The 57,671-nt window shown below is 62.3% G+C and carries 53 protein-coding genes, 2 tRNA genes and 1 riboswitch (2 of these 56 cut by a window edge); of the genes, 18 read left to right on the plus strand and 37 right to left on the minus strand.

All coding sequences use genetic code 11. The features are described from left to right. Positions 1–841, minus strand: partial view of an ROK family protein gene (locus KTJ77_RS07530; RefSeq protein WP_217338392.1) — the 5' portion only. It extends 95 nt beyond the left edge of the window; 841 of the gene's 936 nt are visible here — the first part of the coding sequence; it begins with the start codon at positions 839–841; its stop codon lies off the left edge, out of view. 254 nt (positions 842–1,095) lie between these two features. Here KTJ77_RS07530 and KTJ77_RS07535 point away from each other — a divergent pair, with 254 nt between their 5' ends. Beyond that, positions 1,096–2,922 (plus strand): long-chain fatty acid--CoA ligase, encoded by a 1,827-nt coding sequence (locus KTJ77_RS07535; protein WP_217337798.1) that lies wholly within the window; start codon positions 1,096–1,098, stop codon positions 2,920–2,922. A 64-nt stretch (positions 2,923–2,986) separates the two neighbouring features. Here the strand turns inward: KTJ77_RS07535 and def are convergent, their stop codons facing one another. From def to KTJ77_RS07550, 3 genes are all read right to left on the minus strand, one after another. Next, positions 2,987–3,478 carry a peptide deformylase gene (def, locus tag KTJ77_RS07540; RefSeq protein ID WP_217337799.1) on the minus strand — a complete coding sequence of 164 codons (492 nt, stop codon included), beginning with the start codon at positions 3,476–3,478 and terminating at the stop codon, positions 2,987–2,989. Between the two features lies 1 nt (position 3,479). Further along, positions 3,480–6,032 carry a MinD/ParA family protein gene (locus KTJ77_RS13700; RefSeq protein WP_367948860.1) on the minus strand — a complete coding sequence of 851 codons (2,553 nt, stop codon included), beginning with the start codon at positions 6,030–6,032 and terminating at the stop codon, positions 3,480–3,482. Between the two features lie 66 nt (positions 6,033–6,098). Beyond that, positions 6,099–9,506 carry a pyruvate carboxylase gene (locus tag KTJ77_RS07550; protein ID WP_217337800.1) on the minus strand — a complete coding sequence of 1,136 codons (3,408 nt, stop codon included), beginning with the start codon at positions 9,504–9,506 and terminating at the stop codon, positions 6,099–6,101. 72 nt (positions 9,507–9,578) lie between these two features. On the opposite strand from KTJ77_RS07550, the gene KTJ77_RS07555 reads away from it, so the two are divergent. Then, entirely contained in the window at positions 9,579–10,394 is an 816-nt protein-coding gene (locus KTJ77_RS07555) for a ParA family protein (RefSeq protein ID WP_217337801.1), read from the plus strand. Positions 10,395–10,606: 212 nt separating this feature from the next. Here the strand turns inward: KTJ77_RS07555 and KTJ77_RS07560 are convergent, their stop codons facing one another. From KTJ77_RS07560 to KTJ77_RS07570, 3 genes are all read right to left on the minus strand, one after another. After that, a complete protein-coding gene (locus KTJ77_RS07560) occupies positions 10,607–11,152 on the minus strand; it encodes a MerR family transcriptional regulator (protein WP_147825878.1) in 546 nt (181 codons plus the stop codon). 109 nt (positions 11,153–11,261) lie between these two features. After that, complete coding sequence (locus KTJ77_RS07565) at positions 11,262–11,948, minus strand: MerR family transcriptional regulator (protein WP_217338394.1); 687 nt, start codon at positions 11,946–11,948, stop codon at positions 11,262–11,264. After that, complete coding sequence (locus tag KTJ77_RS07570; RefSeq protein WP_217337802.1) at positions 11,945–12,427, minus strand: FHA domain-containing protein; 483 nt, start codon at positions 12,425–12,427, stop codon at positions 11,945–11,947. Before KTJ77_RS07570 ends, KTJ77_RS07565 begins: the two co-directional genes overlap by 4 nt. A gap of 228 nt (positions 12,428–12,655) precedes the next feature. Here KTJ77_RS07570 and lpdA point away from each other — a divergent pair, with 228 nt between their 5' ends. Then, the gene (lpdA, locus tag KTJ77_RS07575; RefSeq protein WP_217337803.1) at positions 12,656–14,056 is read left to right on the plus strand and encodes a dihydrolipoyl dehydrogenase; all 1,401 of its coding nucleotides are present in this window, start codon (positions 12,656–12,658) and stop codon (positions 14,054–14,056) included. A 58-nt stretch (positions 14,057–14,114) separates the two neighbouring features. Here lpdA and KTJ77_RS07580 read toward each other — a convergent pair whose 3' ends face one another. The 4 genes from KTJ77_RS07580 to KTJ77_RS07595 all read right to left on the minus strand — a co-directional run bounded on the left by KTJ77_RS07580 (position 14,115) and on the right by KTJ77_RS07595 (position 16,336). Next, on the minus strand, positions 14,115–14,744 hold the full coding sequence (locus tag KTJ77_RS07580; protein ID WP_217337804.1) for a CYTH domain-containing protein: 630 nt from the start codon (positions 14,742–14,744) through the stop codon (positions 14,115–14,117). After that, positions 14,725–14,940 carry a response regulator gene (locus KTJ77_RS07585; RefSeq protein ID WP_217337805.1) on the minus strand — a complete coding sequence of 72 codons (216 nt, stop codon included), beginning with the start codon at positions 14,938–14,940 and terminating at the stop codon, positions 14,725–14,727. Before KTJ77_RS07585 ends, KTJ77_RS07580 begins: the two co-directional genes overlap by 20 nt. A 131-nt stretch (positions 14,941–15,071) precedes the next feature. Beyond that, positions 15,072–15,635, minus strand: a complete 564-nt coding sequence (locus KTJ77_RS07590; protein ID WP_217337806.1) for a prepilin peptidase — start codon at positions 15,633–15,635, stop codon at positions 15,072–15,074. A 404-nt stretch (positions 15,636–16,039) separates the two neighbouring features. Continuing rightward, on the minus strand, positions 16,040–16,336 hold the full coding sequence (locus KTJ77_RS07595; RefSeq protein ID WP_217337807.1) for a DUF1905 domain-containing protein: 297 nt from the start codon (positions 16,334–16,336) through the stop codon (positions 16,040–16,042). Positions 16,337–16,450: 114 nt separating this feature from the next. On the opposite strand from KTJ77_RS07595, the gene KTJ77_RS07600 reads away from it, so the two are divergent. Genes KTJ77_RS07600 through KTJ77_RS07610 form a run of 3 tightly spaced genes read left to right on the plus strand, consistent with a single transcriptional unit; the run spans position 16,451 to position 22,133 of the window. Continuing rightward, positions 16,451–17,179, plus strand: a complete 729-nt coding sequence (locus KTJ77_RS07600) for a hypothetical protein (protein ID WP_217337808.1) — start codon at positions 16,451–16,453, stop codon at positions 17,177–17,179. Further along, positions 17,176–18,741, plus strand: coding sequence for a DNA polymerase Y family protein (locus KTJ77_RS07605; protein ID WP_217337809.1), 1,566 nt, complete (start codon positions 17,176–17,178; stop codon positions 18,739–18,741). Before KTJ77_RS07600 ends, KTJ77_RS07605 begins: the two co-directional genes overlap by 4 nt. Then, entirely contained in the window at positions 18,741–22,133 is a 3,393-nt protein-coding gene (locus tag KTJ77_RS07610) for an error-prone DNA polymerase (protein ID WP_217337810.1), read from the plus strand. The genes KTJ77_RS07605 and KTJ77_RS07610 overlap by 1 nt, the downstream gene beginning before the upstream one ends. 118 nt (positions 22,134–22,251) lie before the next feature. Here KTJ77_RS07610 and KTJ77_RS07615 read toward each other — a convergent pair whose 3' ends face one another. Next, entirely contained in the window at positions 22,252–23,472 is a 1,221-nt protein-coding gene (locus KTJ77_RS07615) for a globin domain-containing protein (protein ID WP_217337811.1), read from the minus strand. A 135-nt stretch (positions 23,473–23,607) separates the two neighbouring features. Here KTJ77_RS07615 and KTJ77_RS07620 point away from each other — a divergent pair, with 135 nt between their 5' ends. Beyond that, positions 23,608–24,321, plus strand: a complete 714-nt coding sequence (locus tag KTJ77_RS07620) for a helix-turn-helix domain-containing protein (RefSeq protein WP_217337812.1) — start codon at positions 23,608–23,610, stop codon at positions 24,319–24,321. On the opposite strand, the gene KTJ77_RS07625 is transcribed toward KTJ77_RS07620, so the two are convergent. The 3 genes from KTJ77_RS07625 to KTJ77_RS07635 all read right to left on the minus strand — a co-directional run bounded on the left by KTJ77_RS07625 (position 24,303) and on the right by KTJ77_RS07635 (position 27,438). Then, on the minus strand, positions 24,303–26,099 hold the full coding sequence (locus KTJ77_RS07625) for a lipase family protein (protein WP_217337813.1): 1,797 nt from the start codon (positions 26,097–26,099) through the stop codon (positions 24,303–24,305). The two genes, KTJ77_RS07620 and KTJ77_RS07625, sit on opposite strands and share 19 nt — an antisense overlap. A gap of 122 nt (positions 26,100–26,221) precedes the next feature. Next, complete coding sequence (locus tag KTJ77_RS07630) at positions 26,222–26,824, minus strand: TetR/AcrR family transcriptional regulator (RefSeq protein ID WP_217337814.1); 603 nt, start codon at positions 26,822–26,824, stop codon at positions 26,222–26,224. Positions 26,825–26,922: 98 nt separating this feature from the next. Next, positions 26,923–27,438, minus strand: coding sequence for a hypothetical protein (locus KTJ77_RS07635; RefSeq protein ID WP_217337815.1), 516 nt, complete (start codon positions 27,436–27,438; stop codon positions 26,923–26,925). Positions 27,439–27,658: 220 nt separating this feature from the next. On the opposite strand from KTJ77_RS07635, the gene dgt reads away from it, so the two are divergent. Beyond that, the gene (gene dgt / locus KTJ77_RS07640; RefSeq protein ID WP_217337816.1) at positions 27,659–29,281 is read left to right on the plus strand and encodes a deoxyguanosinetriphosphate triphosphohydrolase family protein; all 1,623 of its coding nucleotides are present in this window, start codon (positions 27,659–27,661) and stop codon (positions 29,279–29,281) included. A gap of 12 nt (positions 29,282–29,293) precedes the next feature. Here the strand turns inward: dgt and KTJ77_RS07645 are convergent, their stop codons facing one another. The 3 genes from KTJ77_RS07645 to KTJ77_RS07655 are packed head-to-tail and all read right to left on the minus strand — an operon-like array spanning position 29,294 to position 33,821. Next, positions 29,294–31,087, minus strand: coding sequence for a sulfatase-like hydrolase/transferase (locus tag KTJ77_RS07645; protein ID WP_217337817.1), 1,794 nt, complete (start codon positions 31,085–31,087; stop codon positions 29,294–29,296). A 7-nt stretch (positions 31,088–31,094) separates the two neighbouring features. Next, a complete protein-coding gene (locus KTJ77_RS07650) occupies positions 31,095–32,324 on the minus strand; it encodes an MFS transporter (RefSeq protein ID WP_217337818.1) in 1,230 nt (409 codons plus the stop codon). 9 nt (positions 32,325–32,333) lie between these two features. Beyond that, positions 32,334–33,821, minus strand: a complete 1,488-nt coding sequence (locus KTJ77_RS07655) for a glycoside hydrolase family 1 protein (protein WP_367948861.1) — start codon at positions 33,819–33,821, stop codon at positions 32,334–32,336. A gap of 63 nt (positions 33,822–33,884) precedes the next feature. Between KTJ77_RS07655 and KTJ77_RS07660 the strand changes: the two genes are divergently transcribed. Further along, complete coding sequence (locus KTJ77_RS07660) at positions 33,885–34,838, plus strand: formylglycine-generating enzyme family protein (RefSeq protein ID WP_367948862.1); 954 nt, start codon at positions 33,885–33,887, stop codon at positions 34,836–34,838. A gap of 2 nt (positions 34,839–34,840) precedes the next feature. Here the strand turns inward: KTJ77_RS07660 and KTJ77_RS07665 are convergent, their stop codons facing one another. Further along, the gene (locus KTJ77_RS07665) at positions 34,841–35,698 is read right to left on the minus strand and encodes an oxygenase MpaB family protein (RefSeq protein ID WP_217337820.1); all 858 of its coding nucleotides are present in this window, start codon (positions 35,696–35,698) and stop codon (positions 34,841–34,843) included. A 144-nt stretch (positions 35,699–35,842) separates the two neighbouring features. On the opposite strand from KTJ77_RS07665, the gene KTJ77_RS07670 reads away from it, so the two are divergent. Beyond that, a complete protein-coding gene (locus tag KTJ77_RS07670; RefSeq protein ID WP_217337821.1) occupies positions 35,843–37,687 on the plus strand; it encodes a glycerophosphodiester phosphodiesterase in 1,845 nt (614 codons plus the stop codon). 97 nt (positions 37,688–37,784) lie between these two features. Here the strand turns inward: KTJ77_RS07670 and KTJ77_RS07675 are convergent, their stop codons facing one another. After that, positions 37,785–37,976: a CsbD family protein gene (locus tag KTJ77_RS07675; RefSeq protein WP_217337822.1), complete on the minus strand. Its 192-nt coding sequence runs from the start codon at positions 37,974–37,976 to the stop codon at positions 37,785–37,787. Between the two features lie 265 nt (positions 37,977–38,241). On the opposite strand from KTJ77_RS07675, the gene KTJ77_RS07680 reads away from it, so the two are divergent. The 3 genes from KTJ77_RS07680 to KTJ77_RS07690 are packed head-to-tail and all read left to right on the plus strand — an operon-like array spanning position 38,242 to position 39,455. Then, positions 38,242–38,697, plus strand: coding sequence for an SRPBCC family protein (locus KTJ77_RS07680; protein ID WP_217338396.1), 456 nt, complete (start codon positions 38,242–38,244; stop codon positions 38,695–38,697). A 22-nt stretch (positions 38,698–38,719) separates the two neighbouring features. Further along, positions 38,720–38,917, plus strand: coding sequence for a hypothetical protein (locus tag KTJ77_RS07685; protein ID WP_217337823.1), 198 nt, complete (start codon positions 38,720–38,722; stop codon positions 38,915–38,917). Position 38,918: 1 nt separating this feature from the next. Then, on the plus strand, positions 38,919–39,455 hold the full coding sequence (locus KTJ77_RS07690) for a DNA starvation/stationary phase protection protein (RefSeq protein WP_217337824.1): 537 nt from the start codon (positions 38,919–38,921) through the stop codon (positions 39,453–39,455). Positions 39,456–39,542: 87 nt separating this feature from the next. Here the strand turns inward: KTJ77_RS07690 and KTJ77_RS07695 are convergent, their stop codons facing one another. Both KTJ77_RS07695 and KTJ77_RS07700 read right to left on the minus strand, forming a co-directional pair. After that, a complete protein-coding gene (locus tag KTJ77_RS07695) occupies positions 39,543–40,058 on the minus strand; it encodes a hypothetical protein (RefSeq protein WP_217337825.1) in 516 nt (171 codons plus the stop codon). Between the two features lie 35 nt (positions 40,059–40,093). Further along, positions 40,094–40,210: riboswitch (SAM riboswitch) on the minus strand. Positions 40,211–40,361: 151 nt separating this feature from the next. Further along, positions 40,362–40,438, minus strand: a tRNA-Pro gene (locus KTJ77_RS07700). Positions 40,439–40,676: 238 nt separating this feature from the next. On the opposite strand from KTJ77_RS07700, the gene KTJ77_RS07705 reads away from it, so the two are divergent. Continuing rightward, positions 40,677–41,609: a D-alanyl-D-alanine carboxypeptidase family protein gene (locus KTJ77_RS07705; protein ID WP_217337826.1), complete on the plus strand. Its 933-nt coding sequence runs from the start codon at positions 40,677–40,679 to the stop codon at positions 41,607–41,609. Between the two features lie 5 nt (positions 41,610–41,614). On the opposite strand, the gene KTJ77_RS07710 is transcribed toward KTJ77_RS07705, so the two are convergent. From KTJ77_RS07710 to KTJ77_RS07720, 3 genes are all read right to left on the minus strand, one after another. Then, entirely contained in the window at positions 41,615–41,851 is a 237-nt protein-coding gene (locus tag KTJ77_RS07710) for a hypothetical protein (protein ID WP_217337827.1), read from the minus strand. 100 nt (positions 41,852–41,951) lie between these two features. Beyond that, positions 41,952–42,608 (minus strand): alpha/beta fold hydrolase, encoded by a 657-nt coding sequence (locus KTJ77_RS07715; RefSeq protein WP_217337828.1) that lies wholly within the window; start codon positions 42,606–42,608, stop codon positions 41,952–41,954. 25 nt (positions 42,609–42,633) lie between these two features. Beyond that, positions 42,634–43,086 (minus strand): VanZ family protein, encoded by a 453-nt coding sequence (locus KTJ77_RS07720; RefSeq protein WP_217337829.1) that lies wholly within the window; start codon positions 43,084–43,086, stop codon positions 42,634–42,636. A 541-nt stretch (positions 43,087–43,627) separates the two neighbouring features. Here KTJ77_RS07720 and KTJ77_RS07725 point away from each other — a divergent pair. Further along, a complete protein-coding gene (locus KTJ77_RS07725) occupies positions 43,628–45,229 on the plus strand; it encodes an HNH endonuclease signature motif containing protein (protein WP_217337830.1) in 1,602 nt (533 codons plus the stop codon). A 425-nt stretch (positions 45,230–45,654) separates the two neighbouring features. Here KTJ77_RS07725 and KTJ77_RS07730 read toward each other — a convergent pair. Then, a tRNA-Pro gene (locus KTJ77_RS07730) sits at positions 45,655–45,728 on the minus strand. A 108-nt stretch (positions 45,729–45,836) separates the two neighbouring features. On the opposite strand from KTJ77_RS07730, the gene KTJ77_RS07735 reads away from it, so the two are divergent. The 3 genes from KTJ77_RS07735 (at position 45,837) to KTJ77_RS07745 (ending at position 47,537) form a co-directional block, all read left to right on the plus strand. After that, complete coding sequence (locus KTJ77_RS07735) at positions 45,837–46,415, plus strand: GNAT family N-acetyltransferase (RefSeq protein WP_217337831.1); 579 nt, start codon at positions 45,837–45,839, stop codon at positions 46,413–46,415. A 68-nt stretch (positions 46,416–46,483) separates the two neighbouring features. Next, positions 46,484–47,179 (plus strand): lysoplasmalogenase family protein, encoded by a 696-nt coding sequence (locus KTJ77_RS07740; protein ID WP_367948863.1) that lies wholly within the window; start codon positions 46,484–46,486, stop codon positions 47,177–47,179. Next, the gene (locus KTJ77_RS07745; protein ID WP_217337833.1) at positions 47,157–47,537 is read left to right on the plus strand and encodes an RNA-binding S4 domain-containing protein; all 381 of its coding nucleotides are present in this window, start codon (positions 47,157–47,159) and stop codon (positions 47,535–47,537) included. The genes KTJ77_RS07740 and KTJ77_RS07745 overlap by 23 nt, the downstream gene beginning before the upstream one ends. 39 nt (positions 47,538–47,576) lie before the next feature. Here KTJ77_RS07745 and KTJ77_RS07750 read toward each other — a convergent pair whose 3' ends face one another. From KTJ77_RS07750 to KTJ77_RS07800, 11 genes are all read right to left on the minus strand, one after another. Next, positions 47,577–48,482 (minus strand): NUDIX domain-containing protein, encoded by a 906-nt coding sequence (locus tag KTJ77_RS07750; protein WP_217337834.1) that lies wholly within the window; start codon positions 48,480–48,482, stop codon positions 47,577–47,579. Between the two features lie 130 nt (positions 48,483–48,612). Next, the gene (gene der, locus KTJ77_RS07755) at positions 48,613–50,115 is read right to left on the minus strand and encodes a ribosome biogenesis GTPase Der (protein ID WP_217337835.1); all 1,503 of its coding nucleotides are present in this window, start codon (positions 50,113–50,115) and stop codon (positions 48,613–48,615) included. Then, entirely contained in the window at positions 50,108–50,830 is a 723-nt protein-coding gene (gene cmk, locus KTJ77_RS07760; protein WP_217337836.1) for a (d)CMP kinase, read from the minus strand. Before cmk ends, der begins: the two co-directional genes overlap by 8 nt. After that, complete coding sequence (locus KTJ77_RS07765; protein WP_217337837.1) at positions 50,823–51,938, minus strand: prephenate dehydrogenase; 1,116 nt, start codon at positions 51,936–51,938, stop codon at positions 50,823–50,825. Before KTJ77_RS07765 ends, cmk begins: the two co-directional genes overlap by 8 nt. Next, on the minus strand, positions 51,935–52,717 hold the full coding sequence (locus KTJ77_RS07770; RefSeq protein WP_217337838.1) for a pseudouridine synthase: 783 nt from the start codon (positions 52,715–52,717) through the stop codon (positions 51,935–51,937). The genes KTJ77_RS07765 and KTJ77_RS07770 overlap by 4 nt, the downstream gene beginning before the upstream one ends. Positions 52,718–52,754: 37 nt before the next feature. Next, the gene (gene scpB, locus KTJ77_RS07775) at positions 52,755–53,366 is read right to left on the minus strand and encodes an SMC-Scp complex subunit ScpB (RefSeq protein WP_217337839.1); all 612 of its coding nucleotides are present in this window, start codon (positions 53,364–53,366) and stop codon (positions 52,755–52,757) included. Then, positions 53,356–54,261 (minus strand): ScpA family protein, encoded by a 906-nt coding sequence (locus KTJ77_RS07780; protein WP_217337840.1) that lies wholly within the window; start codon positions 54,259–54,261, stop codon positions 53,356–53,358. Before KTJ77_RS07780 ends, scpB begins: the two co-directional genes overlap by 11 nt. Beyond that, positions 54,248–55,129, minus strand: a complete 882-nt coding sequence (locus tag KTJ77_RS07785; RefSeq protein WP_217337841.1) for a ParA family protein — start codon at positions 55,127–55,129, stop codon at positions 54,248–54,250. Before KTJ77_RS07785 ends, KTJ77_RS07780 begins: the two co-directional genes overlap by 14 nt. A gap of 134 nt (positions 55,130–55,263) precedes the next feature. After that, a complete protein-coding gene (locus KTJ77_RS07790; RefSeq protein ID WP_217337842.1) occupies positions 55,264–56,013 on the minus strand; it encodes a gamma-glutamyl-gamma-aminobutyrate hydrolase family protein in 750 nt (249 codons plus the stop codon). 143 nt (positions 56,014–56,156) lie between these two features. Then, positions 56,157–57,062 (minus strand): site-specific tyrosine recombinase XerD, encoded by a 906-nt coding sequence (gene xerD / locus KTJ77_RS07795; protein WP_217337843.1) that lies wholly within the window; start codon positions 57,060–57,062, stop codon positions 56,157–56,159. 66 nt (positions 57,063–57,128) lie between these two features. Then, positions 57,129–57,671 carry the 3' portion of a gamma-glutamyl-gamma-aminobutyrate hydrolase family protein gene (locus KTJ77_RS07800; protein ID WP_217337844.1) on the minus strand. It continues 180 nt past the right edge of the window, so only the last 543 of its 723 coding nucleotides appear in the window; the start codon falls outside the window, past its right edge — the gene reads right to left on this strand; the stop codon is at positions 57,129–57,131.

The raw sequence follows: 57,671 nt of genomic DNA on the forward strand, positions 1-57,671 counted from the left end.
GATGCATCGGACTGTGTACAAGGAACGCATCGCGCATGGGCGCAAGAACAAGCTCACCCAACGCTGACACTCCCCCACCGATGACGTAACGCTGCGGTTCGAGAATGGCATGGAAGGAGCCACACGTTTCGCCGAGTGCCGCTGATACCGAACGCACCGCTTCCAACGCGCCCCGGTCGCCGGCGAGGGCGAGCTCAGAAATCGTGTGGCCAGCGATGTCGCCGTCCCGCGCGCGACGCTCAGCGAGCACCACGCCGATACCGCCTGCGTCGGCGAGCTCATTGGCAACGCGCTGCAGCGCGCGACCCGAAGCGTACTGTTCAATGCAACCGCGCTGGCCGCATCCGCAGAGCAGCCCGTTGCGTTCAAAGCGCACGTGCCCGAGTTCAGCGCCCATGCCCGTGGCACCCCGGTGCAAGACACCTTCAGAAACGACGGCGCCACCGATTCCGGTGCCCATGGTGAGCATCACCATGCTCTTCACATCGCGACCAGCACCGAAGCGGTACTCTGCCCACCCCGCCGCATTCGCATCATTCTCGAGAACAAGAGGCAGGTCGATTTCGGCCTTCACGCGATCGCGTAGCGGCTCATCGCGCCATGCAATGTTCGGGCTTGAAATGGTTCCGCGTTCGTGGTCAACGAATCCGGCAGCAGCGACACCCACCGCCGAGACCTGCGCGCCGTCGCTGAGCTCACGCACCAACTGCACAACGGCACCAACGATCTCGTCGGACGACGTCGAGGTCGCGACACGCGTCTGTCGATGCAGCGAACCGTCGCTCGCGACGAGTCCTGCCGCGATCTTGGTTCCGCCAATGTCGATACCGATCGTGAACACAACGCCCTTTCTCGCCTCCGACACTCGCGGGAGCCCTTGAAGTCTAGCGATCCACGGCGATCCAAGACGGAAGATGTCTGCGAGCCGGAATATGGCAAAAGCGGCGGAACCATAGGGAAAACCGGAGATTGCTGGAGTCACGATCATACTGAGTTTCAAAAATCATCGGACCCAGTTTCAGTGAAATGAGCGATTCCTCCCCTAGACTCAAGCGAGCACATCTGCCCGACACATCCGGTACCGAAGGAGTTGCCGTGGTCCAGTTCGAAGTACCTGCTATCGTCCCCGCAGACCCGCAGGCGAACATCACCGATCTACTCGTCGAACGCGTCAAGAAAACGCCGAATCGAGTCCTTTTTAGCGTCCCGGAAGGCGATGGTTGGCGAGATATTACCGCCGCTGCGTTCCAAGACCAGGTGATTGCCCTGGCCAAGGGATTTGTCGCCAACGGTATTGAGCCTGGCGACAAAGTGGGCTTTGCTGCCCGCACCACGTACGAGTGGACGCTCGTGGATTTCGGTCTCTTCTTTGCCGGCGCCGTCATGGTTCCGATCTACGAGACCAGCTCCCCTGCGCAGATCCAGTGGAACCTGGAAGACTCGGGTGCCGTCGCCGTCATTCTGGAATCGCCCGAGCACTTTGCCCGCTTTGACGAGGTTCGCGGCGACCTGCCGCTGATCCGTAAGACCTGGCAGCTGCACCTCGGCGACCTCGACAAGCTGGCCGAAGAAGGCAAGGACGTTGACGACGCTGAAATCGAGCGTCGTCGTAACATCGCCAATGCCGACGACATTGCCACGCTGATCTACACGTCAGGCTCGACGGGCAAGCCCAAGGGCTGTGTGCTCACGCACGCAAACTTTGTTGAGCTGTGCCGCAACGCAGGTAAGTCGCTTGCTGAGGTGCTGGAAATGCCCGGTGCTTCCACCGTGCTGTTCATCACCACGGCGCACGTGTTCGCGCGTTTCATCTCGATCCTGACGATTCACGCTGGTGTGCGCACCGGTCACGAACCGAACACGAAGAACCTTTTGCCTGCGTTGGGCTCGTTCAAGCCCACCTTCCTCCTCGCGGTTCCCCGCGTCTTCGAGAAGGTCTACAACTCGGCAGAGCAGAAGGCTGAAGCAGGCGGCAAGGGCAAGATCTTCCGGGCAGCCGCGGCTGCCGCTATCGAGCACTCCACCCTGCTCCAGGACGGCAAGAAGGTTCCGCTCGGTCTCAAGATCAAGTTCGCCATCTTCGACAAGCTCGTCTTCGCGAAGTTGCGCGCAGCTATGGGCGGCAACATTGCCTACGCGGTTTCTGGTTCCGCTCCCCTTGGCGCACGCCTCGGTCACTTCTTCCACAGCCTCGGCATCACAATCCTCGAGGGGTATGGTCTGACCGAGACGACGGCTCCTGCGACGGTGAACCAGGCTCGCAAGTCGAAGATTGGAACCGTGGGGCCGGTGCTCCCTGGCGTTGGAATTCGCCTGGGCGAAGACAACGAGATCGAAGTCCGCGGCATCAACGTATTCAAGGAATACTGGCGCAACCCGGAAGCCACGGCTGCGGCGTTCAACGATGGCTGGTTTAAGACCGGCGACCTCGGTTCGTTTGACAGCGAAGGCTTCCTCACGATCACCGGGCGCAAGAAGGAGATTCTGGTTACCGCGGGCGGAAAGAACGTCTCCCCCGCGACGCTGGAAGACCCGATTCGCGCGAACCCGATCGTGGGTCAGGTTGTCGTTGTCGGCGATCAGCGCCCGTTTATTGCAGCGCTCGTTACCCTTGACCCGGAAATGCTCCCGACGTGGCTGGAGAACAACGGGCTAAGCGCAACCATGTCGCTGGCTGAGGCGGCAACGAATGCAACGGTACGCGCCGAAGTTCAGCGCGCAATCGACCGCGCCAACAAGTCGGTCTCTCGTGCGGAGTCGATCCGTAAGTTCGTGATTCTGCCGATCGAATGGACGGAAGCGTCAGGCCACCTGACGCCGAAGATGTCGATTAAGCGTCACGTCATTACGGCTGACTTCAAAGACCAGATCGAGGCACTGTACTCGGAGCCGGTCGCGACGAACAACGTCTCGGTCGGATAGTTTCTCAACGAGTGAGGCCCTTCGGATTCTCGGATCCGAAGGGCCTCACTCGTTGTTCAAAGTGTCAGAACCAGTTGCTTTCGCGAACCTGCTTCATCGCAATTTTGCGGTTTTCAGGCGAGAGTCGTCGCAAGTACACCATGCCGTCAAGGTGATCAGTTTCGTGCTGGAGCGCCTGAGCCATCAGCCCGGTCCCTTCCAACACCACGCGGTTGCCATCAAGGTCAATTCCTTCAACGCGCGCGTACTCGCTACGCAGTGCGTCGTGCCAAAGACCCGGAACCGAAAGGCACCCTTCTCCCGTCGGCTGTGGTTCACCGCGGAGCTCAACAATGCGCGGATTCAATACGTAACCGATGTCGCCATCGATGTTGTAACTGAACGCGCGCAGGCTCACACCGATCTGCGGCGCTGCAACGCCAGCACGACCCGGAAGCTTGACCGTGTCGAGGAGATCCTGCACGAGCGCCCGAATACCGTCATCGATGTCGGTGATTTCCGCGCACGGCGTCGTCAATACCGGGTCGCCATACAGGCGGATTTCACGCACTGCCATGTCAGCTCGCGGGCTTGCGCAGCGCGTCAATAACCTTGGCCGCAAGCGTACGAGCAGCTTCGCGCGTCTCCGGCTGCAGGTCGCGGAAGGAAATAGCCGAACCCGTGGCGATCATCGGATCGTACGGAATGCTCACGACCTCGCGAACCCGCGTGCGGAAGTGCGATTCCAGCTCGTTGCGGTGGATAAGCGGCGTACCAACCGAGGCCTGGTTGAGGACCACGATCGCGTTCTGCGCCTGCTGCGCATACCCGTTTGTTTCCAGCCACGTGAGGGTCTCGGAAGCGAGCTTGGCTTCATCAACGCTGAGACCGGCGACAATGATGAGCTGGTCTGCCAGGTCGAGCGTCGCACCCATGACGGAGTGCACGATACCGGTTCCGGTATCGGTCAGCACGAGCGAGTAGTAGCGCGCCGTAACGTCGGCAACCGCACGGTAATCGTCGTCGCTGAACGCTTCGGAGACGCGCGGGTCAGAATCACTCGCCAAGACATCGAGGCGGGTTTCGTCGCGAGCCACGATGTCGGAGAGATCGTTGTAGCCACGGATATCGTTGCGGGCGCGAACCAGGTCGCGAACCGTCTTTGACGTCGGACGAGCGATACGCTCCGCGAGGGTTCCGCGGTCCGGGTTCGCGTCAACAGCGATCACGCGGTCGTCGCGAGCATCGGCGAGAGCCATTCCGAGAAGCGCAGTGACGGTCGTCTTTCCGACGCCACCCTTGCGGCTGAGGACGGGAACAAAACGGCTTCCGCCCGCAAGTGGTGCCGCGATCTGTGCGGTCAGCGCTTTACGTGCACGTGCGCGCTTGCTGTCGCCCAGGTTGATGCGCTTGCCTGTCATTGAGTAGACGAGGTGTCGCCATGCGCCCTCCGGCTCGGGCTTTGCGAGTTGCGAGCGGTCAAGCAAACGGTCGGCGGTCAGCAAATCGCTGGTCTCCCGCGACGCCGAGCTCAGATCGTCAAGGCGCTTGGACGTCATCGGGATTTCCTGTCGCGTCTTCACACGCTCAAGGTCGCGCGGATCACGCTTTGCCGTCGGATCAGCCGCACCAGTCACAGGGGTTTCCTCTTCCATATCGTTCATATCAGCGGCAGGTGCGTCATCGACATCCGCATCCTCCGCGAAAATCTCATCGGTCACATCCGATGCATCGCGCGCGGAATCCGCGCGCTCATTGTCCGTTTCATGGTCATCGGACTCGTCGTTGTCAGCGTCAGCGGAGTCGCCATCTGCGGCCGATTCCGGCAGCGTTGCCGCCGCGTCGGCTTCTTCCTCGAGCACAGGAGCCTCTTGCGTTGCCGCAGCTTCCTGCGCACGCTCAGCCTCCTCCACGAGACGAGCAGCCTCGGCCTCTTCAGCGAGACGAGCGGCCTCAGCCTCTTCCTCTGCCACTCGGGCGGCCTCAGCGGCAGCCTCTTCCTCAGCGACGCGAGCAGCCTCAGCTTCTTCTTCAGCGACGAGGGCGGCTTCAGCGGCAGCTTCCTCCTCAGCCACACGGGCGGCCTCAGCAGCAACCTCTTCCTCAGCGAGACGGGCGGCCTCAGCAGCTTCCTCAGCGAGACGCGCAGCCTCAGCGACGCGAGCAGCTTCCACTTCCTCCTCAGCCACACGGGCAGCCTCAGCGGCTTCCTCCTCCGCGACGCGAGCAGCCTCCGCAGCTGCGGCTTCCTCAGCGACGCGAGCGGCCTCAGCTTCTTCCTCCGCGACGCGAGCAGCTTCGGCGGCAGCTTCTTCTTCAGCCACACGAGCAGCCTCAGCAGCGGCCTCCTCCGCAGTGAGACGCTCAGCCTCAGCAGCAGCAGCTTCTTCTTCAGCGACGCGAGCAGCCTCAGCGGCAGCTTCTTCTTCAGCCACACGAGCAGCCTCAGCAGCCGCCTCCTCAGCAGCAGCTTCCTCCGCAGCGAGACGCGCAGCCTCAGCAGCGGCGGCTTCCTCAGCGACGCGAGCAGCTTCAGCTTCCTCCTCAGCCACACGCGCAGCCTCAGCGGCAGCTTCGTCGTCAGCGTCGTGAGCAGGCTCAGCGATCACCGTTTCCGCAGCGTCGTCGTCCTCGAGCTCGGCATCCTCGGCGTCTACGTCACTTTCGACGGACATACCTGAGTCGGTATCTTCCAGCTCGGCGATGACGACGTCTTCATCGTCTTCAGCGGCCGAAACAGCCGGCTCTGTCGCCTTGCGCTTACCGAGGCGGCCCTTGGACTTCTTTGCTGGTTCCGGAACCACCATCTCAGCGACTGGTTCGTCGAGGAGCGGCTCATGAGTAATGGCGGTGCCGGCCTCCGCGTCATCAATCGGAACCGTGGTTTCGATAATGACGTCAGCTGCATCGGAGGCCGACACCGGTGCGATTTCGGGGTTGAGAAGCGCGTCAAACAGAAGATGCACGTCGTCGACATCGTCATCAACGAGGTCGTCGTCGTCATCCGCCGCGGTACCAGGCAAGATCACACTGATCTGCGCGGTGTTGCCGCCAAGGAAGCCGAGCGACGATGTGTCGATGTCGCTGGACTCCGCGAGTACTCCGTTTTCCGGTTCCTCGTTGGAATCCATGTTGTTACGATCAGACGCCACTGCGTTCACTCTCCTGTTGCCGCGAGATTTCTCGCCCGCACTAGGCTAATGCGCCGGACGCACTACGACCAAAAGATCGCCAGCCTCCACCTGCTGTGTTGCGCCGATCGCGATGCGCTCCACCACACCGGCAACGGGTGCCGTAATGGCGGCTTCCATCTTCATCGCTTCGATCGATGCCACCGGCTGGCCAGCCTCCACCTTGTCGCCAACGGCAGCCTTGATCGTGACGACGCCCGAGAACGGAGCTGCCACCTGACCAGGCTTTGAGGTGTCCGCCTTTTCGGCTTCGCGCGCTTCGACCTCGATGCCGCGGTCACGCACAAACACCGGACGAAGCTGACCATTCAGCGTTGTCATCACGGTGCGCATGCCCTTGGTATCTGCGGCACCAATCGCCTCAAGTCCGAAGAAGAGGCGAACACCGCGATCGAGATCGATCGCGTGCTCGGTGCCCTCCGCGAGTCCGTAAAGGTAGTCAGCGGTGTCGAGCTTCGACAGGTCGCCGTACTTTTCACGCATCTCAGCGAAGATCTTCGTCGGTGCGGGGAACAGCAACTGGTTGAGCATGTCGCGGCGCGTCAACGAGTCAGCATTCAAGGCCGCCGATTGCTCAGCAGTCAACTCGGTCAGCGCAGACTTCACATCACGGCCCGCGAGCACCTTGGAGCGGAACGGCTCCGGCCATCCGCCAGGCAAATCGCCCAGCTCGCCAGCCATAAAGCTGACCACAGAATCCGGCACATCGTACTTCTCCGGGTTGGCTTCGAAGTCTGCCGGGTCAGCCTTAACGGCTGCCAGGTAGAGCGCGAGGTCGCCAACGACCTTCGACGACGGCGTCACCTTGGGGACGCGGCCAAGGATGCGGTCTGATGCGGCGTACATGTCTTCGATGAGCTCGAAGTCATCAGCCAAGCCCAGTGCAATAGCCTGCTGGCGAAGGTTCGACAGCTGACCACCCGGAATCTCGTGGTGGTAGACGCGACCTGTCGGGCCGGGCAGACCCGACTCGAACGGGCCGTACATGTGTCGTACCGCCTCCCAGTATGGTTCCAGACCCGCGACTGCGTCCAGGTCAAGGCCGGTGTCACGCTCGGTGTGCGACAACGCGGCGACAAGCGCTGACATCGACGGCTGGCTCGTGGTTCCGGCCATCGGTGCCGATGCGACGTCAACGGCATCTGCCCCTGCTGCAGCAGCGGCCAGGAGCGTTGCTAGCTGGCCTCCAGGGGTGTCGTGGGTGTGAACATGCACGGGCAGATCAAAGCGCTCACGGAGGGCCGTGACGAGCTTGGAGGCCGCTGCAGGACGCAACAGACCCGCCATGTCCTTGATCGCGAGGATGTGCGCACCAGCATCGACCATTTGCTCTGCGAGGCGCAGGTAGTAATCGAGCGTGTAGAGCGTTTCTTTCGGGTTCATCAGATCCCCCGTGTAGCACAGGGCAACTTCTGCGACCGCGGTGTTGGTTGCCAGCACCGACTCAATTGCGGGACGCATCTGGCTGACGTCGTTCAGCGCGTCAAAGATGCGGAAGATGTCAACACCCGTCGCCGCGGCTTCAGCGACGAAAGCGTCGGTGACTTCCGTCGGGTACGGGGTGTAACCAACCGTGTTGCGACCACGCAGCAACATCTGAATGTTGATGTTCGGTAGCTCTTCGCGCAGCGCAGCGAGACGCTCCCACGGGTCTTCACCCAGGAAGCGAAGTGCAACGTCATAGGTCGCGCCGCCCCACGCCTCAACGGAGAGCAGCTGCGGCAGCAGGCGCGCTTCGTAAGGCGCAACAGCCAGCAGGTCCTTCGTGCGCACGCGGGTCGCAAGCAGCGACTGGTGGGCGTCACGGAACGTGGTGTCGGTGACCGCCAGCGCGGTCTGCTCGCGAAGTGCGCTGGCAAAGCCCTTGGCACCCAGCTCCTGTAGCTTCTGTCGCGAGCCCGCTGGTGCCGGAACCTTCAGGTCGAGAGCAGGCAGCTTGGTGCGCGGCTCTACCGTGATCGGGTTGACTCCATTCGGCTTGTTGACCGTCACATCGACGAGCCAGTTCAGCACCTTGGATCCGCGGTCCTTCGACTCGCGACCCTGCAACAGCTCGGGACGCTCGTCAATGAACGAGGTGGAGAGGTTTCCGGCCAGGAAGTCTTCGTCGTCAAGCACTGCCTGCAGGAACGGGATGTTCGTGGAGACGCCGCGGATACGGAACTCAGCGAGCGCACGGCGAGCGCGCGACGCTGCGGCGCGGAAGTCGCGGCCACGGCACGTGAGCTTCGACAGCATGGAGTCAAAGTGCGGGCTGATCTGTGAGCCCGCAGCCGTGGTTCCACCATCAAGACGGATGCCTGCACCACCGGGCGAACGGTACGTCGTGATCTTGCCGGTGTCGGGGCGGAACCCCTGCGTCGGGTCTTCCGTCGTAATACGGCACTGCAACGCGGCGCCACGCAGGTGAATGTCTTCCTGTCGAAGACCGAGGTCATCGAGCGAAGCGCCCGAAGCAATGCGAATCTGCGCCTGCACGAGGTCAACATCGGTGACCTCTTCGGTGACGGTGTGCTCCACCTGGATGCGCGGGTTCATCTCGATAAACACGACTTCGCCCGTACGCGGGCCCGCCGTCTCGAGCAGAAACTCTACGGTTCCGGCGTTGACGTAACCGATCGACTCGGCGAAAGCGACCGCATAGCGGTGCAGGTCTTGACGGATGTTCTCATCCAGGTTGGGTGCCGGAGCAATCTCGACGACCTTCTGGTGACGACGCTGCACCGAGCAGTCACGCTCAAAGAGGTGCACCGTGTTGTCGTGTGCGTCCGCAAGGATCTGCACCTCAACGTGACGGGGACGAAGAACCGCCTGCTCAAGGAACATGCGCGGGTCACCGAAAGCGCTCCCGGCTTCGCGCATCGCTTCGGCGAGAGCAGGGGCCAACTCGGCCTTCGTCTCGACACGGCGCATACCGCGACCACCACCACCGGCGACCGCCTTGGCAAACAGCGGGAAGCCGATGTCATCGGCCTGCGCAACAAGGGCATCGACGTCGTCAGAAGCGTCAGTCGAACGGAGCACCGGAACACCCGCCGCGATGGCGTGTTCCTTCGCGGTGACCTTGTTTCCAGCCATTTCCAGCACATTCGCAGGAGGGCCGATAAACGTAATGCCATTGGCTGCGGCTTTGGCAGCCAGTTCCGGGTTCTCAGAGAGGAATCCGTAGCCGGGGTAGATGGCGTCAGCGCCACTCTCCAGAGCCACCCGAATAATCTCGTCCACATCGAGGTAAGCGCGCACAGGGTGCCCAACTTCGCCGATCTGGTAAGCCTCGTCCGCCTTCAGGCGGTGGAGCGAGAAGCGGTCTTCATAGGGAAACACAGCCACGGTTCGTGCGCCGGCCTCAAAGGCCGCGCGAAAAGCACGAATCGCGATTTCACCGCGGTTTGCGACGAGGATCTTGGAGAACATGGCACCTCGGACTTCCGATTTGGAGCGGGGGAAATAGCATCCCCAGCCTAGGGGAAGGTAACGTGGTTGATTGTGCACGTACTATCTGTCAGCTCTCTCAAGGGCGGCGTCGGCAAGACGACCGTAACCCTGGGTCTGGCGTCGGCCGCATTCGCCCGAGGAATCCGGACGCTTGTAGTCGATCTCGACCCGCAGTCCGACGTTTCGACCGGCCTTGATATTCAGGTCGCCGGACGCCTCAACATCGCGGATGTTCTCGCCAACCCCAAGGAGAAGGTGGTTCGCCAAGCGATCACGACTTCCGGGTGGGCGAAGGTGCACCCGGGAACCATTGACGTTTTGATTGGTAGCCCTTCGGCCATCAACTTCGACGGACCGCACCCGAGCGTGCGCGATGTCTGGAAGCTGGAAGAGGCCCTGGCGACGATCGAGGCCGACTACGACCTGGTTTTAATCGACTGCGCACCATCGTTGAACGCTCTCACGCGCACCGCGTGGGCTGCGTCTGACCGCGTGGTAGTTGTGACGGAACCAGGGCTTTTCTCGGTTGCCGCCGCTGACCGCGCGCTGCGTGCGATTGAAGAGATCCGCCGTGGCCTCTCCCCTCGTCTCCAGCCGCTTGGCATCGTGGTGAACCGTGTGCGCCCGCAGTCGATCGAGCACCAGTTCCGTATCAAGGAGCTGCGCGACATGTTCGGCCCGCTGGTACTGTCACCGCAGCTGCCTGAGCGCACATCGCTCCAGCAAGCCCAGGGCGCTGCAAAGCCCCTGCACATCTGGCCTGGCGACTCGGCGCAAGAATTGGCCGCCGACTTTGACGCTCTGCTTGACCGCATCATTCGGGCTGGCCGCATCCCGGTCAGCAACGATGCGCCCACCGGTCCGTAAAGTTTCGGCCCGCACTACGCGGTAATTGTCGTGCCTAAAACAGGCGAACGATGACCGCCGAAATTCTTTGTGAGAATTTCATCCAGCATTACGATTTGTTTCATTTCCGTGTGCATTGCCACTCATACGCGCACATCAGCACGCATTCGCGCAGGAGACACATCACGCATGGTGCGCGAAAAACCCCCATCATCTGACGGGGGTTTTATTCGTTAGGCGGTGCGACGTGCGCGGCGCGCTGCCAGTTCGTCGACCGGGTCAGGCGCCGTCGGATCAAACTCCAAGAGCGTGGACTCCACCTCGTGCAAAACCTTGCCGACCGCAATGCCAAACACACCCTGGCCGCGGCTCACAAGGTCGATGACCTCATCGTTGGATGTGCACAGGTAAACAGAAGCGCCATCACTCATCAGCGTGGTGCCCGCAAGATCACGGATGCCGGCAGCGCGAAGCTGCTCAACGGCGGTGCGGATCTGCTGCAGCGAAATGCCGGTGTCAAGAAGTCGCTTCACGAGCTTCAACACCAGGATGTCGCGGAAGCCATAGAGGCGCTGCGACCCAGAACCGGAAGCGCCACGCACGGTGGGCTCTACCAGCTCGGTGCGTGCCCAGTAGTCAAGCTGTCGGTACGTGATGCCGGCAGCCTTCGCTGCCTGCTTGCCCGTGTAACCGACCTCATTGCTCAGCTCCGGCATACCGTCCGTGAAGAGAAGGTCAGCCGTCAACGTGGCATCAGGGTTGCTCGCGTCGAGCTCCATGCCCGCACCTCCTCAAAAGCTTCAACAACTACTTCAAACCTAGAGCAGTGTGTCGCCCGGAACCAGCACATTCGATGCGCGCGTCGCCGCGTGTTTCATCACGGTCCGATTACGACGACAGCATCCGCTCCAGAGCGTTCTGCGTAAACATGCGGCGAACCTCATCCAGGCGGTTTGCCAACTCGGGTGCCAACTCATCAGCGCGCGCCCGCGAGGTCGCGTCGGAGCGTCGCAAATACGCCGCAAGTGCCGACTCAATCAGCGCAACTTCACGCTCAGCGGTCTGCCGCATGCCGCGCACGTGGCGGGGCTCGATACCGTGACGGTCAAGTGCGACGAGAGCGCGCAACAGCGTCACGGCGTCTTCCCCGTACGACTCTGCCGCCACGAGCACACCGGTCGAGATCGCATCGTTCAGCAGCTGCGTGGGCGCAGACGCCGCTGCAAGCAGGTCGGCGCGCTTGTACCGGCGTGCCGACGAGTGGATCGAAGGAGGCACGGGAACATCGGGGCTGTTGCCAGCATCGATATCTGCCAGATGCTCACGAATAACGGAGTGCGGAAGATAGTGGTCACGCTGCAGCGTCAGCGCGAGACGCACCCGCTCAACATCTGCATGTGAAAACTTGCGATAACCGGATTCGGTGCGCGCCGGGTTGACGATTCCTTGAGCCTCAAGAAATCGAAGCTTCGAGCTCGATAACCCGGGAAACTCATTCTCCAAACGCGCAAGAACCTGGCCGATGCTCAGCAGGCCGCCAGCGGAGGAACGTTCGCGTGCGGTGCTCGACATTATGACGCGGAGCTCGAGACGTCAGCGGGCGATGAAAAGAAGTTCATGCGGAACTTGCCGATGCGCAGCTCGGAACCATTCGTGAGCACACCGCGGTCGACGCGCTCCCCCTCGAGGTACGAACCGTTCAGCGAGCGCTGATCGATGAGCTCGAAGACGCCCGCAGCGCGCTGAATCTCCGCGTGACGACGGGACACCGTGACATCGTCGAAGAAAATATCCGCGTCCGGGTGGCGACCAATCGTCGTCACATCGGTGTCAACGAGGTAACGCGCACCGGCGGTTGGGCCGGAGCGAACGATCAGCAGCGCCGCGCCATGAGGCAGCGCCCCGATAGCTTCGAGCTCAACATCTGATAGTTCAACACCAAACGGAATAAACGACAGGTCGGAGTCGTGTCCGAATGTCTGCGTGGTGTCCGTCGCCGCTTCGCGCGGTTCGTGACCGTCGCGGAACGGGTTTTGTCCTTGTACTTCTGACACGCTGGCCTCCTTCCTTCAACCCTATCTGAATTGCTTCCGGGGTCGAGAGCCGAATCTTTTCCATCCCAGTATCTGGGGTGCGATCATACGGATTTCTGCCGCTATTCGCACCCCTATTGCGGGTTCCGCCTCTCTGACGACCGTCCGTGCAACTGGTCAGAGTGCAGCGCAGAGGCAACACCATGATCTTCGGTCTCCGACGTGCGCGCGGCCTTGTAGGCTTATGGCATGCCACATTTCGACGTCGTCATCCTCGGTGCCGGCCCCGGCGGTTACGTCGCGGCCGTGCGAAGCGCACAGCTTGGTCTGAAAACGGCCATCATTGAAGAGAAGTACTGGGGCGGCGTCTGCCTCAACGTGGGATGCATTCCCTCGAAGTCACTGCTGAAGAACGCCGAACTTGCGCACACGCTTGCGCACAAGGCTGATTTCTTCGGTATCACTGGAGAGAACATCTCCATGGACTTTGGTGTGGCTTTCGACCGCAGCCGCGACGTTGCCGACGGCCGCGTCAAGGGCATCCACTACCTGATGAAGAAGAACAAGGTCACCGAATACGACGGCCGCGGTTCCTTCATCGACGCGAAGTCGATCCAGGTCACCCTGAACAACGGCTCGACCGAGACCGTCACGTTTGACAACGTCATCATCGCGACCGGTTCGACCGTGCGCCTGCTGCCTGGCGTTGAACTCAGCGAAAACGTCGTCACGTACGAAAAGCAGATCCTGACGCGCGACCTGCCCGGCTCGATCGTCATCGTCGGCGCTGGTGCCATTGGGATGGAGTTCGCCTACGTGCTCTCCAACTACGGCGTCAAGGTCACCATCATTGAGTTCCTCGACCGCGCTCTTCCCAACGAAGACCCCGACGTCTCGAAGGAAATTCAGAAGCAGTACCGCAACTACGGCATCGACATTCTTACCTCGACCAAGGTTGAGTCGGTCGTAGACGGCGGTTCGTCGGTCACCGTGACCTACACGGGCAAGGACGGCAACACCGCGACCATCGAGACCGACAAGGTTTTGATGTCGGTTGGTTTCGCACCGAACGTCACCGGCTACGGCCTGGAGAACACCGGTGTCGAGCTCACCGAGCGCGGCGCTATTGCCATTGACGACTACATGCGCACGAACGTTTCGCACATCTTCGCAATCGGTGACGTCACCGCCAAACTCCAGCTGGCGCACGTCGCTGAAGCGCAGGGCGTCGTTGCCGCTGAGACGATCGGCAACGCCGAGACGCAGACGCTTGGCGACTACCGCATGATGCCGCGAGCCACGTTCTGCCAGCCGCAGGTCGCATCGTTCGGCCTCACCGAGCAGCAGGCAAAGGACGAGGGCCACGAGATCAAGGTTTCGGTCTTCCCGTTCATGGCAAACGGCAAGGCACACGGCCTCGGCGAGCCCGTCGGTTTCGTCAAGGTCATCGCTGACGCTGAGCACCTCGAACTTCTCGGTGCCCACATGATCGGCCCTGACGTTTCGGAACTCCTGCCTGAACTGACGCTGGCTCAGAAATGGGACCTCACGGCCGTTGAGATGGCACGTAACGTACACACGCACCCGACGCTGTCTGAGGCCCTGCAGGAGACCTTCCACGGTCTCGCAGGCCACATGATCAACTTCTGATCCGACACGCTAAAAGAGGCGGTTCCCTTCGGGGAGCCGCCTCTTTTGTCTATCAGGCTTACTGACCGAGGGCGCGGGCCAGCTTCGACGCCGACGACGCGGCGCGTGCGCCCTGCGCGTAAGCAATGTCACGGGCCGCCGCAAACAACGCGGTGCGAAGCGTGCGGTCGGTGGGGGCTGCGGAGCCAAGCTCAAACTCCCATTCGCGCCACGTACGCTCTGTGCCTTCGCGGAGATCGACAGCAATAACGCGGTCATCGACAAACTCAGCGACCACTCCCCCCTGCGCGTCGCGGAGGATGTAGGCGTCTCGTTCGCTACGGATTCGCGCAAGCGGAACCAGGAGTCCTGGCGCCCACGTGGCTGCGGTTTCGCGAATGGCTTCGGGAATGTCGTGATCGTCGCCCAGCGGCCAGTGCAATTCGACGCGAGCTTCATCGATCAGCGGCCCCTTTAAATGCCAGCCGGCATCAGGGCCACCCGTCCGTCGACGAATCGCGACGCCACGGCGTCCGAGCCCCGCCTCAGCAGTGTCGACGTAGTGGGCGTCGAGGCTGCGGTGTTCCGGCCCTTCCACCGAGGCAATACCAGCTAGCGTTGCCCAATCGGGTACGGCCGTGTCGGCGTCGACGTCGTAGGTGTGCTCGATCTCGATTGAGCGTTCTGGTTCAGTCGTCGGCGGGGTCAAGGGGTTCCGTGGACTCGTCGTAGGCAAAAGCGATCTGTGTTGCGCCGTCGCTGTCGCCGGTGTTCTCTGCGGCACCGACGCGGCGGTAGATCAGCTGCCCCTCGGAATACGGCAGGATGAGTTGCGTTTCGTCAGCATCTTTCATCGGGATGAACTGACCGTCGAGCGGACCGCCCGTGAGTCGTGCAATAGCCATGACCACACTGTAGACCAGGGGTACCGCAACGAGCTACGCCACACGCGAGTGCGCCAGACGTGCACAAATTTCAGGCTCTCATTCTTCTCATTTTCCTCATGAATTCCTCCTGGTTCCGCTGTCGCCATCTTTCAGAAGAAGAGACTGACGGCCAGCGCACCCCACGCCCCAAGAATTAAGAAGGGGCCGAGCGGTATTGCGGAGGCAAGAGTCGCCTTTCGCGCGCCGATCAAGAACACGGCGAATATCGTCGCCGACAGCAGCGCACACACCAGTGCGATGAGGAGGGCAGGCGGGTGCAGCCAGCCGAGAACGGTCGCCAACAGGGCTGCCAGCTTGACGTCACCGCCACCCAACCCGGTGCCGGGAAGCAAAGCGACGGCGAAGAGAACGATACCGGCGGCGACGCCGAGTGCCAGCCCGCGCAGTGCGGCGCCAGCATCAGCCCCAGCAAGCCAAGCGACGAACATGCCAAGGAGCACTCCGACAGCCGTGGGCACAAGGAGAACGTGCGGCAGGAGGTGGTGCGTGAAGTCAGTAATGACCAGGCAAGCACAGGAAAGCGCGAGCCCACTCAGCGTCACAGTAATTACGGCATTACTCACCCACCCGCCTGCGGGGTTGGCGCCTTCAAAACCACCACCAAGCCAGAAGATGAGCGTGAGGGCGACCCCGACGACAGTCAGCCCCACCATGGCGACGGTATGGGCGTGAAGTGCTTCGCGTGTTTTTTGGTGCGTTGACCGCATTGACCCTCCCAGGTGGGAGCGTACTGAGTGCGGCATGCCCGTGGGGTGACTCGCAGCCACCTGTGGACAAAAAAGGATTCGGCCCGGCCTCGTGGGGACGAATGGGCCGGACCGAATCCTGACAGTCTTCAGAAACTGTCTTGGTCTGGTATTGCGGACTCCGCGAAACGAACTAAGGGGTGTTCGACTTCTCGCAGTGCGGATATCCGCGCCAGGGACTTCTTAATCATGAGACAGTTCTCATAAAGATGCAAGTCCATTCGAGAATATTTCCCGGATTTTGTGCACGAGATCGACCCCATCTCGCATCCATCACGCCTTCGCTAGCGATTACCTACAAAGTGATCTGATTAGCCGTCAATAACATCCAAATGAATTGAACAGACATCCCCCACCGCGATGCCTGCCGTCTCTCGGATCGCGCGCTTAATGGGCAGGATGTAGCCCCGCTCTTGCTTGCTCGGGAATATCGAGGTGCTCCACTCCTGATCACCAAGGTGTGCACGCACGCGAACGGAACCAAACCCGCGGGGTGCGCGTGGGATCTCACGAATCATGTCGGAGAGTTCCGTTGGCACCGTGACAAAGGTCCAGGCTTCCGCCTTGGCCTCCCACAACCACAGCGGGGATTCAAACTCGATTCGCATAGCTGAACCCTAACGTCACGGCCTCGTGAAAGCCGATTATCGCCAATGTCTGATCTTCGATGTAGCGTCGTTGGAAAGGTTGATAATATCGAACATACTTTCTAGGATGAGATTATGGCTGTTCCCCTCCGCGCGAGTTCTGCTCCCGCGTCGCTGCAAGGTCTGCGTGAGCAGATTGAGCGTGCTGAACGCCGCCGCGCAGACACCGCAGTCATTCCGGTCTCTGCTCCCCTGGTTCCATTGTTCTTCGATGGCGGCTTAAAACCAGGCGCAACATATTCGATCGATTCATCAATCAGCGTGATGTTGTCTCTCATGGCAGAGCCCTCAACAGGGGGGTCATGGTGTGCGGCGGTGGGTTTTGATTCACTTTCCGCCGAAGCTGCCGAAGGTTTCGGCATCGCGTTGGAGCGTTTTGTTATGGTTCCGCGCCCAGGCGATCGCTGGTTGGCGGTGGTGGCCGCTCTCGCTGAGGTCATTCCGGTGATCGCGATCCGTCCGCCACATCGGCCTCGCGATGCTGATGTGGCTCGTCTCAGCGCCCGATTGCGCGAACGCGGCGGGGTTCTCTTAGTGCTCGGTGAGTGGCCTGGCACGGAGGCGACGCTGTCGATCTCGGAGAGCAATTGGCGTGGCATTGGCAACGGATACGGGGCGTTACAGTCACGCGCCGTAACCATCTCAGCCCGCGGACGGCGGTTTCCCGCGACCCGCCGCACCCGAGTATTACTTCCTGGCCCCACCGGCGCCGTGGTTCCGTTCACTCCCCCGGCTGCCCCCGTTCTGGCGCCGGTCGACACGGCTCCCACCGATCGTCGCGCACATCTCACGGCTCTCGCATGACAACGACAACCACACCTCCACCACAGCGCACGATCGCCCTGTGGTTTCCCGATTGGCCGGTAACAGCGCGTGCGCTCACGACGCCAACCGGCTGGATCCCCGACGCCCCCGTTGCCGTCACCCACGGCAATACCATCGTGGCGTGTTCCGCAGCGGCCCGCGCTGCCGGCGTGCGACGCGGGCAACGACGCCGCGACGCACAGGCGACGTGTGCTGACCTCCGTCTCATGCCGCATGACCCTGATCGTGATGCGCGCGCGTTTAGCCCCGTCGTCTCCCGCGTTGAGGCGCAGGCTCCTGGCGTTCACATTGTGCGTCCTGGGTTATGCATGCTGCGTTCCCGTGGCCCTTCCCGGTACTACGGAGGCGAACGAGAAGCCGCACGTGTACTCATTGAAGCGGCGCGAGAACACGGCGTAGATACCGTTCATGCAGGTATCGCTGATGGCCCGTTTACGGCCGAGCAAGCAGCACGCACTGCTCTCGTTGATGCCGCAGAACAGCGCATTCGCATCGTCGCTGTCGGCGAGGCTGCGACTTTTCTCGCCCCCCTTCCGATCGCAATTCTCGACGACTCCGATATCGCCAGTCTGCTCTCGCGCCTCGGCGTGCATACGCTCGGACAGTTTGCCGCACTTGATGAAGCGCTCGTGAGAGACCGCCTCTCGGCGCGCGGGGCGCTGTTGCAGGCGTTGGCAGGCGGGCGCGATTCGCGAGAGATGACGCCGCGCGTGCCGCCACCAGAGCTTGCTCGTGAAATCGCTTTTGAGCCGCCGCTGGAGATTGCGGAGCAGGTCGCGTTTGCCGTACGCCAAACGGCCGATGAGGTTATCGCTGCGGTCGCCGCTGCGGCGTTGGTGTGCACAGAGATTCGTGTTGAGTTCACCGATGATCGCGACATCATGTCTGACCGCGTATGGCTTCATCCAACATGTTTTGATGCCGCAGCCCTCGTTGACCGCGTGCGTTGGCAACTCCAGGCGGCATGGGAAAAATCAGATCAGGTGCAGAACCCGATCGCGAAGGTGAGGCTGATTCCGGAGGCGGTGGATAGTGCCGTGCACCATCAGCCCGCGCTCGTCGGGCGAGGGCCAGACCAGCGTGTTCACCATGCGCTCTCCCGCGTGCAGGCAATTCTCGGGCATCGGGGCGTGGTGACCGCTGAGATCACTGGCGGACGACTTCTCGATGACCGCCAGCACATGGTTCCGTGGGGCGACCGTGTTGTGACAACTGCCGCGCGCGACCGCCCGTGGCCCGGCCACCTCGAGCCTCCACTACCGACAACACTGGCACCGGATGACCAAATCGATGTGTTGACCGCGACCGGAGAACGTGTGCATGTCACCGACCGGGGCGACACCACCGGAACCCCAGAGTATTTCGTCGTCGGGCGCCAGCGCCTCCGGCTTTCTTCCTGGGCGGGTCCGTGGCCACTCGCGGAGCGTTTCTGGCTGGAGCAACAGCCGCGATATCGCTTTCAGGTCGTGGATGAGCACTCTCGTGCATGGGTGGTGCTGTACGACGACGCCCGGTGGCGCGCCGAAGGGAGGTATGACTGATGGGTTTTTCGAATCCCCCCATCTCATGGTCCGAACTCGAGCGCACGCTCACCGAAACCCGGCGCGCCAAGACGACGCCCACCGGTGCGGACGGCGGCGATTCCCCCGCTTGGTCGCACAAGCGCGGTGAATACGTTGCCCCGCCAAGGCAACGGCCTGACGATGCGGTTCCGTATGCAGAGCTACACGCACACTCTTCGTTCTCCTTTCTCGATGGCGCTTCTAGCCCGGAAGAACTCGTCGAAGAGGCAGATCGTCTTGGGCTCCACGCGATGGCGATAACCGATCATGACGGCTTCTACGGCATCGTGCGGTTCGCGGAGGCTGCCGAGCAAACTGACCTCAAGACTGTGTTTGGTAGCGAACTGTCGTTGCAATTGCCGAGCAGACAAAACGGTGAGGCTGATCCGGTTGGCACGCATTTGTTGGTGCTCGCGCGGGGTGAGCAAGGCTATCACCGGCTTGCAGGCGCTCTCACCCGTGGCCAGCTGCAGGGCGGGCAAAAAGGACGCCCTGTGTATGTCTGGGAAGAACTTGCCGCGGCTTCTGGCCAGGAGTGGGCCGTTCTTACCGGCTGTAGAAAGAGCTCGGTGCGCCAAGCGCTGGACATCAGCGAAAGCGCCGCTTCACAAGAACTTGATCGCCTCACCGCGCTCTTCGGCCACGACAATGTGTACGTCGAACTCACCGATCAGGGAGATCCGCGTGACACCGCGCGCAACGATGCCCTTGCCGCGCTCGCAGTCAAACATCGCCTCCCAACCCTTGCCACAAACAACGTGCACTACGCCACGCCCCCGCAAGCCCGGTTGCACGCTGCGGTCGCTGCGGTACGCGCAAACCGCAGCATGGAAGAGCTCGACGGGTGGCTCCCCGCAAGCGGCGGCGCGTTCCTGCGCTCAGGCGCGGAGATGACGGCACGGTTCCGGCGCTACCCAGGGGCGGTAGCAAACACGGTGACGCTGGCCGACGAAGTGGCTTTTCCCCTCCGCCGAGCGCGTCCTGCACTCCCCAAACAGGAGGTTCCTGACGGCCACACGCCGATGAGTTGGCTTCGCCACCTGGTGTGGGAGGCGGTGCCAGACAAATACCCCAACCTGACGCCAGAAGATCGAGATCGCATCAATAGAGAGCTCGATGTGATCGAGCGTAAAGATTTTCCTGGCTATTTCCTCATCGTCCACGACATCGTGCAAGAAGCACGGCGGCGTGGCATCCTCTGTCAGGGCCGCGGTTCTGCGGCAAACAGCGCGGTGTGTTATCTCCTCCATATCACCGCCGTGGATGCGATCGCGTACGGCCTGCCGTTTGAGCGCTTCTTATCGACTCTTCGTCATGAAGAGCCGGATATCGACGTCGACTTTGACTCCGATCGTCGCGAAGAAATTATTCAGTGGGTGTACGGCCGGTACGGGCGTGAGCGCGCTGCACAGGTCGCCAACGTCATTCAGTACCGCCCCAAGAATGCGGTGCGCGATATGGCTAAGGCGCTGGGGTACTCCACAGGTCAACAGGACGCCTGGTCGAAGCAGGTCGAGCGTTGGGGTGCCGAGCTGTCAACCCAAACCGCTCACGATATTCCCGACCAGGTCATCGAGTACGCCACTGAACTTCTCAAAGCACCGCGACACCTGGGTATTCACTCGGGTGGCATGGTGCTCACGGATCGCCCGGTCGGTGAGGTCGTACCTGTCGAACACGCCACAAAAGAGAACCGCACCGTCATTCAGTGGGACAAAGACGACGCCGCTTGGATGGGGCTCGTGAAGTTTGATCTGCTCGGCCTTGGCATGCTGGCCGCCCTCCAACACTGCTTCGACCTCATCGCTGAGACCACGGGTGAGCGCTGGGCGCTCGACACCATCCCCAAAGAAGAAAAGGGCGTGTACGACATGCTGTGCCGCGCCGACTCTATCGGCGTCTTCCAGGTTGAGTCCCGCGCACAAATGGGTCTCCTCCCCCGTCTCCAGCCACGCCGGTTCTACGAACTCGTCATTCAGATCGCCCTGATTCGTCCCGGCCCCATTCAAGGTGGTGCGGTACACCCGTTCGTGCGGCGCAAGCTGGGCCAGGAGAAGGTCACGTACCCGCACCCCAAGCTCAAGCCCGTGCTGGAGCGCACCATGGGCATACCGGTCTTCCAAGAGCAGCTCATGCAGATGGCTATGGCCATCGGTAACTGTTCTGGTGAAGACGCCGATCTCCTTCGTCGTGCGATGGGTTCCAAGCGGGGGCTTGAGCGTATCGATTCATTGAAAGAGAAGCTGTATGCCGGTATGGCGAGCAACGGGCTGAGCGGCGAAGAAGCCGACGCGATCTACACAAAGATTCAAGCGTTCGCGAACTTCGGGTTCGCCGAATCCCACTCGCTCTCGTTCGGGCTTTTGGTGTACGCCAGTTCCTGGCTCAAGTTGCACTATCCAGCCGCGTTTCTCGCCGGACTCCTCCGCTCCCAGCCGATGGGGTTCTACTCGCCAGCGACTCTAGTTGCTGACGCCCGCCGTCATGGCGTGCAGGTCTTACGTCCTGATCTCGCGCTCTCCGAAGCCACCGACGGCATGGAAGCGCTGGGCGATGACACCTCGCCCACCGGACTCGAGCAGTGCACGCATCGAGAACAATCGCCCGTCGGCGTCTTCGACATCAACGAGCCAGAAGATACCGCACGGCATCGTCGCGATGGCGCTTTTGCGGTCAGGCTCGGTCTCGCCGGTGTGACAGGTGTCGGTGAGACAACCGCGCAACGCATCGTGAGTGAGCGGCGCCAGAACGGCATGTTCCGCGACCTTCACGATCTGGTGCGCCGCACCGGCGTCACCTCGACGCAAGTCGAAGCACTAGCCACAGCCGGTGCCTTCGATTGCCTCGGTATTTCGCGGCGCGAAGCGCTCTGGCTTGCAGGCAACGCGGCGCTTGACCGCCCCGAGTTTCTCCCCGGTACCGTCATGGCTGTGCAGCCGCCGCTGTTCACCGATCCCACGAGCTACGAGACGCTTGCATCCGATCTCTGGGCAACCGGAGTATCCACCACCGACCATCCGATGACACATTTCCGCGCACAGCTTGATGCACGCGGGGTTCTCACCTCACGAGAATTGCGGAACCATGAGAATGAGCGCCGCGTGTACGTTGCGGGGCTCGTGACACACCGACAGCGCCCGGCAACGGCCTCAGGCATCACCTTCATCAACCTCGAAGACGAAGCCGGACTCACCAACGTGATCTGTTCCGTCGGCGTATGGCAAAAGTATCGTGCCATCGTGCGCGACTCCCCCGCGCTCATTGCGCGCGGCATTTTGGAGCGTTCCCCTGAGGGCGTCACGAACCTCATCGCGGATGCCTTCGAAGACCTCCGGGTGGGGCTACAGCACAACTCACGAGACTTCCGCTGATTCCCTGCCAACGACAACAGACACACGCCCACGTCGTCGCCGGCTTCTGCCATGGTTCCGGAAACGCATGGGGGCCCGGGTGCGGAAACGCATCCGGGCCCCCATGGCGGTGAACTCCTTACGCGGCAGCGATATCAGGCTGCTGCGCCCACAGGTCGGGTCCGAAAACCTCGTAGTGGATGCGGTCGCTCGCCACCCCGCGGCTGATCAGGGTGGTGCGCGCTGCCTGCATGAAGGCGAGCGGACCACACATGAATACGCGTGGGTTCACCGGCAGGTCAACATCGTCGAGGTTCATGTAGCCGGGCTTTGCCGGGTGGATCGTCGGCGCAACATCGGCACCCGCCTCGTACCAGTTCTGCGCCTTGGCGTCACCCATTGACACGATCTGGCTCCGCAACGATGAGTACAGTGCGTGCGAGTCGTGGTCGCGGTCGGCGTGGAACAGACGCACGGTGCGGTCGGGCTGACGGCGCGACAGGTCTTCCAAGATCGCGGCGACCGGCGTGATGCCGATGCCCGCCGACACCAGAACAAGCGGCTCGTCCGAGTTGTCGAGCACGACGTCACCGGCAGGTTGCGACAGTTGCAGAACGGTTCCGGGCTTCGCGTTCTCGTACAACCACGTCGACACCTGGCCATCCGGAGTGCCGTTCACACCGTGCACACGCTTGATCGTGACGCGCAGGGCGTCTCCGCGGGGTCCAGACGAGATCGTGTACTGGCGGGGCTGGCGCGTTCCATCCGGAAGGTCAACGGCGATAGCCACGTACTGGCCAGTGGTGTGCGCAGGTGTCTCACCACTAAGCGGCGCGAGAACGAGCGAGAATGCATCGCCAGATTCTTCAGAACGCTCAACGACACGGTATTCGCGCCACGGGTCATCCGGGTTGGTGCCGCCGAGTGCGTACAGTTTTGCTTCCTCGGCAATGAGAGCCGTGGCAAAAAGCCAGTACACCTCGTCCCATGCGGCGCGCACTTCCGGTGTGACCGCATCGCCGAGCACGGTGCCGACGGCGTCAAGGAGGTGGCGTCCGACGATCGTGTACGAACGCGCCGGAATGCCAAGCGAGACGTGCTTGTGCGCGATGCGCCGCATGACGGGCGAGAAATCCGGGGCATCCGGTGTGATGAGCTGGACGGCAAATGCAACGACAGACGCGGCCAGAGCCTTCGGCTGCTCGCCAATGGCCTGGTTGGCGCGGTTGAACACGTTCAGCAGTTCCGGGTGCGCTTCGAACATCGCCGGGTAGAACACACGGGTGATGGCTTCAGCGTGTTCTGCGACGACGCCAGCGGTCGCGGCGACGATGGCTTCCGACGCGGGTGAGAGCTTCATGGCTGTCCTTTTCTCGTTGCGGTTTCAGCAGCAGTTCCACTGTCGCCCGGATGCGTCGCGGCGATGATTTTTTTCACCGTTTTTATCCGGTCGCCCGCCCAGCGATCGTGCACATTCACGACCTACCTTGGAGACATGCCTCGTCGTGCCCATGATTTTCGCGGGCTCACCCAGCCGCGTCGATTGATTCTGCTTCGCGCTGTGCATCAAGTCCCCGGACGACGTGCTGGTGAGTTGGCCTCCGAAACCGGCATCCCGCTCAATACGGTGCGCGATCACTTGCGCGTGCTCGAAGATGAGGGTCTGATTCGCGTCGACACCGTTCAGGTGGGCACGGCAGGTCGCCCACCAGTGACCTACCACCCCGTCCGCGACGCCGCCGCCCACCCGGTGGCGCATGCACGCATCGAAGGCGCACACGAACGCGGACGCCTGCTGCGGGCGATCACCCCGGCAGAAGCCTCCCCGCTCGATGAGCCTGCGCAGCGCCAACTTGACGTCCTCTACGAGCACCTCGACGACGCCGGCCTCGAACCACACATCGACGAAGCATCATTGACGTTTGAACTCGCGCCGTGCCGATACCACGACATGATTGACGAGGATCGCGCACTGGTGTGCGGCGTGCACGCCCGTCTCGTACAGGACGTGCTCCGCCAGAGCGAAGGACCGCTTGCGCTCCGCAAACTTCAGCCCTTCGTCACCGCGCATCAGTGCCGTGTGATGCTTACCCGCCGCGCGGACACGGCGGGCCGCGCCGACACGACTCGCACCGCCGGCCCGAGCGTAACCACCGCGACAAACACCTCAGGTCAGCGGGCCACACCCGCTCACGACGCAGGGCACTGAGCCACCACAGGCACACCGGCGAATCGATCACCTGTCCACGTCATCAGGTCGCTCATCAACTGTGTGTCGGCAACGAGCCCCATATGGTCAGCGCCCGGGTACTCGCGGTAATCAATCACCTGCCCGGCATCACACTGATCGGCAACGTAGCCTTCCTGCATCGTCGGTAACACCAGGGTGTCGGTCAGTCCTTGCGCCAGCAGTACCGGCGCAAGGATCCGCATGCGCGGCACGTTGGCGGTAGCCTGCGCACCCAACGCACCCTTGCCAGGCGACTGCGCCCAGACGGTTCCGTCAGCGCTCAACGCAGTTGCTAACGACACCAACGTCGCCGGGTCGGTCAAACACCGTGCGTGCATTTCCTGCATCATCAGTTGCGCACCAGGACGCACGTAGTCCTGCGATTCGACGTTGTCGTACGTCCCGGCGTACGCGGCCAGAGCGAAAGACCCAAAAACGGAACCAATGGGCGCGTCAGCGATGCCGGTCAACAACACGGGCAGGTCGCTGGCAGGCGCCATTGCGGCCACTCCCACGATGGACAGTTCCGGGGCGTATGTCGAGGCGAGACCACCCGCCCACAAGCTGGCGTGCCCGCCCTGCGAGTGTCCCCACACGACGGTATCGCCGGCGAGCGATGTGTGCTCAAGCTGGCTGGCAGCACGCACCGCATCAAGCACTGCTCGTCCTTCGCCTTCACCGATCAGATACGGTTGCACTCCGCTGGTACCGAGACCCGGATAATCCGTCGCGACGATACTCCATCCCGCCGAAAGCACAGCGTCAGTGGCAGGCATGCCACCGGCAACAAACGGGTGCGGCAGCAACGAAGGCGCGCAGCCGACCGCGAAGCCGGTCGTGCCGTGTGCCCACGCGATGACCGGGCTCGCCTTGGCACCCTTCGGGCTCACAACAAGACCGGAGGCAACGATCACCTCGTCATCCCCATTTGTCGTGGTGTACAAAATCTTCCAGCCTTCGGAACCATCGGGCACGTCGCGCTCAAATGGTTCCGATGCGAGCAAAATTCCGGGCTCCGCTGGCAGATGTGCGGGCGCATCGTAGAAGGGGCCGGGTTGGGGCGTGCCGCTCAGCGCGAGGCTACCCACAAGCAGCGCTACCGAGCCGGTGAAGGCGAGGGTTGCGGCGATTGAACCGCGCAAACGTGCACCCCGACTGCGCGCGACGGCGGCACCGCCGGAGCCTGGGGTGTTGCGAATTCGGCCTCGCCAGGCACGCATGAGTAGCGAAGCACCAAAAAGCACCAGCTGCACACCGAAGATGGCAGCGACAACGAAAACCGTGGCATCCGGCCAGGCCAGAGCCGTGATCGCGAGCAGGATCGCGGCGATACCGGAGACGACGCTGGCGAAGCGTTCTGGGCGACTCCCCCGCACGGCCTGCACGATTCTACTGACACCGGTGATCGCGAGCGAGGCGGCCACCAGCGCGACCAGCATGGTGATCGTCAGCCCCGGCCAAAAGAGGACGAGGGCGGCGACCACGAACCAGGCAACGCCGCGCACAACGCGCGCCCACAGCGGGCCCGCAGACACCACCTCGGCGACAGCCGCGAGGAGTAAGGCACCGACGAGCACAACGATGAGCACGCCCCACGACAGGAACGGGCGAAACATCACGTAGAGGCCCGCAAGAACGCAGACCACACCCAGCACGGCCCCGAGCCAGCGTGGTGGTGTCGGGAGCCGTCGATAGGTCGTTCGTAGCCAGGTAAATACTCCCGCGCGCGGTTGGGCGGAGGTCGGATCGGACGTCACGTCACACTCGTTTCGCGGGGGCGGGCAGCTGAGGCGAGCCTAGCGGTCTCGAGGTCGTACCCGCCATCCAGAATTCGCCGAGATCCACGCACCTGCCTTCTCGATGGGTGGTTTGTGCCCCGCTAACTCGCGGAGGTGTTGTCTGCCGCGAGCGCAGATACGGCGTGCGCGGCGGCTGCCACAACCTGTTCGGCGAGGGCATCATCGCGGTCGACAAGCCACGTCATCGTGAGGCCATCGGTCAGTGTGATGAGCAGACGCGCAACGGTCGGCAGCGGAACCAGCCAGTGCGTTCCGGTTGCCTGCGCGCCGATATCGAGTGCGTTCATCACCATGCCGGTATAGGCGGTGTACTGGTCTCGTGCGAGATCGCTCTTATCCCGAATCGCGTATTGCGTGAGTTCGAGCATGGCTTGCTCGTGCGCGGGGTCAGACTGCAGATGGTGAAGGTATCCGAGCAGCCCATCGTGGAGCAGCTCGGTGAGTGTCTTACCCGCCACGTCCTTGGGTGCGATGGCGCGTTCTTCGAGAGCGATCACCTCACTGATCAACACCTCAAGCAGGTCATCGCGGGACGCGAACGCGTAATGAAAACTCGCCAGCGACATCCCCGCCTCCGCGACGATCGCACGAGTCGATGCCGCCGCGAGCCCCCGCGAAGCAACCACGCGCATCGCGGCTGCCAGCAACGCACGACGACGCTCGTCAACCGGTGTGTGCGCCATGCGCTCCCCCTCGACATCGTCGCCGTGCAGTGGCTAAACACTAGCTCAACTGGGGCGATCGTCCCACTACCCAGCGATGGGCAGACGTGGAAAGGGCGCTAATGCGTCACGATCGTCTTGGCAATGATGATGATGAGCCCGAATGACGCGGTCGCGAATGCGCCGACGATGCGCCAGAGCCAGCTCACACCGAGCCGGCTATAGGCGACGAATCCCAGTAGGGCCAGCACTCCGACGCATGACCACAGCGCAACCCACGTGGCGGTCGTGTCATCGAATACGCCAAAGACGCCGAGGAGCAGTGCGATTCCCGGAACCACGACGGCGAGCAACATGCCGCGCGCCTTGCCGATGGCGTGACGGATGACAGCACCGAGGTGGGCTGGCTGACCATCGTCGTCGCGGCGCCCGTGGCGGGCGACAACGCCGGAATAGACGTGCGCGAGCCAGAACACGATCACCGTGACCGAAACGAAGATGAGGATCTTGAAGGATGGCGCATGCACCCCACCGGCCGCAGCCACCAGACCGGAGACCAGAATGAGTCCGTAGACCCCTTCCTCGGTCGAGATCTGTTGAAAGAAGCGGCGTACTCCCGTCGACGATGCATCCATGATCCCAGCCTATGCATTTCGATACCCCGTCAGTGACATCATCCGAGTGGGTGATGGCACATTCACTGACCTTCGCGATGATGTGCTTGGACCCGTGTGATGAACTCATATCAGGGTCGAGAATCTCTGAAAGGAACATCGTGAAGCGCGGCGATTGTGACCCTGGCAGGTGTTCTCGTGTTGCCGCGGCGCCGATCACCGCGCCTGGTTGAATGACATCATGACTCTTGCGGAACCCGCCACCCCGTCGCGTACATCTCGCCGCTATGCCGAGGCCGAGTCGTCCCAGCACTCGGCGCTATCTGCCGACGATGTCACGGGCCCCAATCCGGCAGCGGCCGCAGGCTCGCTTGCGACGGAGCAGTATCGCATTGACCTTGAGCGAATCCGCTTTTCGCCCTACTTCGGCAGGCTCTCTGACGTCACGCAGGTGGTTCCGCTCTCTGGCGTCGGCCCGATGGCACACAACCGCCTCACCCACTCGCTCAAGGTGAGTGCTGTCGCCAGGGTGATTGCCGCCAACCTTGCGGGGGCAGCCGCGCGTCACCGCGCATATGTGCGTGGCGAACGCACAGACGACGATGCCACCGGTGCCACGATTGAGGCGCTCGGCGGGTGCGACACGATTGTCGCGCAGGGCGCCGCCCACGCGCATGATCTCGGTCACCCGCCGTTTGGCCATCTCGGTGAGCGGGTGCTTGATCGGATCGCGCGGGATCGACTGGGACTGCTGGAGGGGTTCGAAGGCAACGCCCAATCATTCCGTATCCTGGTGCAGCTCGACACGCTGGGGCGTAATTTTCCTGGCCTCAACCTAACCGCGAGCACGCGAGCTGCCACACTCAAATATCCGTGGACGCGTGGCGAATGGATCGGTGTGACCACCGCCGAACTCGCCGTTTCTGACCGCCGTCGTGGCGTGGGGGCAGACCCCATCGCCGGTGCAGGAAAGTTCTCAGCGTATGCGCTCGACGCGCCACAAATGGAGCAGGCGTTACGTGCATTCCCGACAATCGCTCGCGGCCAACAGACGGTCGAATGTGCCGTGATGGATCTCGCCGATGACATCGCGTACGCGGTGCATGATCTCGATGAATTCGCGCGCGGTGGAGTGTTGCAAAAGGCCGAAGTTGCGGCCGAGTTTCTGGCTTGGCTGTCGGCTGCCAGCGCATTCGCCACAATGGACGCCGCCGAACTTGCCGCGACGCGGCGGGCGCCTGGCACTGCGCTTGAGCTGCTGTGGCGACGCGCGTCGATGAAGGACGCATGGATCGCCGACCGCGACGCGTTTGCGGAGGCCGTGCAGCGGGTGAGCGAGAGCATCAATGGCTCATTGCTTGCGGCGGCATATGACGGCGGCATCGACAGTGAACGGGCTGTCTCGGGATTCACCCGCCGCTGGATCGAGCACCTTCGCACCTCGGTTGTCGTTGAGCGCGACCCCCATGTGCGTAGCGGTCACGTGCGTCTAAACCAGCGGGCCTGGCACGAGGTCATTGTGTTGAAGTTCGTGCACGCCCACTTTGTGTTGGAACGACCAGAACTCGCGCTGCCGCAGCGTGGGCAAGCCCGGATCGTCACCGATCTGACGCTCGGCTATGACGCCTGGTTGACTGCCCCAGACGATGCGCCTCGTGCGCCACGCCGGTTGCAGGAGTGGGTGGAGGAGGTTACCGACAACACCTTCGTGATGCGCGACGAACGCCCAGACGCCATCCTCGGCGACGCGAGCGACGCAGCCCTGCGCCGCCAGTCCCGCGGACGGGCGATCGTGGACTATGTGTCTTCGCTCAGCGACCAGCAGGCCATCGCGACTCACCGCACAATGACGGGCCTCACCTGAATCGACGCGACGTCAGCGATGGCTCGCCGCGGTGTCTGGCTCCCGCCCATCGAGGAGTCCGGCAATGGCGTGGATCGCGGCGGGCGGAACCATGCCGACCGTGACGGTCGCAATATCCAGCAGCGTCATCTGTAGCGCCTCGGCCGGGAGCGGGCCATCGACAATCTCACCGAGAACACCGCGCAACACTTCCCGCGATGTCGGATCATCGAGCAGCTCGCGCACGCTGCGCGTTGCAACGGCAGAGCCGACGAAGTCGTTGGGGTCGAGGGTCTCCGTGTCGGTCGCCGCTGGCTGACGTCCGAGTACGAGGTGCGCGTTTGTGACGGTGCCCGCCTGCGGAAGCCCGAGTCGAACGTATTGCTCGGCTGGCGCGTCGGCTTGCCGCATCGCTGCAACAAGAAGCTCTGCCATGCGCATCTCCAGCGCGTCATCCACAAGCGGATGACGCTGCTCCGGGTCAGTCTGCAGGTCAAAAAGAAGGGTACCGAAGGCCGCAGGGTTGGTGGGTGCGAGCGCCGGAACCCTCAGTACGGGTGCGCCCTTCGTGAAGCTGAGCGGCGGAACCAGTTGCGCTGCTTCCAAAAGCTCGACAGGCATACGCCCACGCATCGTGGTCGGCATGAGCGTGTATTCCACCAGCGGCTGGTTATCTGGCGTGACGGCAGCACGCATGTACACATATCGACCGTCAGTAATGTTCGCGTGGCCGCCGTGGATTCCAAACAGTGCCGTCTCCCGGATCGGCCGAGAATCGGCGATCACCGAAGCCAGCGATTCACCCTGCATATCGGGCGTCGTCTGGAGGCCGAAAAGGTCAAGCAGGGTGGGCCCGAGATCGACGGTTTGCACGACCTGATCGCGGCGCTCCCCCGCAACGCCCGATCGCGGATCCCAAATGAACAGCGGAATGTGAATGGTCTCGTCGTAGAACGGCGGCACATTCTTTCCCAGCCAATCGTGCTCACCGAGAAGGAGGCCGTGATCAGTGCACACGATGAGCATCGTGTCATCCCACATGCTGTGCGCATCCATCATGTCGAGCACTCGACCGAGCGACGCATCACACATCGAAAGGAGGGCCGAGTATCGTGCGCGCAGGTGCGCAAGCTCTTCTGCCGACTCGGTGACTTCTTTGTAGTCGGGCCAATCAAAGTCGCGTCCGCCGGGTGGGGCAACATCGGAATACAGCTGGTGATATTTCTCGTAGCTGAAGAACGGCTCGTGCGGATCGAACGTTTCGATCTGCACCATCCAGTGATCTTCAGCGAGGTTCGTTTCGATGAAGTTCAGCCCCGCATCAAATGTCTTCGTTTGCGGATGATCTGCTTCGTCTGCGAGGTATTGACGGTTGATAACATCTTGCCTGCGTAGGTCGCGGTTGCTTGCGTAGGGTGTGACGTTTGTCATATCGGGGTCGGCAACCTGCCCCTTCCATTCGTCACCCTCCTGGCCGCGGAACAGCTCAAACGTGCGAAAACGTGGATGATACGTCGCCCCGCCATCAAGCCAGTAGTGCTGATGATCCGTCACCAGGTGCGTGTACACGCCCGCCTCAGTCAGCATCTGCGGAATCGAGTCATCAAATGGTTCCAACGGCCCCCAACCGCGGTGCAGAAAGTTGTGGCGCGCCGTGTGCATCTCGCGGCGCGCGGGCATGCAGGGCATGGAACCGCCATAGCAGTTGTCGAATTGCACCGACCTGCTCGCGAGTCGTTCGAAGTTGGGTGCGTGAATACCCTCGGCTCCATACGGCGGCAGAAACTTTCGGTTCAGGGTGTCGAACATCACGACGATGGCTTTCACGCTTCGTTCACCTCACTGATCGCACGCGGAAGACGACAAGGCCACCAATAATCATGATGACAGCGGCCACGATGTAGAGCTCGGTGTACCCGGCGACCGTCAGCACCGCCCAGCCGACCAGCGGCGCGATCGGAAGGTGCTGGGCCGAATTCACAATGCCAAGATCTCGAGCGCGGGTTTCTGAATCAGGCAAGACGTCGGTGAGCAGCGCCTGATCCACCGACAGGAACATGCCATAACCGACGCCGAGGAGAACGGCTGCGACGATACTGGCGTCCCACGTGGGCACGAAGGCCAGGAGCAACGCGGCCGCTGCCTGCAGCCCGGCACACAGTGCGATGAACACCCGACGAGCGCGGAAGCGGTCCGTCAGCACTCCCCCGAGCCACGAGGCAATCGCGCAGCCACCGAGGTAGAAGAGGATCAGGATCATGAGCGATCCGTCGGGGTCAGGCAGCAACAGGACGTCGGCGAGGAAGAAGAGCAGATATGTCGTACCAACGAGGTTTCCGGCGTTGATCAGAACGCGGGAGAGCCCAGCCCAGCCCAGGTCGCCGTAACCGGCCCAGGAGGCGCGGCGCCACAGGCTGCGGCGCGCACGGGCTGGCTTGTCTTGCGGCGCGGGTTCTGGAAACGCAAGCAAGAACGGGAGCGGTGTCAGCAACGCAAGCACCGCGATCACCAGCCAACTGGTTCCGACATCTGTCACCAACTCGGTGACGATGATCATGCCAAGTGCCAGCGCAAAAACCTGCGGAACGCCCATCGCGGCCGACGCGCGCCCGCGTTGAGCTTCTGGCACCTGATCGGCGATGATCGCAGACAGCGCCACGAGCACGGCTGCTTCGCCCAGGGCGACGAGACCGAGCAGTACCGCAGCGCCTGCCCACGACGTCTGCTGACCGACGAAGGCGAATGGTGCCGTCGCCACGATCAGACCACCAAGCGCCCACGTGCGGCGACGACCAAAACGGGTACGAGTGCGGTCGCAGAGCCAGCCGATGAGCGGAACACCGACCACGATCACGAGCGCCATCTCCGTGATGAGGAAGGAGCCGATCGCCACCTTCTCGGCCGGATCGATGACGCTGGCGAGCTTCACGACCATGAACTGGCCGGGCAGCATCACCAGAAGCCAGAATCCAAACCAGGCGAGCGCGAACAGCAGGAGCCACGTGCGGCTCACCGGCTCACGGCTTGCGACTTCGGGGGCGGGTGCAGCCGATTCCAGAGTCATGATCGCCCCCTACTGTCGCGCGCGGGCAACATCTTGGAGCCAGCGATAGGAGGCTTTGGGCGTTCGGGTTCCGCTGTCGAAGTCGACGTGCACAATGCCAAAGCGCTGAGTAAACCCGGCAGCCCACTCCCAGTTGTCGATAAGCGACCAGACGAAGAAGCCCCGCAGATCGATTCCTTCCGCGACTCCGCCAGGCGCGACTGCCGCGAGCGCCGTGGCGAGATGCTCGCCGATGTAGTTGATTCGCTCGATATCGGCGATCTCGCCAGCGCCGTTCACAACGTCGTCAAAGCTGGCACCGTTCTCGGTGATGTACACCTGCGGGAGCACATCACCATAGCGTTCCTGCACTTCGCGCAACGTTGTCGCGAAGTATTCCGGCGCAATCGGCCAGCCGAAGCCGGTTGTGGCGTATTCATCGAATTCCTCGAGGCGGAAAGGCAAATCTGCCATCGCTTCGCTGGTTCCGTCTGGGCTTTCGCCTCCGCCTGCGCCCGCCGCCACGCGCGTCGGCATGTAGTAGTTGAGCCCGTAGAAGTCGAGCGGTTGGGAGATGATGTTGAGGTCTTCTGCGGGAATGTCGGCGAATGCGCCGAACAAGGGTGCGAGAAAGTCCGGAACCTCCGGGTAGTGCCCGAGGAGCACCGGGTCGGCGAAGACACGGTTGTGCACGATGTCGAAGAGCGTCGCCATCGCAAAGTCTTCGGGGCTGTCGCTTGCCGGAACCACGGGGGTATGCACGTTGGTGATGCCGATTTGACCGCGCACCCCGGCCGCGCGTAGTGCTTGCACCGCAAGACCATGGCCAAGCAGCTGATGGTGCACGGTGGGGAGCGCGTCGAAGAGGAGGGCCTCGCCTGGTGCGTGAAGCCCGAGCGCGTAGCCGTTGAGCGTCACTGTGGCGGGCTCGTTGATGGTGATCCAGTTGTCGATGCGGTCGCCGAAGCGCTCGCCAAGGAGTGCCGCAAAATCGCCGAGTCGCGCGGCGGTGTCGCGGTTCAACCATCCGTTCTCGTACTCCTCGGGAAGGTCCCAGTGGAAGATGGTGGCGAACGGCGCAATGTTCGCAGCGTGCAGCTCATCGAGGAGGCGATCGTAGAACGCGACACCGTCAGCGTCGAGCGTTCCCCTGCCGCCCGGCTGCAAACGTGTCCAACCGAGCGAGAAGCGGTAGGCGTTGGATCCGAGATCCGCCATGAGTCTTACATCTTCCGGCACCCGGTGAAAGTGATCTGCTGTCACCGCTGTCGTGGTTCCGTCAATAATCCGCCCGGGCTCCGCGCTGAATCGGTCCCATACGCTGGGGGTGCGCCGCCCGACCGCTGTCGCGCCTTCGATCTGTGCGGAGGCGGTGGCTGTGCCCAACAGGAAATGCGGAGGAATAGCACGGCCTAGGGCCTCGGCGTCGGTGCTGGCGTGTGGTTCGTGAAACATCATCGTCTCCCCGGTGGCGAACAACGGCGTTCGCTCAAGCGCAAAGTGGGACACTCGTCCCACTTCTCGTAGCCTAGGGTGCGCGTGATGGCATGGCAAGCATTTCTCGGTCTCTATGCTGGGTGCGTGATCTCACATCAGGAACAGGGTGCCGGCTGCGGTTGTGGACTGCCCGCGCGCGGCGCGTCGGGTGTCTCGGATGCACCCCCGGACACGGGAGTCGGGGTGCATTCCATCGCGCAGGCACACATTCCTGCCGGAACATTCGTGATGGGCGACTCCTCTGGCGACCGTAATCCCGCCGATGGCGAGGTTCCGCTCCACGACGCGACCCTCTCCGCTTTTGATATCGACGTGACGCCGGTGACGAATGACGACTTTGCGCGTTTCGCGGCGGCAACCGGGTACCGCACAGACGCGGAGAGATTTGGAGACTCTGCGGTGTTCCATTTAGCCGTGCAGGCTGCGGAGGCAGAAATCCTTGGTTCTGGTTCCGGAACCCCGTGGTGGTGGAGCGTGCAAGGGGCAAGTTGGCGGCACCCGGGTGGGCGGCGCTCCTCACTTCTTGGCCTTGGCGATCACCCCGTCGTGCATGTCAGTTGGAATGACGCGCAGGCGTATTGCGCCTGGGCGGGGCGACGCCTCCCGACCGAGGCTGAGTGGGAATACGCCTCGAGAGGCGGCCTTGCCGAGCGGAAATACCCGTGGGGCGACGAAGACGTCGACGAGGGCGGTTGGCGCGCCAACATTTGGCAGGGCGAGTTTCCGCGCACAAATACGCTCGATGACGGGTACTTGACCACCGCTCCGGTGCGGACGTTTGCCCCCAACGGATACGGGTTGTGGCAAACGGTCGGCAACGTGTGGGAATGGTGTGCTGACTGGTTTTCTCCCCGCACGTACACGTCTGCAGCCGTCACGGATCCGCGGGGCCCGGCCCATGGTTCCGCCCGCGTATTGAGAGGTGGCAGCTACCTGTGCCACCTCTCCTACTGCAACCGCTACCGCAACGCTGCGCGGTCGCAGAACACCCCGGACTCGTCAATGGGTAACGCCGGCTTTCGCACGGTGGGGCGGTGAGTTCAGCCGCGCTTGTTTGGCCGCACCTTGCGGTACGGGTGGTTGTCGATGCGCGTGGTCACCGTCGTAATCACGTTTTCGTATGACTCGGATTTGCGGGCGATAGCCATCAGCCGCTTCGTGGTCTTACCTGCGGCGCGGAGGTTCATCGGTCGACCCTCGATGCCATAGAGCAGCAGTACCCAGTCCGGCAGGATCGACAGCACGCCGTCCGTGACGATAATCGTGGTCCACACCGTGATCGGGTTGCCGCGGAAACTCGGCTTGCGCAGCTGCCTGGTGACCTGCGCGGCAGGCAGACACAGCGAGAGCCAGTGTCGTTGCTCATCGATGTGTTTGTCCAGCTCCGCGCGGGTGGCGGGTAGCGTGGTCGGGTCCATCCCGAGGAGTCCGGCAGAAATATGCTGTTCGACGACGAAGCGGTCTTCTTCCTCCGGTGTCAGCTTGAGGCCGAATGCCTCAGCTGACCTGAGCAGCGCATACACGAGAGTGTTGTGCGTCCAGGCCATCCATGCGGGCTCTTCGGCGCGCAGCGTCTGCCCGGTGTATGGGTCGTCCCACACCGCGTGTGCGTGCATGCGGCGTACCGATTTCGCGGCCGCATCAGCGTGGGCCTTGTCTCCGAAGGCGATGGTGTCGAGGTAGCGGCCGGTGCGCTCGTCCCGTCCGGCCGCGTCGCCGTACGACGCCGTCGCCTGGTCGAAAAGGCGCATCATGTTGGGGTTGAGCGCCTGCAGAAGGAGCGCGGCCATGCCACCGAGCTTCGTCGCCGGGTCGGCAAATACCTTCCACGTCACACTGTCTGGCCCGAAGTACCCATCGTCGCTGCGCGGCGTATCGGGGGAAATGGACGAGGTCATCGCGGTGCTCCTTGCAAGACGAACCGTAAAGAAAAGATCGTGCCGATTACACCTGCACTTGGACAGCATCCTATATTGGGGAATGTCTGTTAGCGTCATCTGTTCTGGATTATCTATCCTCCAGATGCGTTCCAAGGAGCATAAGTGTCTACGCCGTCCACACCCCGCATTCGAGCAACAACGGCTGATCTGCTGGGCAGCGCATTTCGCATTGTGCGGACAGGCGGAACCACGATTGCCCTCATCGCCGTGCTCTCGCAGGTTGCGATTGCGCTGATCGCATTGCCGGTGATGGGGTGGCTCGTTCACGAAGCGCTTTCGGCGGCTGGGCTCTCCGGCATCGACATGCCGCGCATCGGCCAGGTATTTGCCAGCCCATTTGCGATCGCGGTGTTCGTTGTCGTCTTGATCCTCGGCTACCTGCTCATGCTCGGCCAGCTCATGCTTCTCGTGGTCGCCGCGCGGCACGCCCTCGCCGGTGAGGCGTTCCGGCTGCGTACGATCTGGCGCGAGTTCGCCGGGGTCTTTGCTCGTTTAGTGCGGCCGAGCTCCCTGGGACTCATGCCGTACTTGCTGGTCATCCTTCCGCTCGCCGGATTCGGCTTTCTCTCGGTGATTACCCGCACCATCACGGTTCCGTCGTTCATCTCTGGTGAACTCATGAAGAGTGTGCCTGGCATCATCGGCTGGATTGTTTTTCTCCTCATCGTGGGAACCCTCAACACGCGGTACTCGTTGACGTTGCCGCTGTACGCCGCGACGGCGCTGTCGGGGAGGCGGGCGCGCAAGCTCAGCTTCAGGCTCACGAAAGCGTACGAGGTTCCGATCTTCTTGGCCGTCTTGATCATCGCGCTGGCAAGCGTGGCTGCTGGCTTTCTCCTCCTGGTCGTCAGCATCGCACCAACGATGCTGATGGATGCGGTGTGGCCGGAGGCGGCGCCCGTGACGGCGGCCATCATGCTGGGCATCGCTGTCACCGCTGGCATTGTGGTGATGGCATCGGCCACGGTGATGGTGGTCACGGTCGCGGTGCGGGCTTCAGAGATTACCCTTGCCGCACACCCCGATCTGGTTCCGCTCTCCGGTAGTGATGCACCAGCCGCGGTGGCGAAGAATGTCTCTCGTCGATACACCGTGGTGACGGCCGCCGTGCTCGTTGGCATTGCCGGGGCGACCGCTGCAACTACAGCGCCGCTGATGTTTGAGCTGTCTCGCCAGCCAAGCACGCTCGTACTCGCGCACCGTGGCTTTTCGAATGTGGGTGTTGAGAACACCATTGGCGGGTTGGATGGCGCAGCAAACGCGGGCTCCGACCTCGTTGAAATGGATGTCATGCAAACCGCAGACGGCGGCTTTGTTGTGATGCACGATGCCAATTTGAGCCGTCTTGCAGGCAAAGATGTGAACCTCGCTGATCTGACGGTTGCGCAAGCTACCAAGACGACCGTACGTGACCTTGCCGGCCACTCCGATGTCATCCCGAGCCTCAAGGACTACCTTGCTCACGCCGACGCGATCGGTCAGAAGTTGCTCATCGAAATCAAGCTTCACGGACGCGAGACTCCCGATTTCCTCAAGCGGTTGGTGAGCGAGATCGATGAGCAAGGCTTTCTGGCCAACCACATCTATCATTCACTGGATCCCCACGTGGTTGAAGATCTGAAACGGATGCGCCCCGCACTTACCGTCGGCTATACGATGGCGTTTGCTGGTTCCGCTCTCCCCCAGACGTCGGCAGACTTCGTGGTGATCGAAGAATGGTCGTATTCCACAGACCTCAATGCGGAAGCGCACCGAGCGGGCCTTGGCATGTTCGTGTGGACCGTCAACGATGAGATGCGGATACGTCAGTTGCTTCGCGACGGCGTCGACGGCATCATTACCGACCGCCCAGATATCGCGCTAGCAGCACGCACGCAGATGAACGAAGATCCCGGAATGTCGCCTGTTCTCTTCGACGCAATCATGCGGTTCGTGACCATTTTCTAGCGTCTGACACCGGGATAGAGCCGGGCGGAACCACGTCTGCACCCGCGAAGGTCGGACCCCGTTAACACGGGTCCGACCTTCGCATGTGGAGGAGCGGCTACTTCATGCGGTTCTTGACGTCGTCGATCTTGTCCTCGACGGCATCCTTGGCCTTTTCGACCTTGGCGTCAGCCTGATCGATCTTGCCCTGCGCTTCCAGCTTCTCGTTGTTCGTCGCGTCGCCGAGGCCTTCTTTGGCCTTGCCAACTGTTTCCTTCGCGTTGTTCGCGATGTCGTCTCCGATACCCATGGGGTTCTCCTTCCAAAGTTCTCGCTCGTGTGGAGCGGATACTGACGACGGTAGATGCCCGGCATTTTCTGCTCTAGGGGATTGACTTTGCGTTGTGTCGCCGCCTATCGTGCGCGCCCGGGCGCGAGGGTTACATGCGGATCTTGAAGCGCGCTTTGCCGGCAGCACATGCGCTGATCTCGCTACTAATGTCAACCCCCTCCACTCTTCGACGCGGTTCCGACTCAATAGACAACACACCTGCTCATAACCTCGGGAGGAATACATCGTGGAAATCATAGAAACCATCGACGTCGAAGTTCCGGTCAGCGTGGCCTACAACCAGTGGACGCAGTTCGAGTCATTCCCTCAGTTCATGGACGAGGTCGAGTCTGTCACCCAGATCGACGACACCCGAATGCACTGGAAGGTACGTGTCGGCGGTGCGGAGCGAGAGTTTGATGCTGTCATCGCAGAGCAGAGTCCCGATGAGCGCGTCGCATGGAAAAGCACAGGAGGCGATACCGAACACGCCGGTGTCGTGACCTTCCACAAGCTAAATGAAGCCGAAACACGTGTCACTGTGCAACTCGACTGGAAGCCAGAGGGGCTCCTCGAGCACCTCGGTGCCGCGATTGGAATGGGAAAGCACGCCGTAAAAAAGGACCTTGAAAACTTCAAGAAGTTCATTGAAGCACGCGGCACCGAAACCGGTGAATGGCGTGGAGACATCGAAGCGTAAAGATCGGTCGAAGGAGATGGATATGTCAAACCCCAGCATTCCGCCAGTACCGGGCCCAATCCCCAGCGAAGAGCCCGACCAGGGAACCATCCGAAAAGACGGTGAGAACATTTTGGATCCCGATGCCAACGACGCGTTGATCGACAGCGCGACTGCTGATCGTCTGGCCGCTGAGGCGGATCCCGACGCCTTGCCAACCAACGAGCGACAGGGGTCCTAACGTGGCCACAAAATCAACGTCATCCAAGAAATCAACGACCGCGGCGGCAACCACCGCCCGCGAGAACGCTGAGGCAGGATTTACGGCGTCAGCAACGCTGACGAAAAATCTTCAGGCTGTGCTCGTCGACCTGCTCGATTTGCAGCTGCAGGGCAAGCAAGCCCACTGGAACGTCGTCGGTCGCAACTTCCGCGACACCCACCGTCAACTCGATGACATCATTGAGGCGGCGCGGGAGTTTAGCGACACGGTCGCCGAGCGCATGCGGGCGCTGCACGCGGTTCCGGACGGTCGCACAGCGACCGTTGCCAAGACAACGTCGTTGCCCGCTTTCCCCGCGGGCGAAGTCGACACGTCAGAGACGATCGACCTCATCACACAACTACTCGATAAGACGGTGGCGACCATGCGCGATGTACACGACGCCGTCGACGAGGAAGACCCCACAAGCGCCGACATCTTGCACGCAATTATCGAGAAGCTTGAACAGTTCTCGTGGATGGTCAGTGCAGAGAATCGCACTCCTCGCAAGGCGTAGGACGGCAGCCGCGAAGCGATGCGCTGAGTCGCGGCCGCAGCCATGGCGGAGCCCACCTAACCGGTCGGGCTCCGCCATGGCGTTCACCTACCGAATAATCGTCGGTGCGTCACCGTTCGCCGGGTACAGTGCACCCAGCGGCCTCGGGTTACCGTCGGTGAGAACCCAATCGACGGCACGACTCGGAGATTCACCGGCACGCACCTGCTCCAGCCATGGCACCCATCGCGTCGGGTTCAGCCGAAAGATGCGCGGGCGCCGTTCATCATTCGTCGGCCACAGCTCGAACAACGGCGCATGACGGTTGACGTCGAGTTGGTCGATGCGATGCGTGATGAGCTCTACCAAGAGGTAGTAGTCGGCTGGCGTGAAGCCAACGGCGTGGAGCCCGCGGGCCGTGTCTTTCCAAATTTTCGGTGCCCGAGTGTTGCCGTTCATCACCCCTGGCGCGACGTGGATCATCACCGTCACGCCGGGAAACCACGGCAGGTGGTCGACCATGTATCGCGACCACAGCGGGCGATCGGCCACCGGCACATCGCCCCATCCTTCGACCGGGTGCAACTCATCGGCGCCTTGGCCACCAATGACTATCAGGGACATGGGAGTCTCCATCCCGGAACCCGCCACAGCGAGATTCCATCGACTTGCCCGTCTCGCGATTGCGTCGGGCCAGTTCTTCCCCTGGGGCACCCCGCTCGATGGAGGGGGTTGCCGTGTAGCCAGCCAGGTACCTACGACTACAACTCTTGAACCTGAAGCGAGTATATCCGTGAGCTCGGACATTGCAAGAAAATGCGTCAGCCTTCCGGGCTCTGGCCAAAACGCATAACCGGATGAACGAGCACGACCGACGACGACCGAAACTGAAATGTCCCGATGAGAATTTGAATCTCATCGGGACATTGGTCGGGCTGACAGGATTTGAACCTGCGACCCCTTGACCCCCAGTCAAGTGCGCTACCAAGCTGCGCCACAGCCCGCTGTTTCGTTGTCGTTGCCGCGAAGGCAACTCCCCCATCTTACTCACTCACCAATGTGCGCGCGAACCAGCCACGCATGGAGCTCTCAACCGTGCCAGCAGCCGCGCACCGTGGTTCCGACTTACCCGCACCGTGGTTCCGACTCGCGCGCAGTGCGTCCACCCGGCCCCTCGGTTGATTTCATATATGCCAAAAAGCAAACGCTAACGATATACACCGCTCCGTACGCTCGAGCATTATGAAGAGTTCCCAGACCAGAGCCACTGTCAAGCCCGCGCGCCTGCTCGCCGTGCTCCTCGTCTTGCTGATGCTGGGTGGCGCGGGCGCTGCGTTCGTCGCGTGGGCCACGGCGCCCGGCGGTGAAAGATTCGAGATTACCGAGGGTTCGATCACGGGCCCGCACGAGTCAGTCGAACTCATTTGGCCGGCGAATGGCGAGGCTGCTTTGGCGGTGGGCGACGGAACCATCTCGGCGAACTCCGACGACGCGCTGCCGATGGCGAGCATTTCGAAGCTCATCACCGCGCTGATGATTCTCGAAGCACGGCCGTTAGGTGTTGGGGAACAAGGCCCCGCGTTTGGGTTCACCTGGGACGACGAAAACGCGTACTTCGAGGCAATGGGGGCCGGCTTGTCGGCACTGCCCGTGCCCGTCGACGGCTCCCTCACGCAATATCAAATGCTGGAGGGAATCCTCATCGGGTCTGCCTGCAACTACGTCGACTATCTCGTCACCGACATCTGGGGCTCGAATGATGAGTTTGTGACCGCCGCAGCGTGGTTCCTCGAGCGCCACAATCTCACCGGCATCACCATGGTCGAGCCCACCGGGATCGACCACCGCAACACCGCCACGCCGTCGGCACTCGTTGAGGTCGGTCGACTTGCGTTAGCCAACCCGATCATCGCCGAAATCGTCGCCAAGCGCGCGATTGACCTCCCCGGCGTCGGAATCGTCGAGAACACCAACGACCTGCTCGCTGACCCCGGCGTCGTCGGCCTCAAAACCGGCACGCTCGACGGCTACAACCTGCTCTCCGCCAAAGACATCGTCACGGCCGATGGCGCAACCATTCGGGTGTTCGTCGTGGTGATGAACCAGACTTCCGACGAAGAACGCTTCAGCGTCTCCCGCTCGCTCTACGACCAGGTCGCCCGCTTCGCGGGCTGAACGGGCTATGCGTCGATCCACACCGTGGCGTTGACGGGAGCCAATGGGTACCCGCGCCGCATGACGAAGCGCAACCACACAATCGACCCGCCGAAATGCATCGGGGATGTCGAAATGCCCTGCTCATGTGCCACAGGAGCCTCACCAACCACATGATCCGTTGCATTTTGCAGGCGGGGCGGCGTGATGGGAGCCAGCTTGAACCGGCAAGCGGAACCAGAATCACGCCGCTGCAGGAACACGCGCCGCGTCTGGCCTGCGGCTAACGCTGCGAAACCTCGCTGGCGCGACGGTTATCGACGAGGTCTTCACTCCCCTGACGTGAGTGCAGGGTTGCACCGTTCACCAGCGGCGAGGCGTCATCGTTGCATAGAACGTCGTGAGACGGTCCATGAAATCGGCGGGGTGGTATGCCGCCCAGTCAGCGTCGGCGCCAGGAACGAGCTGAAGTTCGGCGTCGCGAACGCCGGCAGCGAGCTCTTGCGCAAAGGGCAGGCTCGAGTGATCTTCGGCGCCGCAGAGCACAAGGGTGGGTGCCAGGATGCGAGCGAAGTCGTTGCGCATATCTGCGCGTCCGACCGAATCGATAAGCGATCGGAGGCTCTTCTTGCTGATCCCGGCTGGCGCAAGATGGCCGGGGACGAGACGCGACAGAAACTTCACCAGCACCCGCTGAGCGCCGGCCATGCGCACCTGGTTCCCTGTCACAACAAGCGACAAAACACGATCTGGGAAGTCGATAGCGAACTGCAGGGCAACCATGCCACCGAGCGACAGCCCAACGAAGTGTGCGCGTTGAATGCGGAGCCGATTGAGTTCATCGCTCACGGCAAGCGCTGCTGTGGCCAACGAGAAGTCATCGTTCTCGGGCGCCAGGCCCGCGAGCGGGAGCGCTATCCCGCGCCAGCCCTCCCGTAGTGAAGCAATGTGGTCGTTCCACACATCAGGGCCAGTATCAATGCCGTGTAAGAACACGACGGTCTGAGTTTCGGAAGCCATCGCCACACGCTAGCACCGACGGGTATTAGGGCTTGGGTGGAGTATCGGCGTTTGCGGCTCGGAGCCAACGAATAGCAGTCACGATGCAGGCGCCGATCAGCCCACCAATCGTGTTCCAGACGATGTCATTGATGTCTGGAACACGGCCGGGGACTCGCGCCTGCATGTACTCGACCGTGAATGAGATGCCAAGCGCGAAGATGGGAGCCAGGAACCACAACTTGCGTCCGAAGATCATGGCGAGCACCACGCCGAGCGGAATGAACACGAGGGCGTTAAGCGTGCTCTCCACCTGCACGAAAGACATTCCAGAGACGGTTGGTTCTGCGAACGCATAGGCGAGGTGCATCACAGCGCCGCGGAGTGGCGCAACGAATTGGCGAGGCATGAGCGTGAGCGCGAGCAACACGACCACGGTTATGAGCACGACGACGACGCGCGGCCCAGACACTGACGATGCGGCTTGAGATCGGGTCATGAGTTCATCCCACCGCATCGGATGTTGTGTGAGCGTATGAATTTCATACGCTTTGCGATGCAGATGAGACAAGAGCGGGAGATCGATTGTCAACGATCTCCCGCTCAGGAATTTGGTCGGGCTGACAGTGCCTGAGTTCCTGACATCGTTGACACGGATTCGCGTCGTTGTGGGGTGTGATCGTTGACGGGTGAGTCGCGTGATCGTTGACGTGTCGTGTTCTTAGATCGTTGACCGGTGAGTCGCGTCATCATTGACGCGTGAATTCAAAGAATCTCATCATCGTGAAGTCGGTCGTTGAGGCATGAGAGTCAGGGCGAACACGGCAATGACGGTGGCCGCTATTACGATGAGGCGCGGCGTCGAGATGGATGTGGCTCCTCGAGTCATGATGTCAGTTCAATGCAGTCGATGTTGTGTGAGCGTATGCGTTTTCGCATGGGGCGCAGCAACGTTGGTCGTAACAAGATCCGAAACAATTTCTGATTAGAGTTTCGTTATCTTCGTAGATTTGTGCTATCAAGTGGTGCAGAATAGAGGTATGACCATCGACAACACCAACGACGCACCGGCCGACGCGGCCGACGCGTTCTTGTTTGCTGTCGATGCACTGCGGGAGATTCAATCCGCAATGGCGGGGTTGGCCGCAATGGAGACGTCGCTGTATGCGGCGGTGTTTGCGCGGGCTGAAGAGTTGACGGCCGTGTTGCCTTCACCGGTCACAGAACGGGAGATGGCGTTGCGGACGGCGTGCGCCGAGATCGGCGCCGCGCTGCGGGTCAGTGATCGTACGGTCCAGCGGCGGTTGTCGAACGCGTGGGATGTCACCACGAACCTCCCGCAAACCTTCGAAGCTCTTCGCGAGGGCCGTATCACCCAGGCACACGTCAACACGATCATCCGCGCTTCTGAGGGGCTTCCTGCAGGCCGGGCGCGGGAGATGTATGACGAGGCCGCAGTGGAACGGGCCGAGCAGCTCTCCCCGAATCGACTCGCCGCCGTACTACCGGCGGTGGCGGCACAAATTCACGAGTGCGGCATGGCCGAACGCCACCAGCGTGCCCGCCGACACCGCCGCGTCGAGATCCGCGACATCGAAGACGGCATGTCCGAACTCCTCGCCGTCCTGCCCGCCGTGATTGCCCACGGCGTTCACGACCGGCTGACGTCGATGGCGAAGGCTTGCGAAACCGCGAATGGCGGCGACGGCGCCGTCGCAGACACCGTTGGCATCGATGCCGGTGCAGATGATTCAACCGTGGGTGAGATCGATGACCGTTCTCGCGATGAGATCCGTGCCGACATCTTCGGCGATCTCCTCCTTGGTGGCGGACCGATCGCGGCAGGTGAGGGGCTGGCCGCGATCACCGCACAGGTACAGATCAGCATCCCCGTCCTGACCGCCGCAGGCGTGACTGACCGGGGTGCCGAGCTCATCGGAACCGGCCCCATCGACACCGAAACCGCACGACGCCTCGTCGGAGCCGCATCCGGGTGGGACCGGGTCATGACCTGCCCTGTGACGGGCACGATCCTGGCGGTTGACCGGTACCGGCCCAGCGAAGACCTCCGCCGTACCCTGCGCGTACGCGATGAACACTGTCGCTTCCCCGGATGCCGACAACCCGCTCACCGCACCGACGCCGACCACAGTCTCGCTGCCGCTGACGGTGGCCCAACTTCCCTTGACAACATGGCCCTGCTCTGCCGACGCCACCACGTCATGAAGCACGCCGCCGCCTGGACCATCACTCATCAGGGCAACGGCATCCTGAAATGGACCAGCCCCAGCGGCCGCACCTATATCGACACCCCCACACCAACACTCCGCTTCTTCCCCACCGGACCAGACCCTGATGATCCCGGTGAACCGAACGATCCCCGAGAACCCAACGGTCCCGGCGAACCCAACGAGCCCCGAGAACCCGACATTCTCGGAGATCCCGGAGAACCCGGGGATCCGGGGACTTCTGGAGCCGACTCGGAACCCAGAATGGAAGCCAACATTAAAACCGACGCCTCGGCTGAAACCGACGCCGAGGCCGAAGCCGAAGCACGGCGATCCGCTCGCTTGGCTGCACGATGGCGCGCGGCGATGGGTGAAGGCTTCGACGGGCCGGCTGCTGGGCCGCCGCCCTACTAACCGGCTGTCGCGTGCTTGGAGGGAACAAAGCTTCACCGAGGAAAGCCCGGTGAAGCTGCTCGGAAAAGCAGCGCGAGCATCCACGAAAGTGTGCGATGCCCTGTGCGGCGATTACCGAAACGCACAGCGGCACCAGGCGAGCGGGCCCACGGACATGACGATACGATCGACCACCGATCCCCGACCGCCGACGACCAACCACCGATGACCAGCGACCGACCACCAAAGAACGACGACGACCAGCCACCAGCCGACAACGACCGACCAACGATGACCGACGACCGACTGACGACCAAAGACCAAAGAACGACGACGAGCCACAAACCGCCGACGAACAACCACCGATGACCGACCTCGCCCGCCGCTCCGCGTCACAGAAACGACGAAGCCCTGACCAGAAATTAACTCTGATCAGGGCTTATCTGTCGGGCTGACAGGATTTGAACCTGCGACCCCTTGACCCCCAGTCAAGTGCGCTACCAAGCTGCGCCACAGCCCGTTATTTGGTTATCGCTGCCGCGAAGGCAACTCGTCTATCTTACCCATGAAAACACCGCGCTCCGAACCACTCTGGTGCCGTGTCGGTGGCCAGAGGTAGCGTCAGCACATGTCAACCGTCACGATTCATCCGGCGACGCCAGACCGCTTCGCCGACGTACAACATGCCCTCTCTGGTGGTGGCGACGGTAAGAGCTGCCAGTGCCAGTGGTGGACGCTCACAAACGCCGAGTTCTCCAATTCCAGCGCCGATCAGCGCAAAGACATGCTCGAAGACGAAATTTCCGCTGGCCCACCGCCGGCGCTCATCGCCTATATCGATGACCAACCCGCCGGCTGGGTGCGGGTCGGCCCGCGCACCAGGCAGCCCCGACTGGCGCGCACCAAAATGATTACCGCGTCGTCAAAAGAATCTTTTGATGACGACTCCGTGTGGGCAATCTCCTGCTTCGTCGTGCGCCGCGAGCACCGAGGTTCCGGAACCAGCAGCGCGCTTCTCGACGCCGCTGTCGACTACGCGAGACAACACGGCGCACGCGTCATCGAGGGCTATCCCATCGACACGGCCGCTGACAAGACCTCGAGCAACAGTCTGTTCGTCGGTGCGCTGTCGACGTTCCTCGACGCCGGTTTCACGATCGTTGATCAGCCCAAACCCACGCGGGCGGTGGTCGCGATGACCGTATGACGGCGCGCGTCCCGCCGGAACACCGACCGAACCTTACGCTGGAGCTATCGACTCGAAGGAGTGTCACTGTGACGACCATCGCGCCCGCCCGAACCCGCGTGCTCTGGCCCCCGTTCGTGCCATACCTGCTCTTGTCAGCCGTGCACGTCTTCGCACTGTTCACGCACAACGCCGCGCTCGCCGCGCCCACCAAGCTGGGGCTCATGCCGTTGCTCGCGATCGCTGTCGTGCTCAACACGCGTCGCCTCACCCGCACAGCCCCCATCGCGATCCTGCTGTTCGCGATCTTCTTCTCCTGGCTGGGCGACGGTGCCGGAACCTTCGTGCCGTTCTTGCCGACGGTTCCGATGATGCTGGTGTTCTTTGGCATCGCTCACCTGGCGTACATTCTCCTGTTCAGCCGTCACGTGGCAGTTCGCACGCTGCCGAAGGCCGCGCTCGTCTTTGTGCTGTGGTGGGTGGCGATGCTCGTGATCATCGGGCCGCACGCGGGCGGCCTGCTCATCGGCGTTGCTATCTATGGCATCGTGCTGGGTCTCACAGCAGCCACGGCAACCCGCGGCAACCTCATCGTGTTGCTGGGCGGGGTGTTCTTCCTCATCTCCGATACGGTGCTCGCATTCCAGCTCTTCATGTCAGACGTCGTCGGCGACTGGACGAGCCCCGTTGTCATGCTGACGTACACTCTCGGACAGGGACTCCTCGCATTTGGAGTGCTCGCCCACGTCAGAAAGCAGGCAGATGTCGTCGGTACGAGTCGATAGTTGGCTCTGGGCCGTTCGCATCTACAAGACCCGGTCAGCAGCGACCACCGCATGCCGCGCCGGGCATGTGCGCGTCAACGGCGAAAAGGCGAAGGCTGCTCAGGCCATTCGCCCTGGTGACGAACTGCGCGTGCGCATCTCTGGGTTCGACCGCATTCTGGTCGTAAGAGAACTCCTCACCAAACGTGTTGGCGCACCGATCGCGGCGACGGCGCTGGAAGATCGCACGCCTCCTCCCCCGCCCCGTGAGCACATGGCGATGCACGCCGTGCGCGACCGCGGCGCCGGGCGCCCCACGAAACGTGAGCGCCGCGACATAGACAGACTCCGCGGGCGCGACGAGCACGACGTCACTTAGACGAGGCACTCCGAACGGGCGAATCGCCCCGCTCCCGCGTCACAAGGCGTGCGACTCACTCAGCCAGCGTGCACCATGCGTACGTGCGCCCAGAGCCTCCACACGGCCGCGCAACTCCCGATCGCTCGTCACAACGTGCACCACCGCGCCCACTTGTGCCGCGGCACGTTCAACCGCCGCCACAATCTCATCGTCGCCGGCGCCGGCCGCGCGCGCGACGTCAACGCCGTCGACGTCAGTGGCGGCCTTCGCTTCACCTTCCAGAACGGCGACAACACGCGGAAACCACGTCGTGCCAGGCAAGTCCAACGTTGCCGCGGCGATCCCCTCGCGCGACAGCAAAGCCAACGACGACAGCACACTGACTGCCGCTCCCGCGCGATCCTTCCACCAGCGGTTCGGCGTCGCACCCATCACATTCGCGACATCCACCACAATCACCGGGCGAACTGACATCGCCTCCTGCAGGTCAGGCCACGACGCCGCAAACCCGGGGTGCAGCTCCCGCGCAGAAACACCAGCGGCGTCCACCCACTCCAGCGCCACACTCTCCGGGTCGGTAATCTCCGGCTCAAATGGCTGCTCGACGACGGCGACCAGCGTCGTGTACGACCAGATACCAATGTCATACACCGAGGTAAAGAGAGGGCGAACGGAACCATCAGGCACACCCGCTTCTTCTTGCGATTCGCGCATGGCGCCGTCGGCAGCAGCCTCGCCCTGATGCAAGGCTCCGCCCGGAATTCCCCATGTTCCACCGAAGTGGCTCCACCCGACGCGCTGTTGCAGCAGCACACCGCGCTCGTCATCCACCGCCAACAAACCGGCGGCTCCGAATCGACCCCAGTATCTGGTTCCGTCATCCGCCACGACCCACGCATCACCGGGATCACGCGGACCCTGCGGTCGACGCGGCTCTCCTGGTGCAGGCTCGACAATGCTCACCATTCCAGACTGTCACACTGCGGGCGCGGCACGGTCAAACGTGCCACATCGCGACACACCATCGCACAAAGCTGATGCCCCGGAGGCGGAACCATGCGGTTCGCCTCCGGGGCATCAAAACATCGGTGCTTTAGCGCTGGCGACGCTCACGCACACGCATGTTGACGTTGATCGGGGTACCTTCGAAGCCCCACACTTCGCGGAGGCGACGCGTGATGAATCGACGGTAGCCCGGGTCGAGGAAGCCGGTCGTGAACAGCACGAATGTCGGCGGGCGGGTCGCTGCCTGCGTTCCGAACAGGATGCGCGGCTGCTTGCCACCACGAACCGGGTGCGGGTGCTCCGACACGAGCTCGGTGATGAAAGCGTTGAACTTGCCTGTCGGAATACGGGTGTCCCACGACTCAAGAGCCTGCTCAAGAGCGGGCACCAGCTTGTCGAGGTGACGACCGGTGCGCGCCGAAATGTTGACGCGCGGAGCCCAAGCAACGTGAGCCAGGTCTTGCTCGATTTCACGTTCGAGGTACTTGCGGCGCTCTTCGTCGAGAAGATCCCACTTGTTGTAGGCGAGCACGAGTGAACGGCCAGACTCCAGCACCAGGTCAATGATGTTGAGGTCTTGCACGCTGATGGGCTGCGTCACGTCGAGAACAACGACGGCAACCTCGCTCTTTTCCAGCGCTGCCGAGGTGCGCAGTGACGCGTAGAAGTCAGCGCCCTGCGACAGGTGCACGCGACGGCGGATGCCCGCCGTGTCGACGAGGGTCCACAGCTTGCCACCCAGCTCGACGATTTCGTCAACCGGGTCACGCGTGGTTCCGGCCAGCTCGTTGACAACAACGCGCTCTTCACCGGCAGCCTTGTTCAGCAGCGATGACTTACCGACGTTCGGGCGACCGAGAATCGCTACGCGGCGCGGGCCGCCGATCTCGTGCTTAGCGACGGCCGATACCTCGGGAAGCTTCGTCATGATCATGTCGAGCAGGTCTGCGACGCCGCGGCCGTGAATGGCCGACACGGGGTACGGCTCACCCAACCCGAGGTTCCACAGTGCGGCGGCCTCCGGCTCCTGACGAGCGTCGTCAACCTTGTTCGCCACGAGGAAGACCGGCTTGTTGGTCTTACGCAGAAGCTTGACGACGTGCTCGTCGGTGGCGGTGGCGCCGACCTTCGCGTCGACGACGAACAGCACCGCGTCGCTCAAATCAATGGCGACCTCGGCCTGCGCAGCAACCGAAGCATCGATGCCCTTGGCATCTGGTTCCCATCCGCCGGTGTCAACCAGCGAGAACCGACGCTCGTTCCACTCCGCTTTGTACGTCACGCGGTCACGTGTGACGCCAGGAGTGTCTTCAACGACAGCCTCGCGGCGGCCGAGAATACGGTTGACCAGGGCGGACTTACCGACGTTCGGGCGACCAACAATGGCAAGCACCGGAAGTGCGGGCGCGTAGCTGATGCCGTCTTCGCCGACCTCAATGCCGGCCAGAAGTGCAGCGTCTTCGTCATCGAGGTCGTACTCACCGAGGCTCGCGCGCAGCGCAGCCGCGCGGATCTCGGCGAGCTCGTCGTCTACGCCGGCAAGGCGCTCGAGGAGTTCGTCTTTGTTGTCGTACTCGTCATCTTCATGCATGGGATTCTCCTGTCGCACGATCGATCTCCGCGAGGACCGCGGCAATCGTCTGCTCAAAATCAAGGTCCGTCGAATCTACGACGGTGACGCCCGGGGCCGCTTCAAGAAAGTCAACCACTTGGGAGTCTGCCGCGTCACGTTTATGCATGGCAGCGGCAACCGCAGAAGCATCGTGTCCGGTCAATTCGGCACTGCGCCTGGCAGCGCGAACCTCAGGCGCCGCGGTGAGCAGCAGTCGAACAGGAGCCTCTGGTGCGACAACAGTGGTGATGTCGCGACCTTCAATGATGACAGCTTCCCGCCCACTTTGCGAAACCAGCTCATGGAAGGTGCCATTCAAGAACTGTCGGACAGCGGGAACGCGTGCAACACCAGACACCGCGTCAGACACGCGCGGCTCCCGAATATCGGTCGTCACGTCACGCTCCCCCACCAGCACGCGCCGTTCGTCCGGGTCCATTCCGAGCCGCAGTTCGAAGTCGCCAATCGCATCAAGGACGGCCGTCGAATCTGATGTGTCGGCGCCGTGGTTCAGCACGTGCCATGCCAGCGCGCGGTATGCGGCACCGGTATCGAGGTAGCCGTAACCGCGGCGACGGGCGACTTCCTTGGAGACACTCGACTTGCCAGAGCCTGCCGGCCCGTCGATGGCAACGATGAAGGTTTCTGGCATGGGGGTGTCCTCCTGGGCCACAGCCGTTGTTGGGTCAGTCATTCATGCTCGCAATCTGCCAGCCGCGAGCCTGCAGGTCTTCCCGCGCTCGTCCGACGATGGACGGAACCACACTGATCTCTGCAAGACCAAACTGCGCTCCAGGCGAGTGTTCCAAACGCAGATCTTCCACGTTGATGTTGAGGTCACCGAGGTCACCGAACAGGCGACCGAGCTGACCTGACGTGTCATCGACCATGACAACGACCTTCTCAAACTGGCGGAACTGTCCGTGCTTACCAGGCAGACGAGAGACGCCGTCGTTGCCGCGGGCGATGGTCTCCGCGACGGTACGGCGAGCGCCAGGTGCTTCGGGGGCGCGAAGCGCATCAGCCACCTGGGCAAGGTCTGTCGCAAGAGCATCGAGAATCTCCGCAACCGGAGCCGCATTCGCACCCAGAATCTGTACCCAGAGTTCCGGAGCAGAAGCGGCAATGCGCGTGGTGTCACGAACTCCCTGACCGGCCAGCCGCAGCAACCCCTCGTCGACATCAGCGAATCGGCTTGCCAAAAGCGACGCAACCAGCTGTGGAACGTGCGAGACGAGAGCGACAGAACGGTCGTGCTCTTCGGGTGACATTTCCACCGGCATCGCTTCGAGTTCGAGCGCGAGCATTTCAACGAGAGCTAGATCGTTGGCCGGCGTGTCTTCATCACGGCACACCACCCACGGGCGACCAACGAAGATGTCGGCACGCGCCGAAATGGCGCCGCCGCGCTCGCGTCCGGCGAGCGGGTGCGAGCCAATATAGTGCGTGAGATCGACTCCCCGTTCACGCAGGGTCGTAAGCGGTTGTAGCTTGACACTGGCAACGTCGGTCACGACAGCGTTAGGGAAAGCGGCCAGTTCTGCCTGAATCACGTCGGCCGTGACGTCGGGCGGAACCGCGACGACGACGAGCACAGGAGCGTCGTCGGGTGCCGCTTCGCGTCCGGCACCGTAGTCGATCGCCAAGCGCAACTGTGCTGGTGAGGTATCGGTCAACACCACATCAATGCCTTTGCGGCGCAGTCCGTGACCAATGCTGGCACCGAGCAATCCTGCACCAACGATGCGAACGGTTCCGCTCAGGCGCGCAGCGACGCTCCGCGATACGTGGTTATCGGTCACTTCTCTCCCTCGCGGGGCGTTTCATCCTGTGTGGCACGCGACAGCGTGAGCAGTTCGCCGCGTTCCACTTTAGTGAGTTCACGCGAGCGACCGACCGGAAGCGTCCCTAAGTGCAGTGGTCCAAACTGGCGGCGCACGAGGTCGCGCACGGGGTGGCCGACCGATGCCATCATGCGGCGCACAATGCGGTTCTTGCCAGAGTGCAACGTGAGCTCAACCAGGCTGGTTCCCCCTGAGGTGTCGAGCAGACGCGCCTTGTCTGCCTTAATCGGGCCGTCTTCGAGCTCGATACCTTTTGTGAGCTTGGCGATCGTCTGCGGCGCGACCTTGCCATCGACGCGGGCGATGTACACCTTCGTGACGCCGAACTTCGGGTGGGCAAGCACGTGCGCGAGTTCGCCATCGTTCGTGAGAATCAGCAGGCCAGACGTCTCGGCGTCCAGGCGACCGACGTTGTAAAGACGTTCTTCATACTCATCGGTGAATTCGCGGAGGTCAGGGCGGCCCTGCTCATCCTTCATCGTGCTGACGATGCCTGTCGGCTTGTTCAGCATCACATAGCGTTTCGAGACGTCGAGTTGCACGGCGGTGCCGTCAACGTCGACGAGGTCGACTTCGGGGTCGATGCGGCGGCCAAGCTCGTGAACGGTCTCGCCATTCACGCGGATGCGCCCTTGCACGATCATGTCTTCGACGACGCGGCGGGAGGCGACGCCAGCGTGGGCCAGCACCTTCTGCAGGCGGACGCCTTCGGGTTCGTTGTTTTCGTTGTCAATCATTGCGGCAATGATTCCCATCAGTGCGAGAGGTTGATGCTTATCGGATGAGGGCGTCGTCGAAACCGTCGGCGCCATCATCGAGAAGCGGAGAAATCGGCGGCAGCTCGTCAAGCGAGTTGATACCGAGGTTTTGAAGGAGGAGATCTGTCGTGCCGTAGTTAATGGCTCCGGTCTCCGAATCTTGGAACAGCTCAGTGATGAGCCCGCGCCCCAACAATGTGCGAACGACCGAGTCCACGTTGACGGCACGAATCGAGGCTACCTGGCTTCGGGTGACAGGTTGCTTATAGGCGATGACAGCAAGCGTCTCCATTGCCGCTTGCGAAAGCTTCGAAGGCGCCTGCGCGTTCACGTAATCGGCCACCAAATTGTCGAGATCCTCGCGCACGTAGAGACGCCATCCGCCGCCCACTTCGCGAAGTTCGAATCCGCGCTGCGGGCCGGAACCTTCACCGTCGTAATCAGCGACGAGCGCCTTGACGACGCGGCGCACCGCGGCGACTGGCGCGCTGACGGCGGTGGCGAGGCTGACGATGCTCTGCGGCTCTTCAACGATCAGCAGGATCGCTTCGATGCGGCGCGACAGTTCGGCGTCGGTCAGCTGCACCGGAGTCTCATCGTCAATATCGGTCACGATCTCATCGGTCATAGTCTGCTCCGAGGGTTGCGAGGGTGTCTTCTGACCAGTGCTCAGCCGTCCACCGCAGGGTAAGTTCGCCAAGCGGCTCGAGCTGCTCGAACGAAATAGCAGCGTGACGGTAAAGCTCCAGGATCGACAAGAAACGCGCCACGATAACTCCGGGGCCATCTGCCCCCATGATCAGTTCGCGAAAGGTCAGCTGTTCGGCCGTGCGCAGCATCGAGACGACAATGGCAGCCTGCTCGCGGATGCTGACCAGGGGCGCGTGCAGGTGGTCGAGACCGACCGTCGGGATTGCCTTGGGCGTGAAGGCAAGGAGCGCAAGCGCCGCAAAGTCATCGGCGGTGTGCGTCCACACGAGTTCTGGCACACGGGCACGGTACTTCTCGTCCAGGCGCACGCTGCGCACCATACGACGCGCTTCCCGATCGGTGTTCGTGTGGAACCATACCGACACCTCCTTGAATGCGCGGTACTGCAGGAGGCGGGCAAAGAGGAGATCGCGCGCTTCGAGGAGTGCGACGGATTCAGCATCAACCAGTTCGCCTTGGGGCAAAAGCCCCGCGATCTTCATATCGAGCAAAGTGACGGCAACGACGAGAAACTCACTCGCTTCGTCCATTTCGTCGGCGTGTTCGGCTGCCCGCAGATACACCAAGAACTCATCGGTGACCGCGCTCAGTGAAACGTCGGTGATATCGAGTTCATGCTTCGAAATCAGCGAGAGCAACAGATCAAACGGGCCGTCAAAGTTTGACAGTGAAACTCGGAACCCCGGCTCGGCGCTCTCTGCACCTGCAGTTGCGGGGGTCTCCCCTGGTTCCGTCCCACCCTCACCGGTTGTTTTCTCGACGCCGGGATCGGTGTCGAGAGCGTCGGAGAGGTTGGCGTCAGGCGACGGCACCACGAGAGACCAACTCTCGCGCAAGTCGCAAGTACGCCTGGGCTGCAGCGTGCTCGGGAGCAAATTCCGTAATCGGCATACCGGCAACCGACGCGTCGGGGAACTTCACCGTGCGACCAATGACGGTCTCCAGTACATCGTCGCCGAAGGCTTCGACGACGCGCTCGAGCACCTCACGCGAGTGCAACGTGCGCGGGTCATACATCGTCGCGAGAACGCCATCAAGCTTGATCGCCGGGTTCAGACGGTCGCGCACCTTGTCGATCGTTTCGATGAGGAGCGCGACACCACGCAGCGCGAAGAACTCGCACTCAAGCGGAATCAGCACGCCGTGGCTTGCGGTCAGTGCGTTCACGGTGAGCAGGCCGAGCGACGGCTGGCAGTCGATCAGGATGACGTCGTAGTCGTCTGCGACCTGTCGCAACACGCGAGCGAGAATCGTCTCGCGGGCAACCTCGTTGACGAGGTGAACTTCAGCAGCCGAGAGGTCAATGTTCGCGGGCAGCACGTCAAGGCCGTCAACCTGGGTGTGCTGAACGACCTCACGCGTGTCACGCTTCGGATCGAGCAACAGGTCGTAGATGGTGGCGCCATCGTGCGTCTGGATGCCGAGGCCGGCAGACAGTGCGCCCTGCGGGTCAAAGTCAACGGCAAGGACGCGGCGACCGTATTCGGCGAGGGATGCGGCCAGGTTGATCGTGGTGGTCGTTTTGCCGACGCCACCCTTCTGGTTGCACAGCGCAATAATGCGTGCAGGGCCGTGGCTGTCGAGCTTCGCGGGGACATCGAATCCGTGATAGGGACGACCCGTCGGTCCGATGGGCCTATCGTCGCCCTGTGCGCCGCGTGTGCCCTTTTTATCCGCCACGGATTGACCTGCTTTCGTTCTCGCTCAGCAAATTGTATCGATAGGCGCAACCCCCGGCCGTTCGGCATGCGGATCGCCTCGAAATCTGTGCCCTTTTGCGCCGATTATTCTCGCCGCAACGCGGAATGGGATTGTTAAACCACCGGGGCGAGCATGCGGCTGCGGGCAGCGTCGATAAAGCCGCGGAACAGCGACTGCTGCATCATGACTTCAGGGTGCCACTGCACACCGACAACAAAACGGTCGCCTTCGGCTTCCATCGCGTGCAACACACCGTCGGTGCTGAACGCTGTTCCAACGAAACCAGGATGCGACTTCACCGATTGGTGGTGGTAGCACGCCACGGTCAATTTCTCCTTTGCGAGCGCGCTCAGCTTGTGGCCAGGCTCAACGTGAACGGTCACCGAGCTAAAGCCGTTGGCATTTCCGGCGTGCTCTCCGCCGGTGTGCACGTCGGTTCCGGCGATATCGGGGAGGTGCTGCACCAGCTTTCCGCCGCGAGAGACGGCGAGCAACTGCATGCCGCGGCACACACCAAGCACCGGCAGTTCACGCTCGTCGGCCTGCTCGATGTAGAGCAGTTCGCTCTCGTCACGGTCGTCATACCAGGTCGTCACATGGCGATCGGGTTTTTCGCCGTACCGTGCCGGATTCACGTCAGCACCACCCGCAATCACGATGCCATCCAATCGTGCAGCAATGGCGGCGGCCTGGGCGATAGACGCGACGGGCGGCAACAACACGGCGGCGCCTCCTGCGGCCTCAACGGCACGGGCATATTCCGCTGGAAGGACATCAGCGACACTATTCTCACCGCCGCGCCACTGGGCGCCTTGACGGTACGTCGTCAAACCGATGAGGGGTATCGCAGAAGCGTCAATCACGGGTGCTCTCCTGGTGCGGGCGTTTCCTTCATTCTCTCAGCCCTGCGCGCGTGGTTCCACTCGCCCGTCACATAATGGCGAACGCCGCCCGAAGCGCCATCCTGGGCAACGCGACAGCGAGCCCCATCGACGTCGATGACACGTTACTTTCGGGCGCGCGGGTGCGCCGTGATGTACACGTCCCGCAGGGCGTCCACCGAAACGTGGGTGTAAATCTGTGTTGTCGCTACCGAGGCGTGGCCAAGCAACTCTTGCACAACCCGCACATCGGCCCCACCCTGCAGCAGGTGGGTCGCAAATGAGTGGCGCAGCGTGTGTGGCGACACATGAGCGGTGATGTGGGCACGCTCGGCGGCAGACTGAATGACCAGCCATGCGCTCTGCCGTGACAATGGTGCGCCGCGGGCACCGAGGAAGAGTTTGGGCGTGGCACTCCCCCGCATCGCCAGCGTGGGGCGCACGCGCGTGAGGTAGGCATCAACCGCGGCGCGGGCAAAGGAGCCAAGCGGAACAATGCGTTCTTTGGAACCTTTGCCGCGCAGGCGAAGGATGTCGCCGTGCGCCAGATCGTCGACATCGAGACTGATCGCCTCAGACACGCGTGCTCCGGTGGCGTACAGCAGCTCAAGCAGCGCACGATCGCGGATGCCCAGGGGCTCATCGGGGCTGGGCGCCGCCAACAACTGTTCAACCTGCGTAATCGTGAGAGCCTTCGGTAGTCGCTGGGGTGCCTTCGGCGGCTTGAGCCGACCGGTCGGGTCGTCGGCCGTGTGCCCCTCTCGCACCAGGTACCGGTGCAGTCCACGCACCGATGACTGTAGCCGTGCGAGGGACGTGGCGGCCGGCGCGGGCTCGGCACTGGCACGCTCGGCACCAAAGTCGGCAACGAGCGTAGGCGTGAGCTCGGCGATGTCGGTGATGTTGCGATCGGCGAGCCATGCCACGTACAGCGAGAGGTCACGCTGATACGCAGCGACCGTGTGTGCGGAGAGCCCGCGTTCGATCGTGATGTGACGCAAATACTGGTCAACGGCACGCTCGGGAGTCATGCTCTCAGGCTACCGACGGGTCTGCCATGGCGCGTGTGCCGCGCAGGGATGCGTTCGGGCTGTGGACTATCGCGATGTGGATGCGTACTCGCGCGCCGCCTCCACGAGCCCGCGAAAGATCCGCTGCCCCGACATGGCTTCGGGATGCCACTGCACGCCCACCACGAAACGCTCACCCTCAGCTTCCATCGCATGCAAGACGCCGTCTGCGCTCGCCGCAACCGCGGTGAAACCCGGGTGCGTTGCCACGACCTGATGGTGGTGACACGCGGCGATGATGTGCTGATCGACGATGTCGCTGATGCGGTGCCCAGGCTCAACGACAACCGGAATCTGGTCGTACACGTTGTTGCCGCCCACATGGGCTTCGGAACCAAGAACATCAGGCAGGTGTTGCAGGAGGGTTCCGCCGCGCGACACGGCAAGCAGCTGCATGCCCCGACAGACACCAAGTACGGGAATGCCGCGCTTGTCTGCTTCCGCGATGAAGGCGAGTTCGCTGACGTCGCGGTCATCGCGCCACATGGTCACTTCGGGATGCGGCGCTTCGCCATAGCGCGCAGGGTTAACGTCGGCACCGCCGGCGATGACGAGCCCATCGAGATGACG

Origin of the sequence: Microbacterium sp. NC79, from assembly GCF_019061125.1 — a bacterium.
GTDB lineage: Bacteria > Actinomycetota > Actinomycetes > Actinomycetales > Microbacteriaceae > Microbacterium.

Bases quoted from the DNA above. Each gene is read 5' to 3' on its own strand.
- def (WP_217337799.1), bottom strand. From the start codon at position 3,478: ATGGCAGTGCGTGAAATCCGCCTGTATGGCGACCCGGTATTGACGACG.
- KTJ77_RS13700 (WP_367948860.1), bottom strand. From the start codon at position 6,032: ATGGATTCCAACGAGGAACCGGAAAACGGAGTACTCGCGGAGTCCAGC.
- KTJ77_RS07550 (WP_217337800.1), bottom strand. From the start codon at position 9,506: ATGTTCTCCAAGATCCTCGTCGCAAACCGCGGTGAAATCGCGATTCGT.
- KTJ77_RS07560 (WP_147825878.1), bottom strand. From the start codon at position 11,152: ATGGAGCTCGACGCGAGCAACCCTGATGCCACGTTGACGGCTGACCTT.
- lpdA (WP_217337803.1), top strand. From the start codon at position 12,656: ATGCCACATTTCGACGTCGTCATCCTCGGTGCCGGCCCCGGCGGTTAC.
- KTJ77_RS07585 (WP_217337805.1), bottom strand. From the start codon at position 14,940: ATGGCTATTGCACGACTCACGGGCGGTCCGCTCGACGGTCAGTTCATC.
- KTJ77_RS07590 (WP_217337806.1), bottom strand. From the start codon at position 15,635: ATGGTGGGGCTGACTGTCGTCGGGGTCGCCCTCACGCTCATCTTCTGG.
- KTJ77_RS07595 (WP_217337807.1), bottom strand. From the start codon at position 16,336: ATGCGAATCGAGTTTGAATCCCCGCTGTGGTTGTGGGAGGCCAAGGCG.
- KTJ77_RS07600 (WP_217337808.1), top strand. From the start codon at position 16,451: ATGGCTGTTCCCCTCCGCGCGAGTTCTGCTCCCGCGTCGCTGCAAGGT.
- KTJ77_RS07605 (WP_217337809.1), top strand. From the start codon at position 17,176: ATGACAACGACAACCACACCTCCACCACAGCGCACGATCGCCCTGTGG.
- KTJ77_RS07610 (WP_217337810.1), top strand. From the start codon at position 18,741: ATGGGTTTTTCGAATCCCCCCATCTCATGGTCCGAACTCGAGCGCACG.
- KTJ77_RS07615 (WP_217337811.1), bottom strand. From the start codon at position 23,472: ATGAAGCTCTCACCCGCGTCGGAAGCCATCGTCGCCGCGACCGCTGGC.
- KTJ77_RS07620 (WP_217337812.1), top strand. From the start codon at position 23,608: ATGCCTCGTCGTGCCCATGATTTTCGCGGGCTCACCCAGCCGCGTCGA.
- KTJ77_RS07630 (WP_217337814.1), bottom strand. From the start codon at position 26,824: ATGGCGCACACACCGGTTGACGAGCGTCGTCGTGCGTTGCTGGCAGCC.
- KTJ77_RS07635 (WP_217337815.1), bottom strand. From the start codon at position 27,438: ATGGATGCATCGTCGACGGGAGTACGCCGCTTCTTTCAACAGATCTCG.
- dgt (WP_217337816.1), top strand. From the start codon at position 27,659: ATGACTCTTGCGGAACCCGCCACCCCGTCGCGTACATCTCGCCGCTAT.
- KTJ77_RS07650 (WP_217337818.1), bottom strand. From the start codon at position 32,324: ATGACTCTGGAATCGGCTGCACCCGCCCCCGAAGTCGCAAGCCGTGAG.
- KTJ77_RS07665 (WP_217337820.1), bottom strand. From the start codon at position 35,698: ATGACCTCGTCCATTTCCCCCGATACGCCGCGCAGCGACGATGGGTAC.
- KTJ77_RS07675 (WP_217337822.1), bottom strand. From the start codon at position 37,976: ATGGGTATCGGAGACGACATCGCGAACAACGCGAAGGAAACAGTTGGC.
- KTJ77_RS07685 (WP_217337823.1), top strand. From the start codon at position 38,720: ATGTCAAACCCCAGCATTCCGCCAGTACCGGGCCCAATCCCCAGCGAA.
- KTJ77_RS07695 (WP_217337825.1), bottom strand. From the start codon at position 40,058: ATGTCCCTGATAGTCATTGGTGGCCAAGGCGCCGATGAGTTGCACCCG.
- KTJ77_RS07705 (WP_217337826.1), top strand. From the start codon at position 40,677: ATGAAGAGTTCCCAGACCAGAGCCACTGTCAAGCCCGCGCGCCTGCTC.
- KTJ77_RS07715 (WP_217337828.1), bottom strand. From the start codon at position 42,608: ATGGCTTCCGAAACTCAGACCGTCGTGTTCTTACACGGCATTGATACT.
- KTJ77_RS07720 (WP_217337829.1), bottom strand. From the start codon at position 43,086: ATGACCCGATCTCAAGCCGCATCGTCAGTGTCTGGGCCGCGCGTCGTC.
- KTJ77_RS07725 (WP_217337830.1), top strand. From the start codon at position 43,628: ATGACCATCGACAACACCAACGACGCACCGGCCGACGCGGCCGACGCG.
- KTJ77_RS07735 (WP_217337831.1), top strand. From the start codon at position 45,837: ATGTCAACCGTCACGATTCATCCGGCGACGCCAGACCGCTTCGCCGAC.
- KTJ77_RS07745 (WP_217337833.1), top strand. From the start codon at position 47,157: ATGTCGTCGGTACGAGTCGATAGTTGGCTCTGGGCCGTTCGCATCTAC.
- der (WP_217337835.1), bottom strand. From the start codon at position 50,115: ATGCATGAAGATGACGAGTACGACAACAAAGACGAACTCCTCGAGCGC.
- cmk (WP_217337836.1), bottom strand. From the start codon at position 50,830: ATGACTGACCCAACAACGGCTGTGGCCCAGGAGGACACCCCCATGCCA.
- KTJ77_RS07770 (WP_217337838.1), bottom strand. From the start codon at position 52,717: ATGATTGACAACGAAAACAACGAACCCGAAGGCGTCCGCCTGCAGAAG.
- scpB (WP_217337839.1), bottom strand. From the start codon at position 53,366: ATGACCGATGAGATCGTGACCGATATTGACGATGAGACTCCGGTGCAG.
- xerD (WP_217337843.1), bottom strand. From the start codon at position 57,062: ATGACTCCCGAGCGTGCCGTTGACCAGTATTTGCGTCACATCACGATC.